Origin of the sequence: Parapedomonas caeni (assembly GCF_041060555.1) — a bacterium.
Lineage (GTDB): Bacteria > Pseudomonadota > Alphaproteobacteria > Sphingomonadales > Sphingomonadaceae > CAUJIW01.
In genome coordinates this window covers 1-50,752 of record NZ_JBEUDS010000025.1, presented here as the reverse complement: position 1 = coordinate 50,752, position 50,752 = coordinate 1, and the positions used below count along the sequence as shown (strand labels likewise).

44 protein-coding genes and 1 pseudogene are annotated in these 50,752 nt (G+C 67.4%); 17 read left to right on the top strand and 28 right to left on the bottom strand.

The window, feature by feature from the left end; translation table 11 throughout:
• Positions 1 to 43: 43 nt before the first annotated feature.
• Together ABU113_RS14400 and ABU113_RS14395 are read right to left on the bottom strand one after the other, a co-directional pair.
• Positions 44 to 274 (bottom strand): HD domain-containing protein, encoded by a 231-nt coding sequence (locus tag ABU113_RS14400; RefSeq protein WP_454560193.1) that lies wholly within the window; start codon positions 272 to 274, stop codon positions 44 to 46.
• Between the two features lie 526 nt (positions 275 to 800).
• Positions 801 to 1,967, bottom strand: coding sequence for a helix-turn-helix transcriptional regulator (locus ABU113_RS14395; RefSeq protein WP_454560192.1), 1,167 nt, complete (start codon positions 1,965 to 1,967; stop codon positions 801 to 803).
• A 187-nt stretch (positions 1,968 to 2,154) separates the two neighbouring features.
• Here ABU113_RS14395 and ABU113_RS14390 point away from each other — a divergent pair, with 187 nt between their 5' ends.
• The 3 genes from ABU113_RS14390 (at position 2,155) to ABU113_RS14380 (ending at position 4,058) form a co-directional block, all read left to right on the top strand.
• Positions 2,155 to 2,742, top strand: coding sequence for a hypothetical protein (locus ABU113_RS14390; protein WP_454560191.1), 588 nt, complete (start codon positions 2,155 to 2,157; stop codon positions 2,740 to 2,742).
• 89 nt (positions 2,743 to 2,831) lie between these two features.
• A complete protein-coding gene (locus ABU113_RS14385; protein WP_454560190.1) occupies positions 2,832 to 3,587 on the top strand; it encodes a hypothetical protein in 756 nt (251 codons plus the stop codon).
• A gap of 51 nt (positions 3,588 to 3,638) precedes the next feature.
• Positions 3,639 to 4,058: a hypothetical protein gene (locus ABU113_RS14380; protein ID WP_454560189.1), complete on the top strand. Its 420-nt coding sequence runs from the start codon at positions 3,639 to 3,641 to the stop codon at positions 4,056 to 4,058.
• 57 nt (positions 4,059 to 4,115) lie between these two features.
• On the opposite strand, the gene ABU113_RS14375 is transcribed toward ABU113_RS14380, so the two are convergent.
• A complete protein-coding gene (locus ABU113_RS14375; RefSeq protein ID WP_454560188.1) occupies positions 4,116 to 5,423 on the bottom strand; it encodes an NADH:flavin oxidoreductase/NADH oxidase family protein in 1,308 nt (435 codons plus the stop codon).
• Positions 5,424 to 6,897: 1,474 nt separating this feature from the next.
• Here ABU113_RS14375 and ABU113_RS14370 point away from each other — a divergent pair.
• The gene (locus ABU113_RS14370; protein WP_454560187.1) at positions 6,898 to 7,542 is read left to right on the top strand and encodes a hypothetical protein; all 645 of its coding nucleotides are present in this window, start codon (positions 6,898 to 6,900) and stop codon (positions 7,540 to 7,542) included.
• 404 nt (positions 7,543 to 7,946) lie between these two features.
• On the opposite strand, the gene lpdA is transcribed toward ABU113_RS14370, so the two are convergent.
• The 9 genes and pseudogenes from lpdA to ABU113_RS14325 all read right to left on the bottom strand — a co-directional run bounded on the left by lpdA (position 7,947) and on the right by ABU113_RS14325 (position 20,208).
• On the bottom strand, positions 7,947 to 9,356 hold the full coding sequence (gene lpdA / locus ABU113_RS14365) for a dihydrolipoyl dehydrogenase (RefSeq protein WP_454560186.1): 1,410 nt from the start codon (positions 9,354 to 9,356) through the stop codon (positions 7,947 to 7,949).
• Positions 9,357 to 9,530: 174 nt separating this feature from the next.
• A complete protein-coding gene (locus ABU113_RS14360) occupies positions 9,531 to 10,631 on the bottom strand; it encodes an acyltransferase family protein (protein WP_454560185.1) in 1,101 nt (366 codons plus the stop codon).
• Between the two features lie 14 nt (positions 10,632 to 10,645).
• A complete protein-coding gene (locus tag ABU113_RS14355) occupies positions 10,646 to 11,704 on the bottom strand; it encodes a sterol desaturase family protein (protein WP_454560184.1) in 1,059 nt (352 codons plus the stop codon).
• 145 nt (positions 11,705 to 11,849) lie between these two features.
• Positions 11,850 to 13,109: a 2-oxoglutarate dehydrogenase complex dihydrolipoyllysine-residue succinyltransferase gene (gene odhB / locus ABU113_RS14350; protein ID WP_454560183.1), complete on the bottom strand. Its 1,260-nt coding sequence runs from the start codon at positions 13,107 to 13,109 to the stop codon at positions 11,850 to 11,852.
• Positions 13,110 to 13,133: 24 nt separating this feature from the next.
• Positions 13,134 to 16,055, bottom strand: coding sequence for a 2-oxoglutarate dehydrogenase E1 component (locus ABU113_RS14345; protein ID WP_454560182.1), 2,922 nt, complete (start codon positions 16,053 to 16,055; stop codon positions 13,134 to 13,136).
• A 162-nt stretch (positions 16,056 to 16,217) separates the two neighbouring features.
• Positions 16,218 to 17,102 (bottom strand): succinate--CoA ligase subunit alpha, encoded by an 885-nt coding sequence (gene sucD, locus ABU113_RS14340; protein WP_454560181.1) that lies wholly within the window; start codon positions 17,100 to 17,102, stop codon positions 16,218 to 16,220.
• A gap of 2 nt (positions 17,103 to 17,104) precedes the next feature.
• Complete coding sequence (sucC, locus tag ABU113_RS14335; RefSeq protein ID WP_454560180.1) at positions 17,105 to 18,310, bottom strand: ADP-forming succinate--CoA ligase subunit beta; 1,206 nt, start codon at positions 18,308 to 18,310, stop codon at positions 17,105 to 17,107.
• 229 nt (positions 18,311 to 18,539) lie between these two features.
• Positions 18,540 to 19,499, bottom strand: a pseudogene (mdh, locus tag ABU113_RS14330) (malate dehydrogenase); the annotation flags it as partial.
• A gap of 340 nt (positions 19,500 to 19,839) precedes the next feature.
• Positions 19,840 to 20,208, bottom strand: coding sequence for a response regulator (locus tag ABU113_RS14325; protein WP_454560179.1), 369 nt, complete (start codon positions 20,206 to 20,208; stop codon positions 19,840 to 19,842).
• Between the two features lie 203 nt (positions 20,209 to 20,411).
• On the opposite strand from ABU113_RS14325, the gene ABU113_RS14320 reads away from it, so the two are divergent.
• From ABU113_RS14320 to ABU113_RS14310, 3 genes are all read left to right on the top strand, one after another.
• Positions 20,412 to 21,377 (top strand): bifunctional riboflavin kinase/FAD synthetase, encoded by a 966-nt coding sequence (locus ABU113_RS14320; RefSeq protein WP_454560178.1) that lies wholly within the window; start codon positions 20,412 to 20,414, stop codon positions 21,375 to 21,377.
• A 140-nt stretch (positions 21,378 to 21,517) separates the two neighbouring features.
• Positions 21,518 to 22,483, top strand: coding sequence for a biotin synthase BioB (gene bioB / locus ABU113_RS14315; RefSeq protein WP_454560177.1), 966 nt, complete (start codon positions 21,518 to 21,520; stop codon positions 22,481 to 22,483).
• Entirely contained in the window at positions 22,480 to 23,283 is an 804-nt protein-coding gene (locus ABU113_RS14310; RefSeq protein WP_454560196.1) for an SDR family NAD(P)-dependent oxidoreductase, read from the top strand. The genes bioB and ABU113_RS14310 overlap by 4 nt, the downstream gene beginning before the upstream one ends.
• Here ABU113_RS14310 and ABU113_RS14305 read toward each other — a convergent pair.
• The gene (locus ABU113_RS14305) at positions 23,271 to 24,062 is read right to left on the bottom strand and encodes a cation transporter (RefSeq protein WP_454560176.1); all 792 of its coding nucleotides are present in this window, start codon (positions 24,060 to 24,062) and stop codon (positions 23,271 to 23,273) included. The two genes, ABU113_RS14310 and ABU113_RS14305, sit on opposite strands and share 13 nt — an antisense overlap.
• A gap of 77 nt (positions 24,063 to 24,139) precedes the next feature.
• Between ABU113_RS14305 and ABU113_RS14300 the strand changes: the two genes are divergently transcribed.
• The 4 genes from ABU113_RS14300 (at position 24,140) to ABU113_RS14285 (ending at position 28,593) form a co-directional block, all read left to right on the top strand.
• Positions 24,140 to 24,580 carry a MerR family transcriptional regulator gene (locus ABU113_RS14300; RefSeq protein ID WP_454560175.1) on the top strand — a complete coding sequence of 147 codons (441 nt, stop codon included), beginning with the start codon at positions 24,140 to 24,142 and terminating at the stop codon, positions 24,578 to 24,580.
• A 220-nt stretch (positions 24,581 to 24,800) separates the two neighbouring features.
• On the top strand, positions 24,801 to 27,650 hold the full coding sequence (gene ileS, locus ABU113_RS14295; protein WP_454560174.1) for an isoleucine--tRNA ligase: 2,850 nt from the start codon (positions 24,801 to 24,803) through the stop codon (positions 27,648 to 27,650).
• A gap of 8 nt (positions 27,651 to 27,658) precedes the next feature.
• Positions 27,659 to 28,156, top strand: a complete 498-nt coding sequence (gene lspA, locus ABU113_RS14290) for a signal peptidase II (RefSeq protein ID WP_454560173.1) — start codon at positions 27,659 to 27,661, stop codon at positions 28,154 to 28,156.
• Entirely contained in the window at positions 28,153 to 28,593 is a 441-nt protein-coding gene (locus tag ABU113_RS14285; RefSeq protein WP_454560172.1) for a DUF3035 domain-containing protein, read from the top strand. Before lspA ends, ABU113_RS14285 begins: the two co-directional genes overlap by 4 nt.
• Before the next feature lie 73 nt (positions 28,594 to 28,666).
• Here the strand turns inward: ABU113_RS14285 and ccoS are convergent, their stop codons facing one another.
• The 8 genes from ccoS to ccoN all read right to left on the bottom strand — a co-directional run bounded on the left by ccoS (position 28,667) and on the right by ccoN (position 36,675).
• Positions 28,667 to 28,891, bottom strand: coding sequence for a cbb3-type cytochrome oxidase assembly protein CcoS (ccoS, locus tag ABU113_RS14280; RefSeq protein ID WP_454560171.1), 225 nt, complete (start codon positions 28,889 to 28,891; stop codon positions 28,667 to 28,669).
• Complete coding sequence (locus ABU113_RS14275; protein WP_454560170.1) at positions 28,888 to 31,020, bottom strand: heavy metal translocating P-type ATPase; 2,133 nt, start codon at positions 31,018 to 31,020, stop codon at positions 28,888 to 28,890. The genes ccoS and ABU113_RS14275 overlap by 4 nt, the downstream gene beginning before the upstream one ends.
• 53 nt (positions 31,021 to 31,073) lie before the next feature.
• Positions 31,074 to 31,571: a FixH family protein gene (locus ABU113_RS14270; protein WP_454560195.1), complete on the bottom strand. Its 498-nt coding sequence runs from the start codon at positions 31,569 to 31,571 to the stop codon at positions 31,074 to 31,076.
• 5 nt (positions 31,572 to 31,576) lie between these two features.
• Complete coding sequence (ccoG, locus tag ABU113_RS14265) at positions 31,577 to 33,079, bottom strand: cytochrome c oxidase accessory protein CcoG (protein WP_454560169.1); 1,503 nt, start codon at positions 33,077 to 33,079, stop codon at positions 31,577 to 31,579.
• Positions 33,080 to 33,249: 170 nt separating this feature from the next.
• Positions 33,250 to 34,197, bottom strand: coding sequence for a cytochrome-c oxidase, cbb3-type subunit III (gene ccoP / locus ABU113_RS14260; RefSeq protein ID WP_454560168.1), 948 nt, complete (start codon positions 34,195 to 34,197; stop codon positions 33,250 to 33,252).
• Between the two features lie 2 nt (positions 34,198 to 34,199).
• A complete protein-coding gene (locus tag ABU113_RS14255) occupies positions 34,200 to 34,358 on the bottom strand; it encodes a cbb3-type cytochrome c oxidase subunit 3 (RefSeq protein WP_454560167.1) in 159 nt (52 codons plus the stop codon).
• An 11-nt stretch (positions 34,359 to 34,369) separates the two neighbouring features.
• On the bottom strand, positions 34,370 to 35,095 hold the full coding sequence (ccoO, locus tag ABU113_RS14250; protein WP_454560166.1) for a cytochrome-c oxidase, cbb3-type subunit II: 726 nt from the start codon (positions 35,093 to 35,095) through the stop codon (positions 34,370 to 34,372).
• A 14-nt stretch (positions 35,096 to 35,109) separates the two neighbouring features.
• On the bottom strand, positions 35,110 to 36,675 hold the full coding sequence (gene ccoN / locus ABU113_RS14245) for a cytochrome-c oxidase, cbb3-type subunit I (protein ID WP_454560194.1): 1,566 nt from the start codon (positions 36,673 to 36,675) through the stop codon (positions 35,110 to 35,112).
• A 441-nt stretch (positions 36,676 to 37,116) separates the two neighbouring features.
• On the opposite strand from ccoN, the gene ABU113_RS14240 reads away from it, so the two are divergent.
• Both ABU113_RS14240 and ABU113_RS14235 read left to right on the top strand, forming a co-directional pair.
• Entirely contained in the window at positions 37,117 to 37,500 is a 384-nt protein-coding gene (locus tag ABU113_RS14240) for a hypothetical protein (RefSeq protein ID WP_454560165.1), read from the top strand.
• Positions 37,497 to 39,041, top strand: coding sequence for a methyl-accepting chemotaxis protein (locus ABU113_RS14235; RefSeq protein ID WP_454560164.1), 1,545 nt, complete (start codon positions 37,497 to 37,499; stop codon positions 39,039 to 39,041). Before ABU113_RS14240 ends, ABU113_RS14235 begins: the two co-directional genes overlap by 4 nt.
• 68 nt (positions 39,042 to 39,109) lie before the next feature.
• Here ABU113_RS14235 and ABU113_RS14230 read toward each other — a convergent pair whose 3' ends face one another.
• From ABU113_RS14230 to hflK, 5 genes are all read right to left on the bottom strand, one after another.
• Positions 39,110 to 40,654 (bottom strand): helicase HerA-like domain-containing protein, encoded by a 1,545-nt coding sequence (locus ABU113_RS14230; protein WP_454560163.1) that lies wholly within the window; start codon positions 40,652 to 40,654, stop codon positions 39,110 to 39,112.
• Positions 40,655 to 40,834: 180 nt separating this feature from the next.
• The gene (locus ABU113_RS14225; protein ID WP_454560162.1) at positions 40,835 to 42,352 is read right to left on the bottom strand and encodes a Do family serine endopeptidase; all 1,518 of its coding nucleotides are present in this window, start codon (positions 42,350 to 42,352) and stop codon (positions 40,835 to 40,837) included.
• Between the two features lie 58 nt (positions 42,353 to 42,410).
• Complete coding sequence (locus tag ABU113_RS14220; protein WP_454560161.1) at positions 42,411 to 42,602, bottom strand: DUF2065 domain-containing protein; 192 nt, start codon at positions 42,600 to 42,602, stop codon at positions 42,411 to 42,413.
• Positions 42,603 to 42,612: 10 nt separating this feature from the next.
• Complete coding sequence (gene hflC / locus ABU113_RS14215) at positions 42,613 to 43,407, bottom strand: protease modulator HflC (RefSeq protein WP_454560160.1); 795 nt, start codon at positions 43,405 to 43,407, stop codon at positions 42,613 to 42,615.
• Positions 43,408 to 43,413: 6 nt separating this feature from the next.
• The gene (gene hflK / locus ABU113_RS14210) at positions 43,414 to 44,445 is read right to left on the bottom strand and encodes a protease modulator HflK (protein WP_454560159.1); all 1,032 of its coding nucleotides are present in this window, start codon (positions 44,443 to 44,445) and stop codon (positions 43,414 to 43,416) included.
• Between the two features lie 71 nt (positions 44,446 to 44,516).
• On the opposite strand from hflK, the gene ABU113_RS14205 reads away from it, so the two are divergent.
• On the top strand, positions 44,517 to 45,656 hold the full coding sequence (locus tag ABU113_RS14205; RefSeq protein WP_454560158.1) for an Mrp/NBP35 family ATP-binding protein: 1,140 nt from the start codon (positions 44,517 to 44,519) through the stop codon (positions 45,654 to 45,656).
• Between the two features lie 47 nt (positions 45,657 to 45,703).
• Positions 45,704 to 46,132, top strand: a complete 429-nt coding sequence (locus tag ABU113_RS14200; RefSeq protein WP_454560157.1) for a CoA-binding protein — start codon at positions 45,704 to 45,706, stop codon at positions 46,130 to 46,132.
• Between the two features lie 13 nt (positions 46,133 to 46,145).
• Here ABU113_RS14200 and ABU113_RS14195 read toward each other — a convergent pair whose 3' ends face one another.
• Positions 46,146 to 47,669, bottom strand: coding sequence for a GtrA family protein (locus ABU113_RS14195; RefSeq protein ID WP_454560156.1), 1,524 nt, complete (start codon positions 47,667 to 47,669; stop codon positions 46,146 to 46,148).
• Positions 47,670 to 47,932: 263 nt separating this feature from the next.
• Between ABU113_RS14195 and ABU113_RS14190 the strand changes: the two genes are divergently transcribed.
• Entirely contained in the window at positions 47,933 to 49,009 is a 1,077-nt protein-coding gene (locus ABU113_RS14190) for a glycosyltransferase family 2 protein (protein ID WP_454560155.1), read from the top strand.
• A 10-nt stretch (positions 49,010 to 49,019) separates the two neighbouring features.
• Positions 49,020 to 49,469, top strand: a complete 450-nt coding sequence (locus ABU113_RS14185; RefSeq protein WP_454560154.1) for a GtrA family protein — start codon at positions 49,020 to 49,022, stop codon at positions 49,467 to 49,469.
• A gap of 68 nt (positions 49,470 to 49,537) precedes the next feature.
• On the opposite strand, the gene ABU113_RS14180 is transcribed toward ABU113_RS14185, so the two are convergent.
• Positions 49,538 to 50,620: a phosphatase PAP2 family protein gene (locus ABU113_RS14180; RefSeq protein ID WP_454560153.1), complete on the bottom strand. Its 1,083-nt coding sequence runs from the start codon at positions 50,618 to 50,620 to the stop codon at positions 49,538 to 49,540.
• Positions 50,621 to 50,752: the final 132 nt, after the last annotated feature.

Genomic DNA, 50,752 nt, shown 5'->3' with positions numbered 1-50,752 from the left:
AAGGCATGGCCGAACTCAACCAACCCATGATCGAGGAGGAAAATCAGCCCCTACACATCACCGCCAAAGCCGCCTGACGATGGCCCACGGCCACAGCCGAAATTACACCACCTTGACGGACGCGACCCTTACGGATGGTTGGCAGTGCGAGCAGCGCCTCGACCACGGCGGCGACATCGGCACAATGATCCCGCAGCGGGAAATAGGTCACTCGATCGGCAAACTCAGTGCGTTTACCCCAAGCCCCCTCAAATGCTGCATCGACGCCGCTCAACACGCTGTCGTCAAAGCCTCCCTTGCCAGATTCGGGCTCCCATTATGGATGACTTCGCCCCATCAATCCATGGCAGCATATCCACCCGCCGAACACGCGCCAAACGAGACACCCCGCCACCAATCGCAACGTGGATAATAAGAGATTCGTCCGAATGGGTGGCACATGAGCGACGTGTCCCGGCGCCAATTCATGCAGCCGATTGACCGCTGACTCGACCTTGCATTAGGATGCCGGCCGTCAGCGTCCACAGGCGTTCAGCCGTGTTCGCGGGACTCGTCTCCGCGCTTTTCGCGAGAACGGGTACAAATTCGGGGTACATCGTTTGATCGTCGTATCGAAAATTTAATCCCTACAAATCAATAGGTTAAATTTCGAGCCCGACATCCGCCGCCGCCTGTCCGCAGGCATCCAGAGACACCCAAAAACGGTGTAATGCCAAAAAGCGACGTCAGGTTGCGTCCCGCCACCCGAATGTGCCGCCCCTGCCACATCGCGCCCTGTCAACGCGCGTCGTGAACGTGCGCTAGTGCGCCGATCCCGTTGCGACGCTGCGCGCCAGCAGCGCCGCCGCCTCGGCCTGCCGGTGCGTACCGGTCTTGGCAAGGATGCGTTTGAGATGGCTGCGCACGGTCGCCAGGCCGATGCCCATGTCCGCCGCGATCTCCTCCGGCGAGGCGCCCCGCCCGAGGGCCGCGGCAACCACGCTCTCCGTGCGCGTGAGGCTGAACAGCTCGCGCAGCCGCGCGACGGCGACCGGCGCTTCGGGGTCACGAATGAACACGAGCACGGCAGGCCGCTGTTCCCCGAACACACCGACGGCCGGGCGCATGGGCGCCACCTCGATCGCCAGCGGCATGCGATGGGGACGCTGCATGGCCAGCGCCGCACCAGGCGCGGCGATCCTGCCCCGCGCGGTCGCCATCGCGGCGTGCACCAGCGCCACCAGCCTGTCGTGAAGGGCTGGCGGCCGCAACGCCAGTCGCCCGTGCACCACCGCCAGTTCCGCGTTCTCGCACAGCAGGCGCTCCGCCATCCTGCTGGCGTGGAGGACGCGGCAGGTGCCATCCAGCACCAGAACCCCGGTATCCAGCCGGTCGAGCGCCTGCAAGGCGGTGGCATGACTGTGGGAGAGGATTGCGAGGCGTTGCCCGAGACGCAGCGCCCGCTGCAAGTGCGGCAACAACAGCGCGGCCTGTCGCCGTTCCTGTCCGGTGTAGGCGCCGCCGCCGCGCGGCCGGTGGATGCCAAGGACGCCAATGGCGCCGTCGGCGGCGGGGAACACCGCGCCGATCATGTGATGAATGCCGAGGTGGCGCAGCCATTCCTGATAGAAGCCGCTGCGTTCCTGCTCCTCCCGGGTGACCAGATCCTCGTCCGTGATGATGCGCGACATCCCCCAGGCCACGGAGCGCTCCACCCACAAGTCCTTGCGGTGCCAGTCTTGCGCCCAGGCCTGCTCGCGCTCGGACACCATGAGGTTATCCGTGCATTCCAGCAGGTTCACCCGCGCGCCCTCGCCGTGCAGCTTGACGACCGTGCTGGTCGAGCCGAAGGCGGCGGCAATGCGGGCGGCCGTGCCGGGCCACAAGGCTTCATCCACGGCGGCATCATAAAGATGCGCGATCAGACCGGAAACGCGGGATGATTCAAGGAACTCCTGTGCCGCCATGGTCGTCCAACGCCCCTTCATGCCTCCAATGGTTCCAGCCACCGTGACCCGGCAGCCTTGATCCGTCTGCCTGGAGCCCGGCCTGAACATCACGGCAGGCGGACGCTGTCCGTCGTGCCGTTGCTGGCTTTCTCCCCCGTTTGGGGGACGACTGCCCCGCCGCCCCACCTTAACCATGCCGGAGAGAAATAACACGCGCGGAGACGTCATGCGCCAGGCCGGTTCGATCGTTGTGCCCTTGCTGCTCGTTACGGGCCTCCCTGCCTGTGGGCAGAATACCGCGACGGCACAGCATGCTGACCCGACCGACGCACCGGCAGCGGACAATCCGGCAGCGGTTGCCCACGCCGCGGCAGCAATCGGCACCGGCACCACGGCCCAGGCCGCCACGCCCCCGGCGCCGGCCACGCCGCCGGACAAGGCGCCCGAGACAGCCACGGTTGCCGCCCTTCCGCTCAAGCGCGGCTATTATGTCGCCAGCGATACGCCCTGCGGCCAGGCCTCCAACGCGACGACACTGCTGCTGCGTCGGGACGGCATCGGCGGTGCGCGGGACTTCTGCGCGTTCAGGACGATCGAACAGACCGGACCCGCCACCTACCGTGTGACGGAAGCGTGCGGCGACGTGCAGGATAATTCTCCTCCGGAAACCGGGGTCACCACCTACACCCTGACGGGCGATACAGCCTTCACGTCCAGGAGCATGAACGGCCGGGAGCACCGCGCGCGCTACTGCGCCCAATCCAGCATGCCGCCGGACTTCCGCGCCAACGACATCAGCGACGTGACGGACTGACACCCGAAGGTGCCGCCCCCCTTTCCCGCAGGAGACAGCCTATGAACAAAGCGGTCGCGTTTTGTTGTTCCGCGCTTGTCGGCATGACAGTGGCGAGCCTGACGCCGGCGCAGGCGCAGACGGCGGCGACGCCCGCCGCCAGAATGGATATCGCCGGGGTGCGCATCGGCATGACGGAGGCGCAGACACGGGCGGCCCTGACCGCCTTCGACCCCGGCATGCGGATTATCCGCGTCACCTCGCGCTACAACTATGCCGCCGGGGAAGGCCGGCCGGAAAACCTGTCGACGCCGGAATTTCTCGACCGGCTGGAAGTCCAGCCCGCGCGCGGCGGCTTCGAGCTGTTCATCGTGCATTTCGCGACGCCGCCCGCCGAGCCGCGCGTTATCGCCATTGAGCGCCCCAATCTCGCGCATACGCAAAACCCGCCGACACAGCAGCAGTTCCGCGCAAGCCTGCTCGCCAAGTACGGCCAGCCGTCCTTTGCCGAGGCCCACCAACTGGTCTGGGAGGAGGCCGGCAAACCGCGCTGCGCCTTCACCCGCCGGGGCAACCGCCCCCATGCCGGCGACGAGCTCAGGCGCAACCGCGTCGTCCCCACGTTCCAGAATGAACAGCGCTACCAGTCCCTCGGCCTGACGCTGGCGCGCGACCCCGCCGCCTGCGGGCAGCTGCTCATCTACAGCTATGACATCTGGAGCGGGCCGGTGCGCACGGCCAGGGCCTCCCTCGTCGACCTCGGGGCGGTGTGGTCGGCGGAGGTGCGCAGCAGCCAGTGGGTGAATGGCCTGAAGGCGGAAGCCGCGCGCAAGGCGGATGCGCGGGCGCAGCCGCCGAGGCTCTAGCCGGCCAGCTGAGCGGGCATGTCCAGTCGCAAGAGCCAGTAGGGAGATGATATGGCACTGACAACATTGAGCGGTACGATCAGCGGCATCCGCCATTCGACCGAGACGCGCGGCACGGTTGGCCGCAACGGCGGCTCCGTGAAGACCGGACAGGTCATTGCCTTTCGGGTCGGCGACCGCTCCGCGCAGATCAAGCTGGCCGATGTGCCCGACATCCGCGACGGCGATCAGGTGACGCTGGCCGGCCGCGAGAAGAACGGCGTGTTCAACGCCCTGGCCCTGCGCAACGATAAAACCCGTGCCGTCTACAGCATCCCGACCACGGTCGGCTATCTGATGGGGGCGACGCTCGTCGTGCTCGGCGTCATGACGCTGTTCATCCTTGTCGGCGTCGTGTTCATCGCCGGCGGGCTGTGGACTCTCTACGAGGCTCATAACTATACCCGCGCGGCCAGCATGCTCCGGGCCTAGGCGCGGCCCGCGGCCCTGGCGACGCCGCGCACCCGGTGGCCCTCACCTTGTGCTCCCTCACGCCTGGCCGGCGCGACGGGCGGCCAGCCAGCGGGCGTGGTGCTTCTCCACCTGCAGCGCGGCGGCGAACACGCCTTGCGACAGCCGGGGCGCGCCGGTGCGGCCCAGATGATCGAGCTGGGCGTAATACCAGTATTGCACCGCGAAGCCGGCCAGCGAACGCACCGTGCCGTTGGCCTCCAGCCAGCGCAGCCAGCCGGGCAGCAGATGCAGCTGGCGCTCGTAGCGCGGCAGATCGGCCGCGCCGGCCAGCAGGCGGTTGCAGGCATCCGGCATGCCGCACAGCGGCCGGCCGAGGCCGATGAGGTCGGCCGCCCCGGTGGCCAGCGCATGTTCCATCGCCGCGCGGGTGCGGAAGCCGCCAGTGACCATCAGCGGCATGGTGCTGAGTTCCGCCTTCATCGCCTTGGCGAAATCGACGAAATACGCCTCGCGCGCCGCGGTCGAGGCCGCCAGCCTGACCGGCCCGGCCGAGGCCGCGTCCGCCGGGCCGTCGATGCCGGCCATGTCCATCATCGCCGGCTGTTCGTAGGAGCCGCCGGAGATTTCCAGCAGGTCGACGCCGGCGGCCTCCAGCCAGCGGGCGACCCGCAGACTGTCCTCGAAGGCGAAGCCGCCGCGCTGGAAATCGGCCGAGTTCAGCTTCACCGACACCGGGAAGGCCGGCCCCACCGCCGCGCGCACCCGCCGCACCGCCTCCATCAGGAAGCGGGCGCGGTTCTCCAGACTGCCACCCCAGGCGTCGGTGCGCCGGTTGGTCAGCGGGCTGAGGAACTGCGAGATCAGGTAGCCGTGGGCGGCATGGACCTGGACGCCGGTGAAGCCGGCCGTCTGCGCCGCCACGGCGGCCGTGGCGACGCGGTCGATGAGATCGCGGATTTCCGTCTCCGCCAGCGGCACCGGGGTGGCGAAGCGGCCGCCGGGCAGGCGCATCGCCACCGCCGAGGGCGCGCGCGGCGCCGGGTTGACGTTGCGCTGGGTCTGCCGGCCGGCGTGGCTGAGCTGCATCCACAGCTGGTTGCCGCCTTCGGTGCCGGCGGCGGCCCAGGCCCGCAGCGCCGCGGCCATCTCGGGCGATGGCGGCCGGTCGAGGATGACGTTGCCCGGCCGCTCCAGATGGTCGCGGTCGAGGATGACGTTGCCGGTGAGCAGCAGGCCGGCGCCGCCGTGCGACCACAGCCGGTACAGCCGGTCGAGCTCGGGCGTCGGCACGCCGCCGGGCGTCGCCAGCCCCTCGGTCATCGCCCCCTTGGCCAGCCGGTTGGGGATCACCACGCCGCACGGCAGCCGCAGCGGCGTGGCCATCAGCGGACTGCCGGCGGCGGTCGCCGGCGGAGGCGCTCCCGCCGGTTCAGGTCCGGCGGGCTGCTGGCCGGTGGACGGTTGGCCGGTGGCCTGATGGTCTGTGGCCTGATGGTTTATGGCCTGATGGTCGGTGGAGTGTTGGCCCGGGGCCTGCTGGCCCGTGGCCTGCTGGTCCGGGGCCTGCCGATCCGTCGGCGCATCTCCCGTCATGGCGTCTTCCTCCCCCTGCGCTGCCAATCGGCCCGGTGCCAATCGGCCTAGTGCCAATCGGCTTGGTGCCGCTCGGCTGGTTGCCCGGCGGCTGGTTGGCGATCAGGATGAAAGCCGCCGCCCGCCCTGACAAGCACGGCCGTCGGGGGGGGCGGCGCAACCCCGCCCGTCGCCCCTCGACAAGCGCGACAAGCTCAGGACGAACGGTAAGGGCGGTGCCTTGCGCCCACGGGTCGGGTCGCGACGTCAAATTGCCGCTCGTCCTGAGCCTGTCGAAGGGCGGACGGCAGCACGCAACGCCCGCACCGGCGGGCCGGGCGGGGTGACGGGTACGCGACACGGGTCCAGCAGACCCGACAACAGACGCACGCAACGGCAACACACAGGAACGACCGACCGGCGCGGGGTTGCCACCCTCCGTGCCCGGGACTCGATGACAGGTTCCGCGGCCTTGGCGACGGAAGACTGTCGGTACATCGAGGTTGGTCGGTGCCGGCAGACGGGGTCCCGAGTCCTGCAAGGGGCGACGGAACGGACCGCGCTTGGCACCTTTGCCGATCTTTCTGCGAGGCCTCGGCTTTCACCCGGGACACCCGCGCCAGGTCGGTGCGGATCAGAAGGCCCTTTGAGGGACCGCCCACCCGCCGGTTCACCCCCGCGTCGCGACCGCCGAGGATGGTGGCACTGTCTCACGGAAAATACCGTGCGTCAATAGGTAATTGACGAGTATCGCCCAGGCAGTCCCCCGCTACCGTGCGCTGGGGTGGCGCGACCCCGCCGGGATGGCGCAACCACGCCCTTCGACAAGCTCAGGACGAACGGTAAGGGCGGTGCCTTCCGCCAACGGGCCAGGTCGCGACGTCAAATTCCGTTCGTCCTGAGCCTGTCGAAGGGCGGACGGCCGCATGAGACAGACCGACCCTGCCTGCGCCTCACGGGCCGTCATGCCCGGACTTGTGTCCTGTGCATCCATGAAGAAAGCCTCCACCCGCGCCGCCCTGTCCGGGAAGGGCGGTGTTCGCATGGATGGCTGGGACACGCCCGGCCATGACGGGACGGGTGCGGGAGAATGGGCGCACTATCCCAGAAATTCCGGGTCTTTCTTGCGCTGATTTGAACGAATCGGTAGAACTATTTCTTGGTCGACCATGCCAGACCTGTCACCGGGTCAAAATGGGTCGAAGAAATATTTTCGACGTGCGCCGATCCTTCCGCGCCGTCATGTAATCGGTGACTGGCGGCGAAAATGGAAGAGGACCGCCGCATGGCCAAGATTCTGCTTACGCACGCCAACATCCAAGCCCTAAAAAGCCGTTCGCGTGAACAACTCCCTAACGTGAAATCCAGTCACCATAGCGAAGCTCTGGCTGCAGCGTTGGGCTATCGAACACATGCCGCACTTCTGGCCGACATGAAGGCTTGGCCACAGGAATTTCCTCGACTTGGATCAGCGAACAGCATCGCGATGGGAGATCGGCTGCGCGAACTTAACGCAGGCGACCATGTAATCGATCTATCCCGCATGGTGCGAGAAGGCGTGCCTGATGACATTTGGCGCACGTTCCCCTCGAAGGACCGAGCGGCGAATGAAGAATGGTTTTCCACCTGCCTGCATCGTAATATCCCAAATGTCTATTTGGAAACTCGAAAAAAATATTGGACACTGAATTGGGACTGCACATCAACTTCAGATGATTTCTATTCACATCTTCTCGATGACAAAAGCGGAGAATTTGTGCGAAAAATGTTCGAATTATTCCAGAATAGAGTAAAAAATAATTCACCCAATGCCTATTTTGATGGATCTTCGTTTGTAGGACAAGTGGATCATTTAATGCCGGAAACAGCACAAGATATCGCCGATATTTTTTTTGAAATTCTGTACAAGCCGCAGCACAGGAAAAAGTGACGCACTATTTCCCCGAACACCTCCGCCCACACCGCGCGCGACCGGACCATCCTTTCCGGCCAATCCGGTGTTCGCGTGGATGGCCGGGTCAAGCCCGGCCATGACGGGGGTTGCCTTAACGTATCGGTATCCCCGGAGTATCGGTATTCCCCCCCAAAACGCACATGGCCGGGCGTGAGCCCGGCCATGCCGTGTATTGATAGCGATGGCGCGGCGCGCCCGTCAGGCACGCCCGCAGCTCAAGCGCCGCTCAGGCCCCCGAACCGCCGGGTGGCCGGAAACGCCGGGCCGCCGCAAGCCCTCACCGGGTCGCTCAGACGCCCGGAGTCCTCGCGCGTTGGCCCGGATGCGCGAACCGCCAGGGCCCTGAACCGCTGACGCGCCCTCTCCCGTCAGCCCCGCCCTCAGATATGGATCGGCTTGCCGTTGTAGGCGGCCATGGCCGCTTCCTTCAGCGCTTCCGGGTGGGTGGGGTGGGCATGGCAGGTCAGCGCGATATCCTCGGCGGAGGCGCCGAACTCCATCGCCTGGGCCGCCTGGGCGATCATGGTGCCGGCCAGCGAGCCGATGATGTGCACGCCCAGCACCCGGTCGGTCTTGGCGTCCGCCAGCACCTTGACGAAGCCGGCGGTGTCGCGGTTGGCCTTGGCGCGGCTGTTGGCGAGGAAGGGGAACTTGCCGGCCTTGTACTGAACGCCGGCCGCCTTCAGTTCCTCCTCGGTTTTGCCGACGCTGGCCACTTCCGGCATGGTGTAGATCACCGAGGGGATGACGTCGTGGTTCACGATGCCGTTCAGGCCGGCGATGTTGTCGGCACAGGCGACGCCCTCGTCTTCCGCCTTGTGCGCCAGCATCGGCCCCGGAATGGCGTCGCCGATGGCCCAGACGCCCGGCACGGTGGTGGCGAAGTCGTGACCGACGCGGACCCGGCCGCGCTCGTCGAGGCCGACGCCGATCTTCTCCAGCCCCAGCCCGTCGAGATAGGGCCGGCGGCCGACCGACATCAGCACCACGTCGCAGGCGATCTCCTGGGCGGCACCGCCCTTGGCCGGCTCGACGACCACGGTGGCGCCGGCCTTCTTCACCTTGACCTCGGCGACCTTGGTCGCGGTCATGATCTCCATGCCCTGGCGCTTGAGGATCTTCTCCAGCTCCTTCGACAGGTCGGCGTCCATGGTCGGCGTCAGCCGGTCCATATACTCGACCACCGTCACCTTGGCGCCCAGCCGGCGCCACACCGAGCCCAGTTCCAGGCCGATGACGCCGCCGCCGATCACCACCAGGTGCTCCGGCACCTTGGGCAGGGTCAGCGCCTCGGTGGAGGAGATCACCACCTTGCCGTCGATCTTGATGCCCGGCAGCGAGGCGACCTCGGAGCCGGTGGCGATCAGCGCGTTCTTGGCGGTGACGGTGCTGGTGGCGCCGTCGGCGCCGGTGACCTCGATCTTGTGCGGTTCGAGGAAGCGGCCGGTGCCCTTCAGCCAGGTCACCTTGTTCTTTTTGAACAGCATCTCGATGCCGCCGGTGAGTTCCTTCACCGCCTTGTCCTTCTCGGCGATCATGGCGCCGACGTCGATCTTGGCGCTGGCCTCGATGCCCCAGGTCTTCATGTGGCCGCCGGTGACCTCCTCATACAGCTCGGAGGCATGCAGCAGCGCCTTGGAGGGAATGCAGCCGACGTTGAGGCAGGTGCCGCCCAGCGTGCCGCGCTTCTCGACGCAGGCGACCTTCAGCCCGTGCTGGGCCGCGCGAATGGCCGCGACATAGCCACCGGGGCCGGCGCCGATCACCACCAGGTCGAAGTCGTATGCCATTGTCTGCCTCGTTCTGCTGTGGGGAATATGGCCGCGTCATAGCCCGCTTGCGCGGTCGCGCAAAGGGCGTTCCGCGCGGTGCCCGACCATTTGCTGAGAAAATCCGGCCGCGCGGTCGGGCAACCGCCGGTTGGCCGCCCACCCCCCCAGCGCCCGACCTTCAGCGCCCGACCCTCAGCGGGCCGTCGCCGGCAGCCAGCGGGCGCTCAACCGGTCCAGCCAGCGCCGCAGCGCCCCCTTGCGCCGCTCGGTCACCACGCCGACGCCGATGCAGCCGGCCAGCACCGCCAGCAGCAGCAGGCTCACCTGGGTCGGCGAGGTGGGATCGTAGGGCACCACGCTGGCCAGGCACTGCAGCAGCGGATAGTGGACGAGGTAGATGGCGAAGGTGGACTGGGCCAGCCAGCGGATCGGGCCGGCCAGCGGCGCCAGCAGCCGCTCCAGCGAGGCGGCGATGGCGCCGGCGCCGATGAAGTGGGCCGCCACCAGCGGGCCGATGATGTAGCTCGCCAGCACCTCGTCGGAATAGGTGAGGTAGTGGGCGGTGGCCTCGTTGCCCAGCGTCGCGTAGGTCCAGGCCTTCAGCGCCAGCGGCAGCGGCGAGGCGCGGAACAGCGCGTAGGCGAGCGCGGAGCCCAGAAACAGCGCCCAGCCGGTCGCCGGCGCCACCGGGCGGGCGTTCATCCGCCGCCACACCCAGACGCCGAGCAGCCAGATGGGGAACAGCACCAGGATCTTCGGCCCCACCGCCAGGCACAGCAGCGCCACCGCCCAGCGACGGCGCGCGCCGGTGAGGAAGGCCATGGCGGCGAAGATCGCGTAGTACCAGAACTCGTAGCCCAGCGACCAGTAAGGCCCGTTGGTGAACAGCCGGTTGGAGGTGAACCACAGCTGGTTGGTGAAAGTCAGCGCGTTGAGCACCTTGAGCGGCGGGTTGATGTCCTGATACCACCAGCCATCGTAGGCGGCCGGGTTGAGCGCCCGGCCGGTCTGGTCGAGCAGGACGGTGAGCAGGATCGCCGGCACCGCCACCGACCACAGCCGCGCCATCCGCGACAGCGTATAGTCGCGCAGGGTGCGGTCGCGTGTCTCCACCGCATAGGCGATGACGAGACCGGAGAGCACGAAGAACACCATCACCGCGTCGTTGCCGACAGCGCGCCAGGGATGGAGCATGCCGGCGCTGAAACGGTCGTAGGCCAGGTGGGTGAGCACCACGACAATGGCGGCGGAGACCCGGATCAGGTCCAGGTAGAGCGAGAGGCCGCGGTTCATCTCAACGCCGCAACTCAGGACGCCGGCCGGTCGGTGGTGCTGGCGGCCGGCGGCGAGTCAGCCGTCGTCGCGGGCAGGCGACCCGGCCGCAGCTGCGCCCAGGCATAGAGGAACGGCTCGACCATCGCCCGCCACAGCGTCGGGTGCGGCTGGGCCGGCGCGTCGGTGACGCCAAAGCGCAGTTCTTCCCGCTCGCGCGGCAGGTAGAGCGAGCCGAACAGCCAGTCCCAGATGGCGAACACCTCGCCATAGTTCTTGTTCCAGTGCCGCTCGGCGAGGCTGTGGTGGATCTGGTGCTGCGCCGGACTGATGAGCAGGCGCCCCAGCACCGGGCCGAACGACAGCCAGATGTGGGTATGGCGCAGGTTGCCGCCGACAAAGTTGAACAGGGTGAAGATCACCGCCACCGTGGTGCCCACCTTCAAGGCGACGTCGGATGACCAGAAATAAACGATCACCCCCAGCAGCGGCCCGGCCACCAGCGCGTCGATCCAGCGGCCGAGCGCGTCGTAGACCGGGTGCTTGCGGAACAGCGTCACCGGGTTGAGCACCTCGGCGCTGTGGTGCACGCGGTGGAAGGCCCACAGCACCGGCACCGTGTGGGTCAGCCGGTGGGTGACGTAGGTGCCCAGATCATAGGCCAGCGCCATCAGCAGCCCGAGCACCACCATCGATACCGGACCGGCCTCGAACTGCACCGGCGCCGGGCCGATCAGCTGGCGCGCCAGCCCGGCGACGCCCCAGCCGATGAAGCCGGTGGTGAGGAAGGACAGCATCAGCCCGGCCGGCCGGAACAACAGGTTGAACAGGAATATCTTGTAGTCGACGATCGACGACGGGTGGAGATAGACCGATTTGGGCAGGATGTAGGCGATGGCGTCGCGCAAGCCGGTGCGCCCGGCGCCTTGCGGCCGGTACAGCCGGTAGGCGACCAGCGCCAGCACCAGCGCCGACAGCAGGTGCAGCCACGACAGCCGGCTGGTCAGCTCGGTGAACTGGCCGACCACACCCCACCACCGGTTGTCCAGCCAGTCCAGCGCCGCCTGAGCTATATCCGCTTCCGCGCCTGTCATCGCCACCTCTTTGCCCTGTCCTGCCCGTAGCATAACTCCGGGACATCCGTTTCACCATGCCGCCATCGCGTGTACCCGGCGTTAACGCAAAACGGCGGGGTCTTGCCCCGCCGCCTTGGTCGACCGTGGCCGCCGATAACGGCGCCTACATGTCCAGCAGCAGCCGGGTCGGATCCTCGATGGCCTCCTTGACGCGCACCAGGAAGGTGACCGCCTCGCGGCCGTCGATGATGCGGTGGTCGTAGGACAGCGCCAGGTACATCATCGGCCGGATGACGATCTGGCCGTTGCGCACCACCGGGCGGTCCTCGATGCGGTGCAGGCCGAGAATGCCCGACTGCGGCGCCGACAGGATCGGCGTCGACAGCATCGAGCCAAACACGCCGCCGTTGGTGATGGTGAAGGTGCCGCCCTGCAACTCCTCCAGCTTGAGCTGGCCGTCGCGGCCGCGCTTGCCCATGTCGGCGATGGTCTTCTCGATGTCGGCGAAGCTCAGCTTGTCGGCGTTGCGGACGATCGGCACCACCAGGCCCTGCGGCGTGGAGACCGCCATGCCGATGTCGGCATAGTTGCGGTAGACGATCTCGTCGCCCTCGATCGAGGCGTTGACCGCCGGGATTTCCTTCAGCGCCAGCGACACCGCCTTGGTGAAGAAGCCCATGAAGCCCAGACGGATGTTGTGCTTCTTCTCGAACAGGTCGCGGTACTTCTCGCGCGCCTCGATGACCGCCGACATGTCGACGTCGTTGAAGGTGGTGAGCATGGCCGCGGTGTTCTGCGCCTCCTTCAGGCGGCGCGCGATGGTCTGGCGCAGGCGGGTCATCTTCACCCGCTCCTCGGCGCGCGCGGGCGCCGCCGGGGTCGCGACAGCAGCGGCGACGGCCGCGGTGGCGACGGCGCGCGGCGCCAGCGTGCGGGCGGTGCCCTTCTCGATGGCCGAGAGCACGTCGTCCTTGGTCAGACGGCCGTCCTTGCCGGTGCCGGTGATCGAGGCCGGGTCAAGGTTGTAGTCCTCGACGATCTTGCGCACCGCCGGCGACAGCGGCTGACCGGGCGCCGCCGGGGCGGCGGCCGGAGCCGGCGCGGCAGCCGGGGCCGGAGTGGCGGCGGCCGGAGCCGGAGCGGCGGCAACCGGAGCCGGAGCGGCGGCGGCAGCGCCGGCCTTGGCGGTCTCGTCGATCTGGGCGACGATGGCACCGACCTCGACCGTGTCACCGGGCTGGGCGGAAATGGCGGTCAGCACGCCGGCGACCGGCGCGTTGAGTTCGACGGCGACCTTGTCGGTCTCCAGGCTGGCGATCGGCTCGTCCTGGTTGACGTAGTCGCCAACCTTCTTGAGCCAGTCGGCAACCGTTGCCTCGCTGATGGATTCGCCGAGCGTCGGAATCTTGACGTCCGTAGCCATGGGTACTCGCTCCTTCTCGGAAAATTAGGCGTCGAGGGCCTCGGCGACCAGCCGGGCCTGCTCTTGCGCATGACGTTTGGCAAAACCGGTGGCGGTCGACGCCGCGGCCGGGCGACCCGCGTAGACGGGGCGCGACACGGCGCACTTGCTGTCCACCAGCACCTGCTCGATGTAGGGGTTGATGAAGGTCCAGTAGCCCATGTTCTGCGGCTCTTCCTGGCACCACACCACCGATTTCAGGTTCTTGAAGCGGGAGACCACCTCCGCCACCGCTGCCGCCGGGAACGGATAGAGCTGCTCCACGCGCAGGATGTAGGTGTCGGTCTGGCCGCGCGCGTCGCGCTCCTCCAGCAGGTCGAAATAGACCTTGCCGGTGCATAGCACGAGCTTGGTGATCTTGCTGTCCGGCTTCAGCTTGACGGTCGAGGCGGTGCCGATCTCGGCATCATCGAACAGCACGCGGTGGAACTGCGAGCCCTCGGCGAACTCCGCCAGCCGCGACACCGCCTTCTTGTGGCGCAGCAGCGATTTGGGCGTGAAGATCACCAGCGGCTTGCGGAACGTGCGGTGCAACTGACGGCGCAGGATGTGATAATAGTTGGCCGGCGTCGTGCAGTTGGCGACCTGCATGTTGTCTTCCGCGCAGAGCTGCAGATAACGCTCCGGCCGCGCCGACGAGTGTTCCGGCCCCTGGCCCTCGTAGCCGTGCGGCAGCAGCAGCACCAGACCCGAGGCCCGCAGCCACTTGTTCTCGCCCGACGACAGGAACTGGTCGATCATGATCTGGGCGCCGTTGGCGAAGTCGCCGAACTGGCCTTCCCACAGCACCAGCCAGTTAGGCTCGGCCAGCGAGTAGCCATACTCGTAGCCCATCACGCCATATTCCGACAGCGGGCTGTCCAGCACCTCGAACCACGGACTGACCTCGACCAGCGGCACGTGCCGCCTCTCGGTCTTCTGGTCGACGAACACCGCGTGGCGATGGCTGAAAGTGCCGCGGCCGCAGTCCTGCCCGGACAGGCGCACGCCATAGCCTTCCTTCAGCAGGGTGCCGAAAGCCAGCGCCTCGGCGGTCGCCCAGTCCAGCCCCTCGCCGGTCTTGAACATCTCGGCCTTGGCGGCGAGCACGCGCGCCAGCGTCTTGTGGATGTCGAAGTCCTTGGGCCAGGAGGTCAGTTGCTTGCCAATCTCCTGGAGCACGTCCTCGCGCACGCCGGTCTCGGCGCCGCGACGGCTGCCCAGATCCTCGGTCGGCCGATGCAGGCCGGCCCAGCGCCCCTCGAACCACTCGGCCTTGTTGGGCTTGTAGCCCTTGGCCGCCTCGAACTCGTCCTCAAGGTGGGCGATGTACTTGTCCTCCATCGCCTTGACCAGCTCGTCGGTGGCGACGCCCTCGGCCTTCAGCCGCTCGGCATAAACGGTGGAGACGAACGGGTGCTTCTTGATCGCGGCGTACATGCGCGGCTGGGTGAAGCTCGGCTCGTCGGACTCGTTGTGGCCGAACCGGCGGTAGCACCACATGTCGATGACGACGTCGCGCTTGAAGGTCTGGCGGTATTCGGTGGCGATCTTGGTGGCGAAGGTCACCGCCTCGGGATCGTCGCCGTTCACGTGGAAGATCGGCGCCTGCACCATCTTCGCCACGTCCGACGGATAGGGCGACGAACGCGCGAACTTCGGCGAGGTGGTGAAGCCCACCTGGTTGTTGACGATGAAGTGGATGGTGCCGCCGGTGTTGTAGCCCGGCACGCCGGAGAAGCCGAAGCACTCGGCGATGATGCCCTGGCCGGCGAACGCCGCGTCACCATGCAGCAGCAGCGGCAGCACTTCCGAGCGGCTCTTGTCGCCGCGGGCGAACTGCTTGGCGCGGACCTTGCCCAGCACCACCGGGTTCACCGCTTCCAGGTGCGACGGGTTGGGGGTCAGCGACAGGTGCACCATGTTGCCGTCGAAGCCACGGTCGGTCGAGGTGCCGAGGTGGTACTTCACGTCGCCCGAGCCGCCGACGTCGTCGGGCTGCGACGAGCCGCCGGCGAATTCGTGGAACAGCTGGCGGAACGGCTTCTGCATCACGTTGGTGAGCACGTTGAGGCGGCCGCGGTGCGGCATGCCGATCACCACTTCCTTGACGCCCAGCGCGCCGCCGACCTTGATGATCGACTCCAGCGCCGGCACCATCGCCTCGCCGCCGTCGAGACCGAAGCGCTTGGTGCCGACATATTTGCGGCCCAGGAACTTCTCGAACGACTCCGCCTCGATCAGCTTGTTGAGAATGGCGAGCTTGCCCTGCGGCGAGAAGCTGATGTCCTTCTCGGCGCCTTCCATCTTGGCCTGGATCCAGCGACGCTCTTCCAGGTCGTTGATGTGCATGTACTCGACGCCGATGTTGCCGCAGTAGTTGCGCAGCAGGATGGCGTGCACCTCGCGGATGGTGGCGCGCTCCAGCCCCAGCAGGCCGCCGAGATAGACCGGGCGGTCGAGGTCGGCCGGGCCGAAGCCGAAGTGGCTCGGGTCGAGCTCGGGATGCTGTTCGCGCTTTTCCAGACCCAGCGGGTCCAGCGTCGCCGCGAGATGGCCGCGCACCCGGAAGGTGCGGATCATGGTGTAGGCCTGCAGCGTGTCGTTGGCGGCACGCTGGATGTCCTCCGCCGAGACGCCGGCAGCGGCGGGCGCCGCCGCCTTGCCCTTGGCGGGCTTCGGTTCCAGCTGCATCCTGGTCGGATCGAGCCCGGCGGTCAGCGCATCGTCCGGCGTCAGCGGCCAGTTGGCCCGCTGCCACGACGGCGCGGTGCTCCCGCCACCGGCAACCGACTCCAGACCGGCGAAATAGGCCTGCCAGCTCGGGTCTACCGAATTGCGATCATTGAGGAATTTTGCGTAGAGCGACTCTACGAAGGCGGCACTGACGCCTTCAATCTGGTGGGGAAGATCGGCTTCGTAGCCCATTGCGACTTCGCTCCCTGCGTTGCGGCTCTTGCACCGTTGCCGCCAAGACCGGGCCTGTCGTCATCAAAACGGCCGTCCATGGCTCGACAGGCGCACCATGGACGGCCCTTAACCATATTTGGTTTGCGCTCCCCTAACGCAAACCAAATTTTTTCAGTTTATTTAGCCCTTGAGCACGTCCATCAGGGTCGTGCCGAGCTGGGCCGGGCTGTCCGCGACGGCGATACCGGCCGAGCGCATGGCCTCGATCTTGTCTTCCGCCTTGCCCTTGCCACCGGAAACGATGGCGCCGGCATGGCCCATGCGGCGGCCCGGAGGCGCCGTACGGCCAGCGATGAAGCCAACCATCGGCTTCTTGCGGCCCTTCTTGGCTTCCGACTTGATGAACTCGGCGGCATTCTCTTCCGCGTCGCCACCGATTTCGCCGATCATGATGATCTGCTTGGTGGCCTCGTCGGCGAGGAACATCTCCAGCACGTCGATGAAGTTGGTGCCGTTGACCGGGTCACCACCGATGCCGACCGCCGTGGTCTGGCCCAGCCCGACCGCGGTGGTCTGGAACACCGCTTCATAGGTCAGGGTGCCGGAGCGGGAAACCACGCCGACTGAACCCTTGGAGAAGATGTTGCCCGGCATGATGCCGATCTTGCACTCGCCCGGCGTCAGCAGGCCGGGGCAGTTGGGGCCGACCAGACGGGTCTTGGAGCCGGCCAGGGCGCGCTTGACGCGGACCATGTCGAGCACCGGAATGCCCTCGGTGATGCACACCACCAGCGGGATCTCGGCGTCGATCGCCTCCAGGATGGCGTCGGCCGCGCCCGGCGGCGGCACATAGATCACCGACGCGTCGGCGCCGGTCTTGTCCTTGGCCTCGGCGACGGTGTCGAACACCGGCAGGCCGAGGTGGGTGGAACCACCCTTGCCCGGGGCGGTGCCGCCGACCATCTTGGTGCCGTAGGCGATCGCCTGTTCGGAGTGGAAGGTGCCCTGCTTGCCGGTGAAGCCCTGGCAGATGACCTTGGTGTCTTTGTTGATCAGGATCGACATGGTTACGCCGCCTTCGCCTTGTTGATTTCCGCGACGATCTTCGCCGCCGCGTCGCCCAGATCGTCCGCCGGCACGATGGCCAGGCCGGACTCGGCCATGATCTTCTTGCCCAGCTCGACGTTGGTGCCCTCCAGACGGACCACCAGCGGCACCTTCAGCTCCAGTTCACGAGCCGCCGCCACCACGCCCTCGGCGATGATGTCGCAGCGCATGATGCCGCCGAAGATGTTGACCAGGATGCCCTCGACGTTGGGATCGGAGAGGATGATCTTGAACGCCGCGGTCACCTTCTCCTTGCTGGCGCCACCGCCGACATCGAGGAAGTTCGCGGGCTCGCCGCCCGACAGCTTGATGATGTCGAGCGAGGCCATGGCCAGACCGGCACCGTTGACCATGCAGCCGATGTTGCCGTCGAGCTTGATGTAGGCGAGGTCGTACTTCGAGGCCTCGATTTCCGCCGGGTCCTCTTCATCGAGGTCGCGCAGCTCGACCACGTCCGGGTGGCGGTACAGCGCGTTCGAGTCGAAGCTCATCTTGGCGTCGAGGACGCGGATGTTGCCCTCGGCGGTCAGCACCAGCGGGTTGACTTCCAGCATCGAGGCGTCGGTGGCGACGAAGGCCGCGTACAGCTTTGCCAGCGTGTCCTGCGCTTGGCGGTTGGCCTCGCCCTTGAAGCCCATGGCGTACGCATACTTGCGCGCGTGGTAGGGCATCAGGCCGGTGGCCGGATCGATGTCGATGGTGAGGATCTTCTCCGGCGTGTGCTCGGCGACTTCCTCGATGTCCATGCCGCCCTCGGTCGAGGCGACCACGGCGACATGGCCGGTGGCGCGATCCACCAGCAGCGACAGGTAATATTCCTTGGCGATGTCGCAGCCGTCCTCGATGTAGAGGCGCTTGACTTCCTTGCCGGCCGGACCGGTCTGGTGCGTCACCAGCACACGGTTCAGCATCTCGGCGGCGGCCAGACCGACTTCCTCGACCGACTTGGTGACGCGCACGCCACCCTTGGCCTCCGGCGGCAGACCGACGAACTTGCCCTTGCCGCGGCCACCGGCGTGGATCTGCGACTTCACGACATAGATCGGCCCCGGCAGCGTCTTGGCGCCTTCGACCGCCTCCTCGACGGTGAACGCCACGACGCCCTTGGCGACCGGCGCTCCAAACTTGGCCAGCAACTGCTTGGCCTGATACTCATGAATGTTCATGGGAGAACTGCTCCTTTAAAAACCCGCCGGTGACCCGCGCGGGCCACCGGAGCGGTCATGCAAAATCGGCTCAGGCCTTGTTCTTGGGCGGACGACCGCGCTTCTTCGGCGCCGCCGGCGCTGCGGCGACCTTGGGCGCCGCGGCCTTCTTCGCCGGCTTGGCGGCTTTCACAGCCTTGCCGCCAGAGGCGGCTTTCACAGCCTTACCGCCCGCAGCCGCCTTACCACCGGCCAGCGACGGGTCGATCTTCTTGCACGCGTCGACCAGGCCGAGCACGGCGCCAACCGAGTTGTCGAACATCTTCTTTTCGGCCGCCTTCAGCTCGATCTCGACCACCTTCTCGACGCCGTTGCCGCCGATGATCACCGGCACGCCGACATAGGTGTCCTTCACGCCATACTGACCATCAAGGTAGGCCGCGCAGGGCAGCAGACGGCGCTGGTCCTTCAGATAGCTTTCCGCCATCTGCACCGCCGAGGCGGCCGGAGCATAATAGGCCGAGCCGGTCTTGAGCAGGCCGACGATCTCGGCGCCACCGTCACGGGTGCGCTGGACGATCTTGTCCAGCTTCTCCTGGGTGGTCCAGCCCATCTTGACCAGATCCGGCACCGGGATGCCGGCGACGGTCGAGTAGCGGGTCAGCGGCACCATGGTGTCGCCGTGGCCGCCCAGCACGAAGGCCGTGACGTCCTTGATCGACACCTTGAACTCGTCGGCCAGGAAGTGGCGGAAGCGGGCGGAGTCCAGCACGCCGGCCATGCCCACCACCATGTTGTGCGGCAGGCCGGAGAATTCGCGCAGCGCCCACACCATCGCATCGAGCGGGTTGGTGATGCAGATCACGAAGGCCTTGGGGGCATATTTCCGGATGCCTTCGCCGACCGACTTCATGACCTTCAGGTTGATGCCCAGCAGGTCGTCGCGGCTCATGCCCGGCTTGCGCGGCACGCCGGCGGTGACGATGCAGACGTCGGCGCCCTTGATCGCCTTGTAGTCGCTGGCGCCCGACAGGCTGGCGTCGAAGCCGTCGACCGGCGCCGACTGGGCGATGTCGAGCGACTTGCCCTGGGGCAGACCGTCGGCGATGTCGAACATCACCACGTCGCCGAGTTCCTTGAGGCCGATCAGATGGGCAAGCGTGCCCCCGATCATGCCGCTGCCGATGAGAGCAATTTTCTTGCGTGCCATGGGAGCCCCTAGCCTAGCTGCCAAAGAAAGAACGTAGGCTGACGTTACGTCATGCCTAAACCGGCGACCGCATAGACCGAATTGCCCGGGGTCGCAAGGCTGCTGGCCGAAGAATCGGACAATGGTCGCACGCGGGTCTCACATCCTGTCACTTGCGCGAGGCCACGATTGCCACGCCCGGTTCCGGCATCGTGACGCACCGGTCGCCACTATCTACATCATTCGGCGGATACCGCCGACATGACGACGGGTTTTGCCCCCATACGGCCCGCAAAAGTCCCGCCAAACGCAAGAACCGCCCCGTGGGGCGGTTCGCGAACACTCGGGCTTGCCGGCGACCTCAGAAGTCGCCGAGCACGGCGCTGAGTTTCTGCTTGAGCGTCTGGGCGTTGAACGGCTTGACGATGTAGTTGTTCACGCCGGCCTTCTTGGCGGCGATCACGTTGTCGGTTTTCGACTCGGCGGTGACCATGATGAACGGCGTCGTCTTCAGCTCGGCGTCGGCGCGGACTTCCTTCAGCAACTCGTAGCCGGTCATCGGCTCCATGTTCCAGTCGGAAATCACCAGCGCATACTTCTTGCGCCGCATCTTGGTCAGCGCCATCGAGCCGTCAGTGGCCTCGTCGATATTCTCAAACCCGATCTGTTTGAGCAGATTGTGCACAATTCGAAGCATGGTCTTGTAGTCATCCACGATCAGAATCGGCATTGCGAAGTCGACGGCCATGGTTCACCCGCTTAATTCGGTTGCGATACACTTCCGGTCAGACTCGTCTTCCCGGTTGGGCTGAACCTATCGCCGGCCCCTAAAAATTCGGTTAAGCGCGTCGTGACCGTGAGACACCATGCACATCGAAGGCTTGGCGGCGCGCCACCCTGCCCCTATAGACCGGCAAAACGGACACGAAGATCATGGATCTGATTACTGGGCAGGAAGCGGTGCCCGACCATCTGGTCGGCGGCGTTGCCGCACTGGGCAATTTCGACGGCGTGCATCGCGGCCACCAGCGCGTGGTCGGCGAGGCCCGGCGGCTGGCGCGCACGCTGGAGGCGCCACTGCTGGTGGTCACCTTCGATCCCCACGCCGCGCGCTTCTTCAAGCCCGACCTGCCACCGTTCCAGCTCACCAGCTTCGCCGAGCGCGCCCGCCTGTGGGAGGCCTTCGGCGTCGACGCCCTGGTGGCGATTCCCTTCAACGCCGACCTGGCGGCATTGTCGCCGGAGGCCTTCTTCCAGTCCGTGCTGTGCGACCGGCTGCGGATCAGGGGCGTCGTCGCCGGCTACGACTATACCTTCGGCAAGGGCCGCTCGGGCACCACCGCGACGCTGCAGGCACTGGGCATCGCGCGTGATGTCGCCGTGTCCATCGTTGATCCGGTGATCGCCGGCGCCGACGCCGCCATCTCCTCGACGCTGATTCGCCACAAGCTCACCGACGGCGCGCCGTTCGAGGCCGCCGAGCTGCTGGGCCACTGGTGGGTGATCGAGGGCACGGTGACGGCGGGCGACCAGCGCGGCCGCACCATCGGCTTTCCCACCGCCAACCTCGACCTCGGCGACTATCAGCGGCCGCGCTTCGGCGTCTACGCCACCCGCGCCGTGCTGGCCGATGGCCGGGTGGTCGACGGCATCGCCAACATCGGCCTGCGCCCCACCTTCCAGCCGCCACGCGAGCTGCTGGAGCTGCACCTGTTCGATTTCGCCGGCGATCTGTACGGCCAGAACATCCGCGTCGAACTGGTGGAGTTCATCCGGCCTGAGCGCAAGTTCCCCGGCCTTGATGCGCTGAAGGCCCAGATCAGCGCCGACTGCGCCACCGCGCTGAAGATCCTCCGCCAGCCGCACTACGCGCGCGGCCGCTTACCCAGCGCCCGCTAGGGCGCACCCTCCATCAGCGCCCGGCAGCGCCCCCCTGCATCAGCGCCCGCTAGGGCGCCCCCCCTCCATCGCGGGCGTTGACCCCCGCCCCCCTTGCCGCTACGCGAACCCGTCCGACATTCACGATGGAGCGTGCGCCCATGACCGACTCACCCTTCGCCGCCGTCCGCCACGACTGGACCCGCGAGGAAGTCCGCGCCCTGTTCGACCGGCCGTTCCTCGACCTCGTCTATGACGCCCAGACGCTGCACCGGCAGTTCCACACCCCCAACGCCGTGCAGCGCTCGCAGCTGCTGTCGATCAAGACCGGCGGCTGCGCGGAGGACTGCGCCTACTGCCCGCAGTCGGCCAAATACGCCAAGGAGGTCGGTCTGAAGGCCGACAAGCTGATGGACGTCGCGGTGGTGATGGAGCGCGCCCAGGCCGCCAAGGCCGCCGGCGCCACCCGCTTCTGCATGGGCGCGGCCTGGACCCGCCCCAAGGACAAGGACCTCGATGCCGTCGCCGAGATGGTCGAGGGCGTGAAGTCGCTGGGCATGGAAGCCTGCGTGACGCTGGGCATGCTGGAGGCCTATCAGGCCCAGCGGCTGAAGGACGCCGGCCTCGACTATTACAACCACAACCTCGACACCTCGCCGGAATATTATGGCGAGATCATCTCCACCCGCACCTTCGACGAGCGGCTGGAGACGCTGGGCCATGTCCGCGAGGCCGGCATCAACGTCTGCTCCGGCGGCATCGTCGGCATGGGCGAAAGCCGCGAGGACCGGGTCGGCATGATCGTGGCGCTGGCCACCCTGCCCAACCACCCCAACTCGGTGCCGATCAACCGGCTGGTGCAGGTCAAGGGCACGCCGCTGGAGGGCACGCCGGAAATCGAGGGGCTGGAGTTCGTGCGCACCATCGCGGTGGCCCGCCTGACCATGCCGAAGTCGGTGGTCCGCCTGTCGGCCGGCCGCGAGACCATGTCCGACGAGCTGCAGGCGCTGTGCTTCATGGCCGGCGCCAGCTCGATCTTCTATGGCGAGAAGCTGCTGACCACCCCCAACCCGCTGGAGAACCGCGACACCGCGCTGTTCGAGAAGCTGGGGCTGGTGGCCGCCTGAGACCGGCGATCGCAGCCCCGTCCGCCTCTCCCGTCGCCCTGGTCACCGGCGCGGCCTCCGGCATCGGCGCCGCCACCGCCGCGCGACTGGCGGCCGAGGGCGCCGGCGGCCTGGTGCTGGTGGACCGCGACGGGGCCGGGCTCGCCGCACTGGCCGGCCGCCTGCCGCTACCCGCCGAGGCGCTGCTGACCTGCGTGCAGGACGTCAGCGACCCCACCGCCTGGGCCGAGACACAGGCCGCCATCGCCGGGCGCTTCGGCCGGCTCGACCAGGTGGTGGCCAATGCCGGCATTTCCGACGCCGGTGCCATCACCGAGATGACGTTCGCGGCCTGGCGACGGGTGCTGGCGGTCAACCTCGATGGTGTGTTCCTCACCCTGCAGACCGGCCTGCGGCTGATCCGCGCCGGCGGCCGCGGCGGCGCCGTGGTGGTGGTGTCGTCGGCCTCCGCCATCAAGGCCGAGCCCGGCGTCGGCGCCTATGGCGCCTCCAAGGCGGCGGTGCTGCAGCTGGCCCGGGTGGCAGCCAAGGAAGGCGCGCCGGACAACATCCGCGTCAACGCCATCCTGCCCGGCGGCGTCGAGACGCCGATCTGGCGGACCATGGACTTCTTCCAGGCGCTGGTGGCCGAGCACGGCAGCGAGCGGGCCGCCTTCGACGCCATGGCGGCAATGGCGACGCCGCTCGGCCGCTACGCCAGCGCGGCGGAAATCGCCGGCCAGATCGCCTTCCTGCTGTCGGACGCCGCGCGCAGCATCACCGGCGCCAGCCTCGGCGTCGACGGCGGCTACACGCTGTGAGCGTGGCCAGGGCCATGGGCATGACCGTGCCCGTGGTCATGACCGTGCGGCTGGCCATGATCGTGGGAATGGCCGGCGGTGGCCGCCTCGTCCGCCAGTTCACGCCGCGCCGCGCGCACCACCTGCCATGAGGTGGACAGGAACAGCCCGGCCATGACGCAGGCGACGGCAAGATCGGCCCAGCGGGTCGCCGTCAGCGCCACCACCCCGGCCGCCGCCAGCACCGCGACATTGCCGATGGCGTCGTTGCGCGAACACAGCCACACCGAGCGGACATTGGCGTCGCCGTCCTTGTAGCGCAGCAGCAGCAGCGCCGAGGCGACATTGACCGCCAGCGCCATCACCCCGACCACACCCATGGTGAGCGCCTCCGGCACGCCCGCCACGAAGGTCCGCCACAACGAGGCGCCCAGCACATAGACGGCGACGATGCCGAGACTCGCCCCCTTCACCAGCGCCACCCGCGTGCGCACCGCCGGCGCCATGCCGATCACCGCCAGCGACAAGCCGTAGGTCAGCGCGTCGCCGGCGAAGTCGAGCGAATCCGCCTGCAGCGCCATCGAGCCCGCCGCGACGCCGGCGACGATCTCCACCAGGAACATGCCCGCGTTGAGCAGGATGATGACCCACAGGATCGTCTTGTAGGCGCGGCTGGCGCCATCGAAGCGCACGGTGCCCTGGTGGCAGCCGCAGCCGGACGCCGCTTGGGCGCCAGCGCCGGCCTCGACGACAGCGCCGGCCTCGGGGGCGCGGGGAGACGCGGAACAGGAACCGGACATCGACACTTCCTCTGCTGGACTTGAGTCGGGTGCAGCCTACATCCTCCAGTGACTAGAGGATCAAGGAGAAACTGCGGATGTCCACAACCCCGGCAGCGCAACCTCCCGCCCCGCGACACGCCGGCGGCATGGCCATCGGCGCGCTGTCGCGCCGGACCGCGGTCAAGGTGCCGACCATCCGCTACTATGAGGAGATCGGCCTGCTGCCGACGCCGCCGCGCGGCGGCAACGGCCGCCGGCTCTACGGCGAGGCGGCGGTGGACCGGCTGGGGTTCATCCGCCGCGCCCGCGACCTCGGCTTCGGCATCGACGACATCCGCGCCCTGCTCGACATGAGCGACCGCCCCGGCCAGCCGTGCGCCGACATCGACCGCATCGCCCGCCAGCACCGCGACGCTGTACGCGACAAGATCCGCCAGCTGGCCAGCCTGGAGGCGGCCCTCACCGCCATGGTCGACCAGTGCGGCCACGGCGCGGTCGCCGATTGCCAGATTCTCGAAGCGCTGGGCCGCGACTGACGCGCGCCCGCCGGCCGTGCACCGGCCAGCTCCGGCCTGTCGCCGCGCGCCCCGTCTCGACAGGGGGCGGGCGCGCGGCTACAAGCGCCGCCATGCGTGGGTTCGGACTCTTCAGGCGAATTACCGGCCCGGCCTCCTGATGCGTCGTGCCGACACATCAGCGGGACCGGGAACCCTTCGCCCTGCACCCCATTTCCTTCAAGCCTGAAGTGACTGCCACATGACCGACACCCCCGAGAAACCGGAAACCCCCGAGGCCGCGAAGGCCGACTATCGCGCCACCGTGTTCCTGCCGAAAACCGACTTCCCGATGAAGGCGGGGCTTGCCCAGCAGGAGCCCAAGTGGCTGGAACGCTGGGAGGGGCTCAACCTCTACCAGCGCCTGCGCGACACCGCCGCCGGCCGGCCGAAGTTCATCCTCCACGACGGGCCGCCCTACGCCAACGGCGACATCCACATCGGCCACGCCATGAACAAGGTGCTGAAGGACGTCATCGTCCGCTCGCAGCAGATGATGGGCAAGGACGCGCCCTACGTGCCGGGCTGGGACTGCCACGGCCTGCCGATCGAGTGGAAGATCGAGGAGCAGTACCGCAAGAAGGGCAAGAACAAGGACGAGGTGGACCCCACCGCCTTCCGTGCCGAGTGCCGCGCCTACGCCGCCCACTGGCTGGACGTGCAGCGGGCCCAGTTCAAGCGGCTGGGCGTCACCGGCGACTGGGACAACCCCTACACCACCATGGCTTTCGACGCCGAGGCGACCATCGTCGGCGAGCTGTTGAAGTTCGCCATGGACGACAGCCTGTATCGCGGCGCCAAGCCGGTGATGTGGTCGCCGGTCGAAAAGACCGCGCTGGCCGAGGCGGAAGTCGAATATGAGGACGTGACGTCCACCACCATCGACGTCGCCTTCCCGATCGTCGCCGCCCCCAAGCGCCCCGAGCTGGTGGGTGCCAAAGCGGTGATCTGGACCACGACGCCCTGGACCATCCCGGTCAACCGGGCGCTCGCCTATGGCGCCGACATCGACTATGTGCTGCTGGAGGGCGAAGGCCACAAGCTGGTCGTCGCCGAGGCCCTGATCGGCGCGTTCAAGGAGCGCACCGGCCTGGTCCACCTGCAGCCGGCGCTGCACTTCAAGGGCACCGACCTCGAAGGCGCCGTCGCCGAACATCCGTTCAAGGGCCTGTCGGCGTTCTTCGACGAGCCGCGGCCGCTGCTGGCCGGCGACTTCGTCACCACCGAGGCCGGCACCGGCCTGGTGCACCAGGCGCCCGACCATGGCGAGGACGACTTCTACCTCTGCCAGGCCCACGACATCGGCCCCAAATTCGTCGTCCAGCCGGACGGCAGCTATCTCGCCGACTGGCCGGTGGTCGGCGGCAACCACGTCTACAAGGTCAACGCCAAGGACGGCCCGGTGTGTGCGGCACTGGCCGAACGCGGCGCGCTGCTGGCGGCCGGCGAGCTGCGCCACAGCTACCCGCATTCGTGGCGCTCCAAGGCCAAGCTGATCTACCGCTGCACGCCGCAGTGGTTCGTTTCGATGAGCAAGACGAACCTGCGCGACAAGGCGCTGGCGGCCATCGAGGCCACCCGCTTCGTCCCGGCGGCGGGCAAGAACCGCATCCGCGCCATGGTCGAGGGCCGGCCAGACTGGGTGCTGTCGCGCCAGCGCGCCTGGGGCGTGCCGATCACCGTGTTCGTCGAGAAGGCGACCGGCGCGGTGCTGCAGGACGCGGCGGTCAACGCCCGCATCGTCGAGGCGGTGAAAGCCGACGGCGCCGACGCCTGGTACACCCGCCCGGCCAGCGACTTCCTCGGCAACGGCTACGACCCCGAACGCTACGAGCAGGTCACCGACATTCTCGACGTCTGGTTCGACAGCGGCTCGACCCACAGCTTCGTGCTGGAAAGCGGCAAGTGGCCGGCGCTCACCTGGCCGGCCGACCTCTACCTCGAAGGTTCCGACCAGCATCGCGGCTGGTTCCAGTCCTCGCTGCTGGAGGGCTGCGGCACCCGGGGACGCGCGCCCTATGACGGCGTGATGACCCACGGCTTCGTGCTCGACGCCCAGGGGCGCAAGATGTCGAAGTCGCTGGGCAACACCGTCGACCCGCAGGCGGTGATCAAGGAGAACGGCGCCGATATCCTGCGGCTGTGGGTGGTCTCGACCGACTATTTCGAGGACGTGCGCATCGGCAAGGAGATCCTCGCCGGCCAGGTGGACGCCTATCGCAAGCTGCGCAACACCCTGCGCTACCTGCTGGGCGCGCTCGACGGCTTCACCGACGCCGAGAAGGTGGCGGTGGAGGCGATGCCGGAGCTGGAACGCTGGGTGCTGCACCGGGTCGCCGAGATGGACGCCGACCTGCGCCGCCACGCCAACAACTTCGACTTCAACCCGTACATCACCGCGCTGTCGAACTTCTGCAACCTCGACCTGTCGAGCTTCTACTTCGACGTCCGCAAGGACAGCCTCTACTGCGACACCGCCACCAGCGCGCGCCGGCGCGCCTGCCGCACCGTGCTCGACACGCTGTTCCACTGCCTGGTGAAGTGGCTGGCGCCGGTGCTGGTGTTCACCGCCGAGGAGGCCTGGCAGGCCCGCTTCCCCAGCGAGGACGGCTCGGTGCATCTGGAGCTGTTCCCCGACGTGCCGGCAACGTGGCTGGACCCGGCGCTGGCCGCCAAATGGGCCCGGGTGCGGGCGATCCGCGCCGTCGTCACCGGCGCGCTGGAGGTTGACCGGCGGGAAAAGCGCATCGGCTCCAGCCTGGAGTCGGCGCCGACGCTCTACCTCGGTGACGCCGCCGACGCCGCGCTGCTGGCCGGCCTCGACATGGCCGAGATCAGCATCACCTCCGGCCTGACGCTGGTCACCGGCAGCGCCCCGGACGGCGCCTTCCGGCTCGACGACGCGCCGGGCATCGGTGTCGTCACCGGTGCCGCCGACGGCGCCAAGTGCGGCCGCTGCTGGCAGGTGCTGCCGGACGTCGGCGCCCACGCCGACCATCCGGCCCTGTGCGGCCGCTGCCATGATGCCGTGACCGGGGGTGGCGCCGCGTGAGCCGGGTGATGACGCCCGCGCGCCTCGGCCTGCGTTTCGCGCTTGTCGTGCTGATCCTCGACCAGCTCAGCAAGTGGTGGATTCTCGGGCCGTTCGCGCTGCCGGCCAAGGTGACGGTGCCGGTGATCGACGGCTTCTTCAACCTGACCATGGTGTGGAACCGCGGCGTCTCCATGGGCCTGTTCAGGGCCGACAGCGATGCCGGCCGCTGGCTGCTCACCGGGCTGACCGGCGCCATCGCGGCGCTGGTCGCCTACTGGCTGCTGAAGGAACAGAGCCGCGCGCAGGCGCTGGCGCTGGGCGGTATTCTCGGCGGCGCCATCGGGAATATCGCGGATCGGGTGCGCTTCGGCGCGGTTGCCGACTTTTTGCACTTCCATTTGATGGGCTACTCATTCTACGTGTTCAACGTGGCCGACGCGGCCATCACGCTCGGGGTGGCGGCGCTGCTGTTCATCGGCCTCGCCAGGCCCCGGCACGACCAGAAGGCGGAGACGAACGAATGACGGCATCACGAGTGCTTCTGCTGGGCGCCGGCGCCCTGGCCCTGCTGGCCCTGCCCGGTTGCGGCGGCATGAAGAAGACCTTCGGCATGGCCAAGGACGCGCCGGACGAGTTCGCCGTCACCAAGCAGGCGCCGCTGGCGGTGCCGCCCGATTTCAACCTGCGCCCGCCGAGGCCGGGTGCGCCGCGGCCGCAGGAGCTGGACTCCCAGGGCCAGGCGATGGACGCGCTGTTCGGCCCCGGCGTCAGCGCCCCCAAGACCCCCGGCGAGCAGGCGCTGCTCGACGATGCCCGCAGCACCGGCGTGACGGCGGACATCCGCTCGACCGTCGCCGGCGAGGCCACCGTCGCCGACAAGGGCGCCTTCCTGAAGGACCTGCTGGCCGCCCAGCCGGGCGACCGCGACGCCGGCACGGCGACCATCCAGAAAGCCGGCTGACCGCCGCCCCTGTCACGGCAACTCGATCCACCAGGGCCGCATCCGCAAGGGTGCGGCCTTGTTGATTCCGGGATCAGCCCGATGTGGACGCCGGGGGCGAGGCAGCGGCGGCGGGCGGCGCGACAGGCGACGGATACGCGACCGGCTGGGCCGGCCGGTCGTCGTCGTCCATCAGGATGCGCTCGGCGGCACCGTCGAGATCGTCGAACTGACCGGATTTCAACGCCCACATGAACGCCACCAGCGCCAGCGCGCCCATCGCCAGCATGGCGGGGATGAGGTAGAGCAGCACAGTCACAGGCGCCTCCATTTCAGACCCAGCGCGTTGATGACGACAATGATCGACGACGACGACATGGCGATGGCGGCGATCAGCGGCGTCACGTGGCCCAGCATCGCCAGCGGCACCGCGATGACATTATAGCCGATCGCCAGCCCGAAATTCTCGATCGCCCGCCGGTGCGCCGCGCGTGCCATGGACAGGGTGACCTCGACCGGCCGCAGCTTCGCACCCTGGAACACCACGTCGGCGGCACGCTGGGCGATGTCGGCGGCACTGGCCGGCGACATGGAGCCTTGCGCCGCCTTGAGCGCCGGCGCGTCGTTGAGGCCATCGCCGACCATCAGCACGCGATGGCCCTCGGCCGACAGCCGGGCAATGACACCGGCCTTGTCGGCCGGCTTGACCTCGGCGAGCCAGCGGTCGACGCCCAGTTCGGCGGCCGCCTGCGCCACCACCGCCGACCGGTCGCCCGACAGCAGTATGACCTCGCGCCCCGAAGCCTTCAGGCGGGCGAACACCTCGCGGGCATCCTCCCGCAACCGGTCGTGGAAGGTAAACAGCAGCGGCGCGGCGTCACCCAGCCGCAACCACAGATGCGGCCCGTCCACCGGCGTGTCGGGTGCGCCGGTCCAGTCCGCCGAGCCCAGCCGCACCGTCTGGCCGTCAAGCTGCCCCTCCAGGCCGAAGCCGGGCTGTTCGCGCACATCGGCCAGCGCCGCCGGCAGCGGCAGGCTGGCGGCCGCCACCACCACCGCCCGCGACAGCGGGTGGCGGCTGGCCCGCGCCAGCGCCGCCGCCAGCGCCAGCTGGGCGTCGGGAATGTCGGCGCGATTGGCGAGTGCCGGCTGACCGACAGTGAGCGTGCCGGTCTTGTCGAACACCAGCGTGTCGACGCTCGACAGGCGTTCCAGCGCGTCCGCCGCCTTGACGACAATGCCCATTTTCAGCAGCCGGCCAATCGCTGTCACCTGCACGACAGGCATGGCGAGCCCCAGCGCGCACGGACAGGTGATGATCAGCACCGCCACCGCCGCCATCAGCGCGTCGTGCCAGCCTTGCCCCAGCAGCAGCCAGCCCGTGAAGGTCACGGCGGCCAGAATATGCACCGCCGGCGCGTAGATGCGCGACAGCCGGTCGGCGACCTGGACGTAGCGCGAACGGTTCTGCTCGGCGGCCTCCATCAGCCGGATCAGGTCAGCCAGCAGGCTGTCCTCCGGCCGCGCCGTCACGGTGACGGTGAGAGGCCCGGTGAGGTTGAGTGTCCCGGCATAGACATGGGTGCCGACACCCGCTGTCTCCGGCACGCTCTCGCCGGTCACCAGCGACAGATCGATGTCGGAGCTGCCCTCGGCCACGGTGCCGTCGGCCGGCACGCGGGCGCCCGCCGCCACCAGCACGGTCATGCCGGCGGCCAGTTCCGCGGCCGGAACGCTGCGCACCCGGCCGTCGGCCTCCATCAGCTGCGCCTCGGTCGCCTGCAGCGACAGCAGGTTCTCCGCCGCGCCCCAGGCCTCGGTGCGCACCACCCGCTCCAGCACCCGGCCAATCAGCAGGAAGAACAGCAGCATCACCGCGCCATCGAAATAGGCGTGCTCCTCCTCGCGGATCACCTCCATGACGCTGACCAGCGGCGTCAGGATCACCGCCAGCGAGATCGGTACGTCCATGTTGAGGCTTTTCGCCCGCAACGCCCGCAGCGCCGAGCGATAGAAGGGCCGGCCGGAATAGGCGACGGTGGGAATGGCGATGATCGCCTGAATCCAGTAGAACATGGTGCGGGTCGCGACATCCATGTCCTCGGCGAGCCCCGCCCACACCGCCACCGCCAGCAGCATGATGTTCATCGAGGCAAAGGCGGCGACCGCCAGCGCCCGCACCAGTTCCCGCAGCTCCTCGCGCTGACGCTCGCGCGCGGCGCCGGCCTGAAAGGGGGTGGCCTCGAAGCCGAGCTGGCGCACGGCATCGACGACGCGTCCCTGGTCCAGCCCGTCACCGTCCCAGGCGACGGTGACACGCTTGGTGGAGAGATTGGCACGCGCGGTGGTGACGCCGGGCAGCGCCTTGAGGCCGCGCTCGACCTTGCCGATGCAGCCGGCGCAATGCATGCCCGGCACCACCAGTTCCAGCGATCGCGTCGACGCCATGTTCCCGTTCCCCGCCGTCTTGTCCGCTTCCTGTCGGGCCGCCACCGGCCGGTTCAGCCGCCGACCCGTGCCTGCTGACGGAAATCGACCGGCGTGCCATCGGGAGCGCGGGTGGACACCCGCACCTCCCAGCGACCGGTGACCGGGCGGGCCAGCACCGCCTCGTAGCGACCGGTCGTCGTCTCCCGGAACGCCAGCGCCTGATCGGCGTCGGCGTGAGTGAGACCGCGCAGCTGGCCGGACAATACCAGGCCCGACACCGGCTGGCCGTCCCGGTCGGCCAGGGCCAGGGTCACCCGGCCCGGCTCCAGCATCAGGCTGTCCTGCCAGCCAAGCCCGGCGCGGGCGCGCGCCGCCGCGATGGTCTGGTTGAAGGAGCGCCCCTCGTTGTAGGCATTGTCGGTCTGGAGCCCGTCGAAGGTGCCGACGGCGAAGCTGATCATCACGACGTTGACCAATGTCACCAGCGCGAAAAACGTTGCCACGCCGATGAACACATGCCGACCCGTCAGCCGCTTGCCCGTCACCGTCATCTCCCCTTGCTCCATCATCGCGCTCACGACTTCGGCCCCCGGAAGCTGGTATCGGCCTCCGCCACCTGGCCGGTCGCCTTGTCCTTCACGTGCAGGGTCACCGGCACCTCGCCGTCGGCAACCTTGCCCAGCTGATCCGCCGGCAGCACCAGGAACACCCGCTCGGCCTTCACCGAGTCGGCCCGGGCGTTGACGACATTGCCGGCGGCGTCGATGCCCAACTGCACCTGTACCCCGTCAAGGCCGGTCGCCGTGACCTCGAAAGACCGGGGCTGGCCGGACTTGTTGAGAATCTTCAGCGTATAACCGTTGCGGATGCTGCCATCGGCCAGCGTGATATACAACGGGTTGCGGTCGGCGATCAGGTTCAGTTCCAGATCACCGCGATGCAGCAGCACGCTGAACATCACGGCGCCGATGGCCGCCAGCACCACCGAGTAGATGACCGTGCGCGGCCGCACCAGCTTCAGGCGCTCCTTCTGACCGGCGGCCCGGCGCTCGGCATTGGCCTCCGTCGCGTAGGCGATCAGGCCGCGCGGCTTGCCGATCTTGTCCATCACCGAATCACAGGCATCGACGCACAAAGCGCACTGGATGCACTCCAGCTGCGGCCCGTTGCGGATGTCGATGCCCTGCGGGCAGACCTGGACGCACAGCGTGCAGTCGATGCAGTCGCCCAGCGCCGGCGCGCCCTCGGCCTGTGCCTTCTTCGGGTTGCCGCGCGGCTCGCCCCGGTCTTCGCGGTAGGTGACCCACAGCGACTCGCGGTCGAGCATCGCCGCCTGGATGCGCGGCCACGGGCACATGTAGGTGCATACCTGTTCCTGGGCGATGCCGCCCAGCGTATAGGTGGTGAAGGTCAGCAGGCCGACGAACAGATAGACACCCTCGCCCGCCTCGCCGGTGAACAGCTGGGGCAGGATTGTCGGCGCGTCGTTGAAATAGAGAATCCAGGCGCCCCCGGTCAGCGCGCCGATGATCACCCAGACGATGTGCTTGGCGGTCTTGCGCCAGATCTTGTTGAAGGTCAGTGGCCCCTTGTCGAGCTTGATGCGGGCATTGCGGTCGCCCTCCAGCTTGTGCTCGACCCAGCGGTAGAGGTCGGTCCACACCGTCTGCGGGCAGGCATAGCCGCACCACGCGCGGCCCATCAGCGCCGTGACAAGAAAGAGGCCAATCGCCGCCATCGCGAGGATGCCGGTGATGTAATAGACCTCCTGTGGCCAGATCTCGATCATGAAAAAGTAGCCGCGCCGCGCCGGCAGATCGATCAGGATGGCCTGGTCCGGGGCACCGGGACCGCGGTCCCAGCGCAGGAACGGCGTCAGATAATAGATGCCCAGCAGCACCCACAGCGCTGCCCACTTCAGCCGGCGGAAACGACCGTCAACCGCCTTGGGGTAGGGCTTGGTGCGCGCCGCATAGAGCGAGGCCTTGCCCGGTGGCTTCGGTCCACCCGGCGGCGCCGGGGGTGGCGGCGGTGCCGCTTCCGGGGTTTTCAGGCGGGCGGTGGCAGTTGCGTTCATGACTTGTGGGCTCCGACGGCGGGAACGCGCGGACACGTTCCCGAGCGCTTGACTCTGGTCCTCACACCAGGACCGTACTCGAATATCAGCTATCGCTCATATAATCCGGCCGGCCGGAATTACCCTGCGCGGGTGCGTCGCGCGGCGACGCGACGCACCCGACCTTGGTCTTACTGGGCCGCGACTGCCGCGTCGGCTGCCGCCGGCGCCGCCATGGCGGTCTGTTCCTCGCGGACACCGCCGCCCAGCGAGTAGACATACAGCGCGAGCTGCTTGATCACCGCCGGCTGCAGGCGCTCCTGCCAGGCGGGCATCACGCCGTAACGGGCGTTGGTGACAGTCTCGGTGATGCTGGCGCGGTCGCCGCCGAACAACCACACCTTGTCGGTAAGGTTGGGCGCGCCCTGGGCCTTGTCGCCGGTGCCGTCGGCACCGTGGCAGGCAGCGCACTGCTCGCCGAAGATGGTGGCGCCGGTCGCCGACAGGCGGGCGTTGTGCTGCTGCCCCGACAGCTTGAGGACATGCTCGACCACCGCGTTGATCTGCCGGGGTTCCAGCAGACCGTCACGGCCGTAGGCGGGCATTTGGCTCATGCGGGTGTCGGCATCGTTATCCCAGCGCACCCCGTGGGCGATGGTCTGGTGAATGGCATCCACCGTGCCGCCCCACAGCCAGTCATCGTCCTGGAGGTTGGGGAAGCCCTTGCCGCCCTGGGCGCCGGTGCCGTGGCATGGCGCGCAGTTTTCCAGGAAGGCGATGCGGCCGCCCGCGATCGAGGCCTCCAGCAGCGCCGGCTGGGCGATGATCGCGTTGAGCTCGGTCGACTCGATCTGCTTGAACAGGTCCGCACGCGAAGCGTCCTGCGCCTTGAGATCGTCAACGACGCTCCCCCGCTGGGTGTAGGACAGAGTGCCCTTGGTGGCCGCCCAGCCCGACGGGCCGATGTAGGGCCAGGCCGGCATCACCACCGTGTAGATGACACCCCAGACGATGCAGGCATAGAACACATACAGCCACCAGCGCGGCAACGGCGTGTTCAGTTCCTTGATGCCGTCCCATTCGTGGCCGGTGGTTTCCGTGCCGGTGAGATGGTCGGTTTCCTTGTCGTGACCCGCCATGGTCACTCTCCTTCGTCTCTGGCGAGCGGCACGCGGGCCGCCGCGTCGAACTTCGCGCGGTTGGAAGGGCGCAGCGCATAGATCAGCACGCCGATGAACAGCGCGATGAACAGCGCCATCCCCCCCATGCCGGCAATCCGTTGCAGTGCCTCGTACGTCATCGACGTGCTCCTCACTGCATCTTCGGATCGAGGTCGTAGACGTCCGTCTTGACCAGGGTACCGAGCATCTGAAGATAGGCGATCAACGCATCCATTTCGGTGATCGCCCGCGGATTGCCGTCGAAGTCGCGAACGTTGACGGTCTGGTAGCGTGCCTTCAGCCCTTCGCTGTCGGCATCCGGCGACGCCTGGGCCTCGATATCCTTGAGCGCCTCGGCGATCTGCTCCTTCGAGTAGGGCACGCCGACGTAGCTCTGCGTGCGCATCAGGTTGGCGATCATGTGGGTATCGAGCGGACGCTCCGCGAGGAACGGATAGCCCGGCATGATCGATTCCTTCACCACATCGCGCGGATTGATGAGGTGCAGCTTGTGCCACTCATCGGAGTATTTGCCGCCGACGCGGGCGAGATCCGGCCCGGTGCGCTTGGAGCCCCACTGGAAGGGATGATCATACATCGATTCCGCCGCCAGGCTGTAATGGCCATAACGGTCGACCTCGGCGCGCAGACTGCGGATCATCTGGCTGTGACAGTTGTAGCAACCCTCGCGGATGTAGATCTGCCGACCCGCCAGTTCGAGCGGGGTGTAGGGCCGCATGCCCTCCACCCGTTCGATGGTGCTCTTGATCTTGAACAGCGGCACGATCTCGACGAGGCCGCCGATGGCGACCACGACGAGGATGAGCACCGACATCAGGATCGAGTTACGCTCGATGGTACCATGGGAGATATTCATGGTGTCCTCTCCCCTTACTCGGCCGGCACCAGGGCGGGACGCGCGGCGTATTCACCCTCGCGCTCGTCGCCCCTGATGGTGCGATACACATTGTAGGCCATCACCAGCGAGCCGGCGACGAACAGCAGACCGCCGAACGCCCGGATCACATAGTAGGGATGCATGGCTTCAACCGTTTCGAGGAACGAGTAGATCAGGTACCCGTTCTCGTCGTAGGCGCGCCACATCAGGCCCTGCATGATGCCCGCCACCCACATCGCGGTGATGTAGAAGACGATGCCGATGGTCGACAGCCAGAAGTGCCATTCGACCAGCTTCAGGCTGTACAGCCGCTCGCGCTTCCACGCCCACTGCGCCAGGCAGTAGATGGCGCCGAAGCTGACCATGCCGACCCAGCCCAGCGCACCGGAGTGCACGTGGCCGACGGTCCAGTCGGTGTAGTGGCTGAGCGAGTTGACCGCCTTCACGCTCATCAGCGGCCCTTCGAAAGTGCTCATGCCGTAGAAGGCGACCGAGACGATCAGCAGGCGGATGACGGGATCGGTGCGGATCTTGTCCCAGGCCTTCGACAGCGTCATCAGGCCGTTGATCATGCCACCCCAGGACGGCATCCACAGGACCACCGAGAACACCATGCCCAGCGTCTGCGCCCAGTCGGGCAGCGCGGTATAGTGCAGGTGGTGCGGACCGGCCCAGATGTACAGGAAGATCAGCGCCCAGAAGTGGATGATCGACAGCCGGTAGGAATAGACCGGCCGCTCCGCCCGCTTGGGCACGAAATAGTACATGATGGCGAGGAAGCCGGCGGTGAGGAAGAAGCCCACCGCGTTGTGGCCATACCACCACTGGATCATCGCATCCTGGACGCCCGACCAGATGATGACGCTCTGCGAGGAGTAGAGCGACACCGGAATGGTGGCGTTGTTGCCCAGGTGCAGCATGGCGATGGTGATGATGAACGCCAGGTAGAACCAGTTGGCCACATAGATGTGCGGCTCGGCGCGCTTGATGATGGTCGCCAGGAACACCAGCAGGTAGGCGACCCATACCACCGTCAGCCACAGGTCGACGTACCATTCCGGTTCCGCGTATTCCTTCGACTGGGTGACGCCCAGCAGATAGCCGGTGGCCGCCAGCACGATGAACAACTGATAGCCCCAGAACACGAACCATGGCGCGATGTCGCCCGCCAGACGGGCCTTGCAGGTGCGCTGCACGACGTAGAACGACGTCGCCAGCAGCACGTTGCCGCCGAAGGCGAAGATCACGGCACTGGTATGCAGCGGCCGTAGGCGCCCGAAATTGATGAACGACAGATCGAAGTTCAGTACCGGAAAGGCAAGCTGCCAGGCCAGCACATCACCGGCGAGGAAACCGGCGATGCCCCAGAAGATCGAGGCGATGACACCGTATTTGACGATGTCGTCATTATATTCCAGCACCCCCGCCTTCGCCTGATAGGGCTTGCGGTTGGTCAGCCAGAGAATGGCCAGCAGGAAGAAGCCGGTCATCACCAGCATGTGGAACCGGTACGGCCCCTCATGGGTCTGGCTGGCGATCCACAAGGTGAGGATCGCCATGGCGCCACTGATCAGGGTGACCAGGAACGTCGGTGTATTCTGTGGCGGCGCTACGTCGCCACCGGTTGCGCAGGCTTGACTCATCGGTACCCCCTTAGAGCCGTTCGACAAAACTACAGCGTTCCTCATGCACTTGAGCACGCGAACACAGCGATGACCTATATCAAGCAGAACTGCGACAGACCGGCGCGCGGTGTCGCACCCCCGATAGACTTTAGTCTGACCCGAACGGCCAGCGGCACACGATGACCGGGGCACAGCCAGCCGCCCCGTGGTTGGCGGAGACTATAGCGGAACTTGGACGGCGCAGGAATCCTCGACTTTCGGTCGTATCGGCCGCCGGCCGTTCCCGCCGCATCCGCCGCATCCGCCGCCGGCACCAAATCGGCCCGAATCAGTCGGTTAAATGATCCTTTACCGAGCATCCGTAGAAACTTGCACATGTGGATAAGGTCAAACCCGACTCATGCTCACCCGGCGGCGCGCACTGGCCTCGCGCAGCTGCTGGTCGTCGTGATCGGGATCGCCTGCGGCGCGGTATTGCTGGTTGCCGCCAGCTGGCCCGATGAACGGACGCGCCGCGTGCTGGCGTGGTTTCCAGGCGACACTGCCGGCGCCCGGGCCCTGGCCGCGATCACCCGGGCCGGCGGCCTGCCGCTGCTCAGCCGCCTCGACGGCCAGCTGTGGCTGGTCGAACTGCCCCATACCGGCGCCCGCGCCGGTCTGCGCGCGGCCGGCGCCTGGCTGGTTCTGGACGGCTCCCGCTTCGCCGGCTGCGTGCCGGCCGCGGCGCCACGCAATTCAAGACTAGGTGACATTCGATGAATCTGAATCTCGATACCTTGCGTACACAGGGCGTCCGTCTGATGATCGGCTGGCTGTGGCTGAATGTGGTGATCGTCGCCGGTGTGGCGACCCTCGCCACCGTGGCCGGCCTGCCGTCGGTGATCGTCTGCGTCGTCGGCGCCGTCGCCTCGACGCTGAGCTGGCGCCTGACCGGGCCGTCGCCGTTGACCCGCACCATCATCGCCGTGGCGCAGATGGTGATCGTCTCCGCGCTGGTGCTCGATGTGCCCAAGGTGTGGCAGATCGACATGCACATGTATTACTTCGCCTCGCTCGCCATGCTGGCGCTGTTCTGCGACTGGCGGGCGATCGCGGCGGGCACCGTCATCACCGCGGTGCACCACCTCGCGTTCAACTTCCTTTGGCCGGCCGCGGTTTTCCCCGACGGCGCCGACTTCGGCCGCGTGGTGCTGCACGCGGTGATCCTGCTCGCCGAGGCCGGCGCCCTGGGCTGGCTTTGCGTGACGCTGGAGCGCTCCTTCGCCGCCACCGACGCCGCCCTGCTGGAGGTCCGCGCCAGCCTTGAGCAGGCCCGCGCCCTGCAACAGGACAAGGACGCCGCCGCCCAGCGGGAAACGGAAATGGCGACCGCCCGCGCCGCCGCCGAGGCGGAAGCCGCCCGCGCGCTCAAGGACGCCGAGGCACTGGCAGCCGAGGAAGCCGAACGCGCGCGGCGTCAGGCCGTGGCGCAGATGGCCGACGAGTTCCAGCAGGCCATCGGCTCGCTGGTGACCACGGTCCGCCGCTATGCCGACGACATGCAGACCGCCGCCGGCCGTGTCGCCGACTCGATCAGCAAGACCGACCAGCAGAGCAAGACCGTGGCCGACGCCGCCAGCAGCACCTCGCTGAATGTCGAGACCGTCGCCTCGGCGGCCGAGGAACTGTCGGCATCGTTGCAGGACATCGCCTCGCGCGCCCGCCAGTCGGCGGAAGCGACCGAGCAGGCGAGCAGCGCCTCCGCGTCGTCCAACGGCGCCATCGCCGAGCTCGACAACGCGGCCCAGCGCATCGGTGAAATCGTCGCCATGATCCAGGCCATCGCCGACCAGACCAATCTGCTGGCGCTCAACGCGACCATCGAGGCGGCGCGCGCGGGCGAAGCCGGCAAGGGCTTCGCGGTCGTCGCCAGCGAGGTCAAGAGCCTTGCCAACCAGACCGCGCACGCAACCAGTGAAGTGGCAAGCCAGGTGCAGGCCATTCAGGCGCAGGTGGTGGCCGCCGTCGAGGCGATGCGCCGGGTCGACGCCATCGTCGGCGAGGTGCGCGACTATGCCCAGGCCATCTCGGGCTCGGTGGAGGAGCAGCGCGCGGCGACCGCCGAGATTGCCCGCAGCGCCCAGCAGGCCTCAGCCGACACCACCCGGGTCTCCACCACCATCGCCGACGTTGCCGTTCACAGCGATGTCGCGAACGGCGATGCCCAGGTCCTGTCCAGCCAGGCCCGGCATCTTGCCGCCACCGCCGATGACCTGGAGCAGCAAATGACGACACTGATCGCCCGGCTGCGCGCCGCCTGACCCGACATCAGGATCACCCCGGACGACCGGTCGCCCCGTGCGGCCGGTCGTCGCCTTTTCCGGTGATGCTATTTCAGCAGCGCGCCGAGCAGACCCCGCAGCAGACCGCGGCCAACCTGGTTGGCCACCTGCCGGCCGATCGACGAGGCCGCCGAACGGGCCATCGACGTCACCATCTTCTCGGTCATGCTCTGCGGTGCCCGGGCGGCCGGTCGCGCGGCGGCGCGCTGGGCACGGGCCCGCGCCTCGTCAAGCCGCAGCTGCTCGCGCTCCAGCCGCACCGCCTCCAGTTGCGCCTTCCTGTCGTCGACCACGGCGGCCTGCGCCGCCGCCTTGCCGGCCAGCATCTCGTAGGCTGACTCGCGGTCCACCGCCTGGTCATAGCGCCCGGCCAGCGGCGAGGTCTGGATCATCACCTGCCGCTCCTTCGGCGTCAGCGGCCCCAGCCGCGAGCGCGGCGGGCAGATCAGCGCCCGCTCGACCATCGACGGCGTGCCGTCGGCCGCCAGCAGCGACACCAGCGCCTCGCCGACCGCCAGCTCGGTGATCGCCTGGGTGACATCGAGCCTCGGATTGGGCCGGAAGGTCTCGGCCGCCGCCTTGACCGCCTTCTGGTCGCGCGGGGTGAAGGCACGCAGCGCGTGCTGCACCCGGTTGCCGAGCTGGCCGGCGACATCCTCGGGGATATCGATGGGGTTCTGGCTGATGAAATAGACGCCGACACCCTTGGAACGGATCAGCCGCACCACCTGCTCGATCTTGTCCACCAGCGCCTTGGGCGCCTCGTCGAACAACAGGTGGGCTTCGTCAAAGAAGAATACCAGCTTCGGCTTGTCCGGGTCGCCCACCTCCGGCAGCGTCTCGAACAGCTCGGACAGCAGCCAGAGCAGGAAGGTGCCGTACAGCCGGGGGCTGGCCATCAGCTTGTCGGCGGCGAGGATGTTGACCTGGCCGCGCCCCTGGTCATCGACGGCGATGAAATCGTGAATGTCCAGCACCGGCTCGCCGAAGAAATGGTCGCCGCCTTGCGACTCCAGTTGCAGCAGCTGGCGCTGGATCGCGCCCACCGTCGCCTTCGAGACGTTGCCATAGCGGCTCGACAGAGCCCCGGCATTCTCGGCGACATAGGTCAGCATCGCCTGGAGGTCTTTCAGGTCCAGCAGCAGCAGGCCGTCGTCGTCGGCAAGCCGGAAGGCGATGGTCAGCACGCCCTCCTGGGTGTCGTTGAGCCCCAGCAGGCGGGCCAGCAGCAGCGGCCCCATCTCGGACACGGTGGTGCGCACCGGGTGGCCCTGCTCGCCGAACAGGTCCCAGAACACCACCGGATTGTCGGCATAGGCCCAGTCGTCCAGCCCCAGGGTCGCCGCACGCTCCGCCAGCTTGGCATGAGCCGGATGGGTGGGTGAGCCCGGCATCGCCATGCCGGCCAGATCGCCCTTCACGTCGGCCATGAACACCGGCACGCCGGCGCGGGAGAACCCCTCGGCCAGCACCTGCAACGTCACTGTCTTGCCAGTACCGGTGGCGCCGGCGATCAGGCCGTGCCGGTTGGCGCGCTTGAGCACCAGTTCCTGCGGATGCTCGCCGCGCCCGATCAGCATGTTTCCGGTCATCGCATACCCCTCTGTCACGCCCTGCCCCGTTGCCCGTGCGGGCTTGATCCATGCTGCCATCCAACAGGAAGCCCGCGGCGAAGGCAACGATCCGCGGACACCCGCATGGTGATCTGACACGACAACCCCCGGCCGGGGTGCCCGACCGGGGGTCTGTGTCTCCCGCCCTGACGGGCGCGGTTACTTCGGCAGCGGCATCAGCTTGATGCCGAAGTTGATGATGTCCTGGCCGCGCTGGACCAGCACCACCACCGTGCCGCGCCCCGCCTTGCGGGCCTCGTCGACAATCGCCACCGCGTCCTGCGGCGTCTTCAGCTTCTTCTGGTTGATCGCCAGCAGCACGTCACCGGCACGCAGCCCCTTGGCGGCGGCGTCGGACGCCGGGTTGACGTTGGAGATCACCACGCCCTGGACATCGGCCTCCAGCTCCAGCTTCTGGCGCAGTTCGCTGGTCAGCGGCTGCAACGACAGACCGAGATTCTTGCGGGCGCCGTCCTCGACATCCTTGGTCTTGGCCTTGGGTTCCGGTGCGGCTGCCTCGGCCACCTGGTCGAAGCCGGGCCGTTCGCCGATGGTGATGCGCAACTTGATCGGCTTGCCCTCGCGCAGGACGTCGAGGGTGGCGGTGCTGCCGATAGGTGTCTCCGACACCATCGCCGACAACGAGCGGGAACGGGTAACGTCCTTGCCGTCGAACTTCAGGATCACGTCGCCCTGGCGAACCCCGGCCTGCTTGGCGGGAGTGCCGTCCTCGACGTTGGCGACGATGGCGCCCTTGGCTTCGCTCAGCCCCAGCCCCTCGGCGATGTCCTCGGTGACCTGCTGGATACGCACGCCAAGCCAGCCGCGCCGGACCTTGCCGCTGGTACGCAGCTGCTCGATCACCGGCCGGGCCTGGTCGGCGGGAATCGCGAAACCGATGCCAATGTTGCCGCCGGTGGGCGACAGGATGGCGGTGGCAATACCGATGACACGCCCCTCGGAATCGAACATCGGGCCACCGGAGTTGCCACGGTTGATCGACGCGTCGGTCTGGATCAGCCGGTCATAGTCGCCGACGCCGATATCCCGGTGCAACGCGGAGATGATGCCAGCGGTCACCGTGACGCCCAGTCCGAAGGGATTGCCGATGGCGATCACCCAGTCGCCGACACGCATGGTCTGGCTGTCGCCCCACTGGACATGGGGCAGATCGCTGGCCTCGATCTTGAGCAGCGCGAGGTCGGTCGCCGGATCGCGGCCGATGAGCTTCGCCTCGAAGCGGCGATCGTCAGCCAGGATCACGGTGATCTTGTCCACCGTGCTCTGGCCGTCCTGGCCGCTGATGACGTGATTGTTGGTCACCACATAGCCGCTGGGATCGATGATGAAGCCCGACCCCAGCGAACGCGCCTCGCGGGTGATCGGTTGGCCATTGCTGCCATCGCCCTGTCCGCGCTCCTGCTGGAAGCGGCGGAAGAAGTCCTCCCACGGCGAGCCGGGCGGCAACTGCGGCAGGCCCTGCATGCGCCGGCCAACCTCGACCTGCTGGGTGGTGGAGATGTTCACCACCGCTGGCTGAAGTTTCTCGGCAAGGTCGGCGAAGCTCTCCGGCGCCGGACGCGCCAGCGCCGACCCCGCCGAGAAGGGCACGGCGGCCGACGCGGCCAGACCCACCGCGAGAATAGCCGAACGAAGGACAGTCAAACGCGAACGCACGGGTTCGTTCTCCCACAGGAATTATTCAAGGCAGTTATGTTGCCTGTCCTTCGTCGCATCAAGGGGCCGAGCGCGCCAGCCATACCAGAATGAGACCAAGCAGCGCGGCGGCAAGCCCAGCCGCCCGCAACGTCCGCTCCGGCGCCGCCAGCACCTGCGCCACCAGCCGGCGCATGGTGTCGGGGAACAGGGTGTAGGCGGCTCCCTCCAGTACCAGCGCCACGCCAAGGGCGGCCAGAAAATCCAGCATCTTCCGGGGCTCAGCGGCCGTCGAACTGGCGCATGAACTCGCTGTCGGGCGACAGGACGACCGTGGTGTCTTCCTTCGAGATCGCCTGACGATAGGCCTGCATCGAGCGGTAAAAGGCAAAGAACTCGGGATCCTGACCGAAGGAATCGGCATAGATCTTGGCCGCCTCCGAGTCTGCCTCGGCGCGAATCAGTTCGGCCCGCTTCGCGCCCTGGGCGCGAATCGAGCGCGCTTCCTGTTCACGCGCGGTGCGCATCCGCTCGAACGCCGAGGTCAGCGGATCGCCACCCGGCAGGTCGGCGCGCTTGATGCGCACGTCGATGATCTCGGCGCCATATTTCTTGGCTTCCTCGTTCACCTGGGTCTGGATGAGGTCCATCATCTCGCCGCGCTCGGGCGACAGCAGCGCCGCGAACGGCTGCTTGCCCAGCTCGTCGCGCAGCTTGGAGGCAAGGTTGCTGGCCAGCCGCCGGCTGGCGCCATCCTCGTTGATCACCGACTGGTAGGTCTTGAGCGGGTCGACGATGCGGAAACGGGCAAAGGCGTCGACCACCAGACGCAGCTGGTCGGTGGACAGCACCTCCTGTTGCGGCATGTCGAGATCGAGGATGCGCTTGTCGAGGAAGATGACGTTCTCGACAAGCGGCGCCTTGAAGGCCATGCCCGGCGTGCGGACAATGCGTTCCGGCTTGCCGAGCCGGAGCACGATCGCCTGATTGTATTCGGTGACAAAGAACACCGAGCTGGTCAGCAGCATCAGGCCGACAAAAGCGGCGACGACGAGCGCAATGACGTTGCGGGGCATCGAGACTTACTCCGTCGGCGTGGCGGACGCGGGCGCGGGCGCGCGTCGCTTCTGGACTTCAGGCAGCGGCAGGTAGGGCACGACGCCGGACTTGTTGGCGTCCACCACCACCTTGTCGACGCCGCGCAGCACGTCCTCCATGGTCTCCAGATAGATGCGCTTGCGGGTCACCGCCGGTGCCAGTTTGTACTGGGCATAGACCGCGTTGAAGCGGGCCGCCTCGCCCTGGGCGCGGGCGACCAGCTGCTGGCGGTAGGCGTTGGCCTGGTTGGTGAAGCGCTGCGCGTCCTGCTGGGCGGCCGAGACGTCCTTGAACGCCTGGTCGACCGCCTCCGGCGGGTCCACCTGCTTGAAGAACACGCCGGTCACCTCGACGCCCGAGCGGTAGCTGTCCAGCACCTCCTGGATGCGTCGCTGCACCGCAGCCGAAACCTGGCCACGCTGCTGGCCGATGGCGGCGTTGAGCGGGGTGCGGGAAACCGCCTCGCGCATGGCCGATTCGGCAACCTCGCGGATGGTGGATTCCGGATTGGCGAGCCGGAACAGGAAGTCCGGCGCGTCCTTGATCTTCCAGCGCACGGTGTAGGCAATGTCGACGATGTTCTGATCACCCGTCAGCACCAGGTTCTCGCCGGTACCGTCCGCCCCGCCGCCGATCTCGATGAAGTTCTCGGCCGTGACCTTGGGCCGCATCACCGTCTCGATCGGGCTGGGCAGCTTGAAGTTGAGGCCGGGGCCAGTCTGGCGGACATATTCGCCAAACCGCAGCACCACGCCGACCTCGTCGGCGTTGACCCGGTAGACCGACGACACGCCCAGCCACAGCAGCACCACGGCGCCGATCGCCAAACCGATGAAGCTGCCACCGCCACCGGGCATCGAGGCCCGCAGCCGTTCCTGCCCCTTGCGGATGAGATCGTCGAGATTGGGCGGCTGGGAACCACCGCCATCATTCCCCCCCCAAGGGTTGCGCGGCCCGCCACCGGAGCCGCCACCGCCGCCCCACGGGCCGTTACCACCATTGTTCTGCCAGGGCATCACAGTTCCTGCTGCAGTTTCCACGTGGCCGACTATATAGGGGGCTCGTCCATTAATTGCGAGCCTTCGCCATGACTTCTTCACCCGAACCAGCCGCGCCCTCCCGCGAGATGGTACTAGACGCCTTGCGGACGGTGCGTGACCCCGCCTCGGGACAGGACATCGTCAGCGCCGGGATGGTGGCCGGCCTGACCATCCGCGACGGCCATGTCGGCTTCATGATCGAGGTCGACCCGGCCGCCGCCCGCGCCCGCGAACCGCTGCGCGCCGCCGCCGAGCAGGCGTTGCGGGCGTTGCCGGGGGTGGCGCGGGCGACGGTGGTGCTGACCGCCGAGCGGCCCAGCGCCGAGGCCCGGCGCCCCACCCCGCCGGCGGCCGCGAGCGGCAAGGGTCAGGATGGCAGCAAGGGCCAGGGGGCGGCGCAGGTGCGCGCCATTGTCGCGGTCGGCTCCGGCAAGGGCGGCGTCGGCAAGTCGACGGTGGCGACCAATCTGGCGCTGGCGCTGGCCGCCGAGGGGCTGGCGGTCGGCCTGCTCGACGCCGACATCTACGGCCCGTCGGTGCCGAAACTGCTCGGCCTGACCGGCAAGCCCGAAACCGACGGCGAGATGCTGCAGCCGATGAGCGCCCACGGCATCAAGGCGATGTCGATCGGCTCGCTGCTCAAGGACGACGACACGGCGATGATCTGGCGCGGGCCGATGGCGACCTCGGCGCTGATGCAGCTGATCAACGATGTCGCCTGGGGGCCGCTTGACGTGCTGGTGCTCGACCTGCCGCCGGGGACCGGCGACATCCAGCTGACGCTGGCCCAGCGGGTCAAGCTCGCCGGCGCGGTCGTCGTCTCGACGCCGCAGGACCTGGCGCTGATCGACGCCCGCAAGGCGATTGCCATGTTCGCCAAGGTCAACGTGCCGGTGCTGGGCGTGGTCGAGAACATGTCGAGCTTCCTGTGCCCGCACTGCGGCGGCGAAAGCCACATCTTCGGCCATGGCGGCGCGGCGCGCACTGCCGCCGAGCTGGGCGTGCCGTTCCTCGGCGAGGTGCCGCTGGTGATGGCGGTGCGCGAAGGCTCCGACAGCGGCCGGCCGGTGGTTGTCGCCGATCCCGCCTCGGTGCCGGCGCAGGCGTTGCGCGCCATCGGCGGCCGCGTCGCCAAGGCGCTGGCGGTGGCGCCCAAACCGCTGCCGACCCTGCGTTTCACCAACTGAGGCCCGCGCGCCTCTCACCCCCTGCCACCTGCCGGAGGAGACCCGCCATGCCGCTGACCGATGACCAGGCCATCCGCGACCTGCTCGCCACCACCCGCACCATCGCGCTGGTGGGCGCCTCCGACAAGCCGGACCGGCCGAGCAACGAGGTGATGCACAAGCTGCTGGGCCACGGCTACACGGTGTGGCCGATCAACCCCGGTCTTGCCGGCAAGACCATCCACGGCCAGACCGTCCACGCCTGCCTCGCCGACCTGCCGGCGGCCCCCGATCTGGTGGACGTGTTCCGCCGCTCGGAGGACGTGCCGGGCGTCGTCGCCGAGGCCATCGCCCGCGGCGCGAAGGCGGTGTGGCTGCAGCTGGGCGTGATCTCCGAGGAAGGCGCGGCACAGGCCGAGGCCGCCGGCCTCAAGGTGGTGATGAACCGCTGCCCCAAGATCGAGATCCCCCGCCTGGGCGTCCCGCCGGTGGCGTGATGCCCGCGCGTCGTCAGTAGATCGGCCGGCAGCCCGGCGATCCGCCGGGCGGCAGCGCGCGGGTCGGCGCCAGCACCAGAAAGCGACCAACCTGGCGCACCGGCCTGTAGGTGGCGAACAGGTCGCGCAAAACCGGGTCCTGGCGGAAAAAATCCAGCAGGTGCGTCTTGCCGGTGGCAACCATCGAGGCGCTCTTGCGCAGGTCGTCGACGACGATCAGCTGCGGCGGATGGCAGGTGTAGTCTTCCCGCGCCTGGCGCAGGATGTCAGCCTTGAGGCGCTGCACATCCGCGTAGTTGGTGTCGTCCGGCCGGGCCCGGTAGATCGCCGGCAGCATCCAGTAGGAAAAGTAGCGGGAATTCCAGGCCAGCCCCGCATCGTCCACCATCGGCCAGGCCAGCGACGGATTGACCGCCAGCAGCGCCACCGGCTCGCCCGGCCGCGCCAGTGACAAGGCTGCCCGCATGTCCCGCGCGTAAGGGTTGTCATAAGGCCCCCAGAACAGCCCGAGGGCGACAAACAGCGCCGGCGCGACGACCGCCAGCGGGTGCGACAGCAGCGCCCTGAACGATCCCTGCCAGTGGACGATGCACAGACCCACGGCGAAGGTGCAGGCCCCCGACACCGCCAGCGCATGATAGCGCCACCCCTTCTGCTGCGCGACATAGCCCAGCAGGAACGCCGCGGCCACCAGCAGCACCGCCTTGCCGTCGGCGGAGAGATGCGCGCGCAGCCGCCACGCCACCCAGGCCGTCAGCAGCCAGCCGGCGATCCACGGTTTCAGCAGCAGATAGCCGATGGGGTTCTCGTAACCGCCATAGGCAACGCGCACCAGCGGCACGATGGTGCCCAGGAAGTCCGGCGTCAGGATGAGCACCGCCGCTACGTACAGCGCGGCACAGACCGCCAGCACCAGCGTTTCGGGTCGGACAGGCCGCCAGTGTTGACGGCCGCGCCAGAACAGCCAGAGCTCCAGCGCCACCGGCACCGCGACGAAATAATGTTTGAGGGCAAAGCCGTAGGCCGCCAGCAGGCCGATGGAGACCGCCAGCCACGGACTGACCGGCCGCCCTTCCACCCGGCGGGCGAGCAGCAGCGCATAGGGCAGCGCGCCAATCAGGGCCAGATGTTCGCGCTGGCCAAAATCGCTGATCGGCACCACCACCAGCGCCGCCAGCGCCAGTAGCAGCAGCCCCACCCGGCGCGGCGCGGCGAGCTGGCGGTTGAGCGCCGACAAATGGACCAGGGTGAGGCCGATCAGCAGGAACACCGCCACGCTCATGACCCGCACCGCCGGCACGCCCAGCAGCGCCGCCAGATGCTGCACCGGCATCGCCGACCAGAACCACAGCGGCGGATTGATCTCCAGGATGTCGCGATAAAGCTGCGCGCCGTGCACCAGCTGGCGGGCGATCCACAGCTGCCAGACAACATCGTGCGTCAGCGGCGCGCGCCACAGCAGGGCGCACAGCGCCAGCCACAGCAGCGCGGTCACCGCCTCGGGCCACGCCCCGCCAGACAAGCGTCGATGGTCCATTTTTCCACCCACAGTAGGGGCGCGAGCTTGCCCGCCGCATGATTAAAGAAACGCTAAGCATTCGCCGGCTAGAGAGGGTGCGGGGCCCGGCCATCCAGCCCTGTCCATCTGATGCCGCACGCGACTTCTGGAAAAGCCGATCATGGATGCAGACGTCTATTCAACGATGCGCTCCGGGCAAGCGTACGCCAGACGATCGCCAACCGACAGCGGTCACCCCGTTCGTGATTGCACCGCCATGCCGACACAAAAGGAGTTGAAGCATGCAGCCTGATCTCTCGGTGGTGATCCCCTGCTACAACGAGCAGGAATGTCTGCATGAACTGCACGCCCGCGTCAGCGCCGCCTGCCAGGATGCCGTCGGCGAGCGCTATGAAATCGTCCTCATCAACGACGGCTCCCGCGACCGCACCTGGGCGATCATGCAGGAACTGGCCTCCCGCGATCCCCGGCTGATGTGCGTCAACCTCAGCCGCAACCATGGCCACCAGCTGGCGCTGACCGCCGGCCTGTCGGTCTGTCACGGCGAGCGCATTCTGGTCATCGACGCCGACCTGCAGGACCCGCCGGAACTGCTGGGCGACATGCTGGCCTGCATGGAGGCCGAGCAGGCCGATGTCGTCTATGGCCAGCGGCGTCAGCGCGAGGGCGAGACCGTTTTCAAGAAAGCCTCGGCCGCCGCTTTCTATCGCCTGCTGTCATCGATGGCCGAAATCGATATTCCGCTCAACACGGGCGATTTCCGCCTGATGTCGCGACGCGCGCTCGATGTCTTTCTCGCCATGCCCGAACAGTCGCGCTTCGTGCGCGGCATGGTGTCGTGGATCGGCATGAAACAGGTGCCGTTCCTGTACGACCGGGCGGAACGCTTCGCCGGCGTGACCAAGTATCCGCTGCGCAAGATGATCCGCTTCGCCATCGACGCCATCACCGGCTTTTCCATCAGCCCGCTGCGCTGGGCCAGCCACGCCGGCCTGTGGCTGTCGCTGCTCACTATTCCGCTGTTCATCTATGTGCTGGCCGGTTGGGTTGGCGGTAAAACCGTGCCGGGCTGGACCAGCGTGATTCTTGCCGTGACAATTTTGGGGGCCGTCCAGATGATCATGCTGGGTCTGCTGGGCGAATATGTTGGCCGACTATACATGCAGAGCAAGACGCGCCCGCTATTCGTCATCAAGGACGTGCTGTCGCTGCGCGCCATGCCCATGCGCGTGCCGCTGGGCTATGTGGCCTCCGACGCCTTCCAGCAGCCCAACATCCAAGCGACCGCTCACGACGCGAGCAACATGCCGGAGGCAGCGCCTCTGCGCAGCGTCGGCCGCGTCGGCCGCCTCGCGTGAGCCCCTTCCCATGCTCAACCCCGGTCTCCGTGCCATGCCGTCACTTTGGACACAGCTTCGGCGCTATGCCCTGACGGGCGTCGGCGCGACGGCGCTACATGCACTTGTGTATCTAACAGCCACCCAGCGTATGCAATTCGAGCCGCTGTGGGCCAATACTGCGGGCTATCTCGTGGCCATGCCCTTCGCGTTCACGATCCACCATCAATGGAGTTTTCGTCACCAGACCGATGGTGGCACGGTTAATGCCCTGCCGGCCATGTCCGTGAGATTCTTTACCACCAATGCCTTCGGGTACAGTCTTAATGCATTGATTGTCTGGCTGGTGTGCGGCATCGCTAGTTGGCCAGCATGGAGCGCTACGCCATTCATGGCGTCCATAACGCCACTGGCCACCTTCATGCTCAACCGTAATTGGGTATTTCGCGTCACGCGCCCCAGCCCAGACCCCCAATTATAGCCTCACCGACGCAAAAAAGCCGCATGCCATCAATGAAATGGTGAGGTGATTGTTGAAGTTGTGCCTGGCTACGCTACCGGAAGTACTGGAGCGTCGTCGAGGCCATAGCGGTGCATCGCCCAGCCAACGCCATGCCAGATGGCGAAGGTGCCGGCGATGCTGGCATAGCCGTCGATGGCATAATGCCAGCCCAGATGCACCGAGCCGAACATGATTGCGGCGGCATAGACCGCCATCGTCCAGCCCAGGGGGCGCGACAGCCGCCAGGCGCCCAGCGCCATCAGGGTGGACAGCGAGACATGCAGGCTGGGAAACGCGGAAATGCCGCCAACCGATGACGCATTGCCCGAAGCGTAAAGTCCCCACAGGGTTTCCTGAACCTGCAGGGCCCATATCCGGACATTGCCGCTGACCGCCATTAGGTCGCGATCGCCATCCTGCAGCCGCGCCATCAGTGCCATATAGGGGTCGGCGCCAGCCACCACGCGGCCATAGTAACATGGCCCCGCTGAGGAAAAGACGGTGGCCAGCACCGTGCCGAGAAGAATCCAGCACAGCAGCAAAGTGATGAGATACTGGAAACGGTCAGCTGGCCGATTGGAGCGAATGACAAAATAGAAGGCAAACGCCCAGATCAGCATGAACCACATATTGTAGAGAATATTGATGACGTAGCTGATCCAAGGCGATGGTGCCAGCGCGTGGGTGATCCGCCACGGATCGACGCCGAAATGCAGCGCCCGATCGACGCGCATCAGAATTTCATCCCACGCGAACGGCTGGATGGTGGGAATCATGCTCTTGAAATTCAGGAACGCCGGCACGAACAGCGGCAGGAAGAGCAGCGGCAACATGACCGACACGAAGCGGTCCTGGGTGAGGAAATGCTCTCGAAAATCGCGATAGAGACGCCGCGACGGGCGCGGTTCACGCTCAATCAGGCCGATCTTGGCAAGATGCACCGCACCACCGATACCGAACGACACCACCAGCAGCATCGAGGTATATTTGGCGTAGCCATACACGGCTGTCGCGCCGCGATAGTCAACCGCATTGATAACCAATTGCGCGGCAAGCGCATAGACGACGATCAATCCACACAGGATCAACGTCCGGCGTGCCTCGCGTGCATCGAGCCGGTCAGCCGGCAACCGCGGGTCGCGTCCGTCAAGGTGGTGTAATTTCGGCTGTGGCCGTGGGCCATCGTCAGGCGGCTTTGGCGGTGATGTGTAGGGGCTGATTTTCCTCCTCGATCATGGGTTGGTTGAGTTCGGCCATGCCTT

Coding starts and splice junctions, on each gene's coding strand:
- ABU113_RS14370 (WP_454560187.1), top strand. CDS start 6,898: ATGGCCAAGATTCTGCTTACGCACGCCAACATCCAAGCCCTAAAAAGC.
- ileS (WP_454560174.1), top strand. CDS start 24,801: ATGACCGACACCCCCGAGAAACCGGAAACCCCCGAGGCCGCGAAGGCC.
- ccoO (WP_454560166.1), bottom strand. CDS start 35,095: ATGAATATCTCCCATGGTACCATCGAGCGTAACTCGATCCTGATGTCG.
- ccoN (WP_454560194.1), bottom strand. CDS start 36,675: ATGGCGATCCTCACCTTGTGGATCGCCAGCCAGACCCATGAGGGGCCG.
- ABU113_RS14355 (WP_454560184.1), bottom strand. CDS start 11,704: ATGACAGGCGCGGAAGCGGATATAGCTCAGGCGGCGCTGGACTGGCTG.
- hflC (WP_454560160.1), bottom strand. CDS start 43,407: ATGCCCCGCAACGTCATTGCGCTCGTCGTCGCCGCTTTTGTCGGCCTG.
- ABU113_RS14390 (WP_454560191.1), top strand. CDS start 2,155: ATGCGCCAGGCCGGTTCGATCGTTGTGCCCTTGCTGCTCGTTACGGGC.
- ABU113_RS14300 (WP_454560175.1), top strand. CDS start 24,140: ATGTCCACAACCCCGGCAGCGCAACCTCCCGCCCCGCGACACGCCGGC.
- ABU113_RS14285 (WP_454560172.1), top strand. CDS start 28,153: ATGACGGCATCACGAGTGCTTCTGCTGGGCGCCGGCGCCCTGGCCCTG.
- ABU113_RS14325 (WP_454560179.1), bottom strand. CDS start 20,208: ATGCCGATTCTGATCGTGGATGACTACAAGACCATGCTTCGAATTGTG.
- ABU113_RS14270 (WP_454560195.1), bottom strand. CDS start 31,571: ATGATGGAGCAAGGGGAGATGACGGTGACGGGCAAGCGGCTGACGGGT.
- ABU113_RS14200 (WP_454560157.1), top strand. CDS start 45,704: ATGCCGCTGACCGATGACCAGGCCATCCGCGACCTGCTCGCCACCACC.
- ABU113_RS14205 (WP_454560158.1), top strand. CDS start 44,517: ATGACTTCTTCACCCGAACCAGCCGCGCCCTCCCGCGAGATGGTACTA.
- ABU113_RS14230 (WP_454560163.1), bottom strand. CDS start 40,654: ATGACCGGAAACATGCTGATCGGGCGCGGCGAGCATCCGCAGGAACTG.
- ABU113_RS14195 (WP_454560156.1), bottom strand. CDS start 47,669: ATGGACCATCGACGCTTGTCTGGCGGGGCGTGGCCCGAGGCGGTGACC.
- sucD (WP_454560181.1), bottom strand. CDS start 17,102: ATGTCGATCCTGATCAACAAAGACACCAAGGTCATCTGCCAGGGCTTC.
- ABU113_RS14395 (WP_454560192.1), bottom strand. CDS start 1,967: ATGAAGGGGCGTTGGACGACCATGGCGGCACAGGAGTTCCTTGAATCA.
- ABU113_RS14320 (WP_454560178.1), top strand. CDS start 20,412: ATGGATCTGATTACTGGGCAGGAAGCGGTGCCCGACCATCTGGTCGGC.
- lpdA (WP_454560186.1), bottom strand. CDS start 9,356: ATGGCATACGACTTCGACCTGGTGGTGATCGGCGCCGGCCCCGGTGGC.
- ABU113_RS14240 (WP_454560165.1), top strand. CDS start 37,117: ATGTGGATAAGGTCAAACCCGACTCATGCTCACCCGGCGGCGCGCACT.
- ccoP (WP_454560168.1), bottom strand. CDS start 34,197: ATGGCGGGTCACGACAAGGAAACCGACCATCTCACCGGCACGGAAACC.
- ABU113_RS14275 (WP_454560170.1), bottom strand. CDS start 31,020: ATGGCGTCGACGCGATCGCTGGAACTGGTGGTGCCGGGCATGCATTGC.
- ABU113_RS14345 (WP_454560182.1), bottom strand. CDS start 16,055: ATGGGCTACGAAGCCGATCTTCCCCACCAGATTGAAGGCGTCAGTGCC.
- ABU113_RS14220 (WP_454560161.1), bottom strand. CDS start 42,602: ATGCTGGATTTTCTGGCCGCCCTTGGCGTGGCGCTGGTACTGGAGGGA.
- ABU113_RS14305 (WP_454560176.1), bottom strand. CDS start 24,062: ATGTCCGGTTCCTGTTCCGCGTCTCCCCGCGCCCCCGAGGCCGGCGCT.
- ABU113_RS14190 (WP_454560155.1), top strand. CDS start 47,933: ATGCAGCCTGATCTCTCGGTGGTGATCCCCTGCTACAACGAGCAGGAA.
- sucC (WP_454560180.1), bottom strand. CDS start 18,310: ATGAACATTCATGAGTATCAGGCCAAGCAGTTGCTGGCCAAGTTTGGA.
- bioB (WP_454560177.1), top strand. CDS start 21,518: ATGACCGACTCACCCTTCGCCGCCGTCCGCCACGACTGGACCCGCGAG.
- ABU113_RS14235 (WP_454560164.1), top strand. CDS start 37,497: ATGAATCTGAATCTCGATACCTTGCGTACACAGGGCGTCCGTCTGATG.
- hflK (WP_454560159.1), bottom strand. CDS start 44,445: ATGCCCTGGCAGAACAATGGTGGTAACGGCCCGTGGGGCGGCGGTGGC.
- lspA (WP_454560173.1), top strand. CDS start 27,659: ATGACGCCCGCGCGCCTCGGCCTGCGTTTCGCGCTTGTCGTGCTGATC.
- ABU113_RS14255 (WP_454560167.1), bottom strand. CDS start 34,358: ATGACGTACGAGGCACTGCAACGGATTGCCGGCATGGGGGGGATGGCG.
- odhB (WP_454560183.1), bottom strand. CDS start 13,109: ATGGCTACGGACGTCAAGATTCCGACGCTCGGCGAATCCATCAGCGAG.
- ccoG (WP_454560169.1), bottom strand. CDS start 33,079: ATGAACGCAACTGCCACCGCCCGCCTGAAAACCCCGGAAGCGGCACCG.
- ABU113_RS14380 (WP_454560189.1), top strand. CDS start 3,639: ATGGCACTGACAACATTGAGCGGTACGATCAGCGGCATCCGCCATTCG.
- ABU113_RS14375 (WP_454560188.1), bottom strand. CDS start 5,423: ATGGCCACGCCGCTGCGGCTGCCGTGCGGCGTGGTGATCCCCAACCGG.
- ABU113_RS14360 (WP_454560185.1), bottom strand. CDS start 10,631: ATGAACCGCGGCCTCTCGCTCTACCTGGACCTGATCCGGGTCTCCGCC.
- ABU113_RS14185 (WP_454560154.1), top strand. CDS start 49,020: ATGCTCAACCCCGGTCTCCGTGCCATGCCGTCACTTTGGACACAGCTT.